This is a genomic window from Flavobacterium psychraerolatum (genome assembly GCF_025960985.1).
In the GTDB taxonomy this organism is placed as follows: Bacteria; Bacteroidota; Bacteroidia; order Flavobacteriales; family Flavobacteriaceae; genus Flavobacterium.
Genome location: NZ_JAOQMX010000007.1, coordinates 57,672 through 101,165, shown reverse-complemented (window position 1 = coordinate 101,165; position 43,494 = coordinate 57,672). Strand labels below are relative to the sequence as shown.

The following is a 43,494-nucleotide window of genomic DNA, read 5'->3' as shown; positions in this document are numbered from 1 at the left end:
AACTCTATGAGATTTTGACCTTTAAAAATTTCCATTATTTCTATGTTTTTCAATACTTTAAAGATATGAATTTAACTGCTTACCTCAAAAAATCTTTATACTGTGACAAATCTACATTTTTGCTACTTTTTGAAGATACATTATACAAATGCAAGGATACAACAGAATTGCTCTCTCCTGCTTTTGGATATTTGATTTTCTCAATTGTAGGATACAAACTAGTACCAAAAATACTCATCGAGAATTCAGGAACCTTGCTTTCGTCAAATCGAATAAAAGCTATATTTTTACTATCGGTGCTCCAGTCAAAGGCACGTACAAAGGCAAATTCTTCTTCGTAAACCCAGTCTGTAATTCCGTTTATGATTTCGTTTTTCTTTCCGTCTGTGGTGATAGCAGTTGTTGCTTTTGTTGCCAAATCATAAACATATAGGTTGTTATCCTGAACAAATGCTACTTTTTTCCCATCTGGAGAAAATGTAGGTTCTTGAATAGCTTTGTCTCCCACTTTTTGCAATTGCTTTTTGGCAATATCATATACGTAGTAATCCGCTGTAAACGAATGTCTGTAGATTGACTCTTTGTTACATGCCATCAAAATTAAATTTTCAGAGGCATCAAAACTATAGCTCTGCACCATTGGCAAGCGGCTGTATGATTTGGTATCAAATAATGTTGCTGTCTTTTTCAAGCTAGCAAAATCATACAAATCAATCTGGATGCTTCCGGTTCCTTCATCATAATTAAGGACTGTATATTGATTGGTTTTTTTTAAGGCTTGTAGTTCTGCCATTCCTTGAGGGCGAAAACTACCATCATAAAGCGTCTCAACTGTCAGTTTCTGTTGGGCAAAAATGCCCGTCACTGCAAATAATAATAACAACAAAAATCGATTCGAACTCATATAAAATATTTAAAAACTTAAAAGAGACCAATTTTAGTGATTTTTTCGCAACAATTAGCTGAATTTTTGTTAAAACTATTCCGTGTTTGCAAACCAACTAATTTTATCTGTAGATACATTAGCAAAATCTTACATAATAAGTACTGCATTTGTTCGTGGAATTAATAATAAAGACAAATAATATTGAAATCATCTTCATGTGTTGGAGAAGATAAACTTAATGTTAAACGGGAGTTTTGGATTGTTGTGTCAAAGGGTGTCGTAAAGCATATTTAATTATTTTGTGAGAAGTAAATAGTGGAATGTTAGCACTTGAGGCTATGGATGTTTTAAAGTAAAAATCGTATTTGTTTCAATCAATTGTATAACTTTTATATACCTGTTTTTTTATTATAAAAACTAAGTAACATCCCTGAAGACTCAAACACAAAAAAAGTATCTTTGTTCTTTAAGTAAAAAAAAATGAACCATACTATTACTGGATTTTCAAAATTATCTAAAGAAGAAAAAATAAATTGGATTGCCAAAGAATATTTCTCAACACCCGATGAAGCCAAAGCACTATTGAAGCAATATTGGAATACTGATGAGAAAATTCAAAAACTTCATGACGAATTTATAGAAAACACCATCACCAATTTCTACATTCCTCTAGGAGTAGCACCCAACTTTTTGATCAACGGAAAATACAGTACTATCCCGATGGCGATTGAAGAAAGCTCTGTTGTAGCAGCAGCATCAAAAGCAGCCAAATTTTGGTCAACTCGTGGCGGTTTTAAAGCAACAGTGCTAAATACTGAGAAAATAGGGCAAGTCCACTTTATCTACAAAGGGGATATCTCCAAGCTAGAATTGTTTTTTGCGCAGGCAAAAAGCTCCTTTTTTAGCGAAACCCAAAGCATCACGGCCAATATGCAAAAACGTGGCGGTGGTATTTTGAATATCGAATTGAAAGACAAAACCAATTTGATTCCAAATTACTTTCAGCTTCACGCTACTTTTGAAACTAAAGACAGCATGGGCGCTAACTTTATTAATTCCTGTTTGGAGCAATTTGCAAACACCTTAAAAAAGGAAGCGTTAAAGTACACGTTGTTTACCGAGGAAGAAAAAAACATACAAGTTGTGATGAGCATTTTGTCCAACTACGTGCCCAATTGCATTGTACGCGCCGAGGTATCGTGCCCTGTGGAAGCATTGGAAGAAAAACATATTCCGAATCCTACTGCATTTGCAGAACGTTTTGTTCAAGCAGTTCAAATTGCCGAAGTAGAACCCTATCGAGCAGTAACACACAATAAAGGTATCATGAACGGAATTGATGCCGTTATCATCGCTACAGGAAATGATTTCCGTGCTGTCGAAGCAGGTATCCATGCGTATGCATCACGATCTGGGCAATACTCTAGTTTGTCACATGCAAAGATAGAAAACGGAATATTTACCTTTTGGCTCGAAGTTCCGTTAGCTTTGGGAACCGTTGGAGGCTTGACTAGCTTGCACCCTTTGGTAAAACTATCTTTGGAAATGCTCGAAAAACCATCAGCACAAGAGTTGATGCAATTTGTAGCTGTCGCAGGATTGGCTCAGAATTTTGGTGCCTTACGCTCGTTGACTACTTCTGGAATACAAGAAGGACATATGAAAATGCATTTGAATAACATACTCAACCAACTAGAAGCTACAGATACAGAGCGACACGCGGTTCGTAAATATTTCAAACATCATACAGTTTCGCATAGTGGTGTTGTTAATTTTGTTGAGAACTTCAGAAAATAATTAATTAGTGTAAAATCTAAATTGCTTTTATTTCGATAAAAAATAATACTAATCATCCTGTTAGGTACAAATGCTACATCAAACTTTATTAGAACACCTTTGTATAAACTGCTATTCTAATTCATTTGTATTAACGAATCGTAACAAAAATACTTCAATGAAAATGGAGACTACAACTTATTACAGCAACGGAAAACTTTTAATCACAGGTGAATATTTAGTCTTGGATGGTGCTAATGCATTTGCATTGCCTACACAATTGGGGCAAAGTTTAATTATTTCTGAAGGCCAAAATCAAGAAGTGCAATGGACAAGCTATGATTCTGACGGAAGTATATGGTTTGAAGATCGTATTTCATTTTTTGAAATTGTCAATTATGCAATAACTGACATAGAAACTGTAAAGACAACTTTAATTCGTATTTTGTATCAAGCATATTTAGTAAACCCTACATTTATTCAACAAAATAAAGGATACAATATACAAACCAAACTCACCTTCGCTAGAGAGTGGGGACTAGGGACGTCTTCTACATTAATCAATAATATTGCTCAATGGCTAAAGATTGATGCTTTTGAATTACTAAATACTAGTTTTGGAGGTAGCGGTTACGATGTAGCATGTGCTCAATACAATAGTCCAATTACCTATCGATTGAAAAATGGGAAACCAATCATACAACAGATTGTTTTTCAGCCTTCTTTTACAAACCATATTTTCTTTGTCTATCTCAATAAAAAACAAAGTAGTAAAACAGCTATTACGAATTACAAAATTAACAAAAATAAAGGTCTATCCACAAATATCCAAAATGTCAATCAACTCACAGAAGAGGTAATCCAATCCTCAACGATTGCCCAATTCTCTAAAGCACTTGTTACGCATGAGTCACAAATGAGCCTCATATTAGAAACTACTACTGTCAAAGAATTACTTTTTAATGATTTCAACGGATCGATAAAAAGTCTTGGAGCTTGGGGAGGTGATTTTATAATGGTTACTTCTACTGAAAACCCAACTGCCTATTTCGTTGAAAAAGGATATACTATTATTTTTGAATATGATGATTTAATTTTAAGCTAAAAGGTTACTAGGAAATATTTTAAAACAATAGTGCCTTTTTTGTATTCGTAATGTATTTGTTCTTAAAAGTTGTAGAAATGAAGCATAAAGCAACTTAGAGCTGAATTCCTTGTGTATTCTTGGTTAAGTATGTAGCTGTTAAATGCTTGAGAAAGAATTGATGTTTAACAACGCTTATGCAATAAAGGGTTAATAATTAGTGCTCTCATACAATTAACTATTAATAGAGAACAAAAAAAATCCGATGCCATAAGCATCGGATTTTTTTTGAATTAAATAATTACTAAGTAAGATTTAGAAATTAAATTGTTTTCTATTATCTTTTATTTCTGCTACATCTTTCAATGCAGGTAATACTCTGCTAGCATCATTTCCAGACTGTGCTTTCAATTTAGCTACATAAGGAGCGTAATCTTTAATAGTGATAGCTTTTACTGTTTTAATGTTTTTTACGACATATACACCTGTATTGGCTTCAATAGGAGCAGAAATCTTGTTTGCTGTTAAAGCGAATGCTGTTCCTACGACTCTTGGTTCTGCGCCTGCGTTTTCAAGTGTTGGATTATCCAAAGTTAAATCTGTTGCTTGCTGCACTGTTGTACTAACTGCTTTTGCAATTGTTTCAAGAGAACTTCCAGCCATTTTAACTTTGATCATTTCTGTCTTTTTCTTATTTTTTAAGATTCCTTCAACATATGGTTTTGCTTGACTTAAAGCAACCAATCCTGAATCATCAATTGATTTCAAACGAGCGATTACGTGTCCTGCATTAGCTATTTCAAAACGTTTGATTGAATTTACTTTAGTGTCATTTTCAAATGCCCATCTCACAATTGCTCTTTGGTTACCCAATGAACCAAAGTTTTCTTCCATGGCAGTAACAGCAACAGCTGGATTTACTGTAAGATTCATACTTTTTGCTATTTGATTAAAGTCTTTATCAGCAGCGCCCATTTCAAATTTAGTTGCTTCTGTAAATACTTTATCAGAAGTTGCTTCGGAAGGTTGAATTTTTTGAGAGATAGTAGCTAAGCGAACTCCATCTTGTTTGTCTGTAATTTTAATGATATGGAAACCAAAGTCAGTTTCTACCAATCCTATTTTACCAACACCATTATTGAAAACGAAATCATTAAATGGTTTTACCATTTGATTTGGTCCAAAATAGCCTAGATCACCACCTTGTTGCGCAGATGAATCATCAGAACTTGTATAAGCCAACATTAAGAAAGTTTCTGGGTTAGCATTTACTTGTGCAAATATACTTTCTGCTTTGGCACGAGCTTGGTCTTTTGTTCTTTTTTCTTTTTGGTTTGGAACTTGTGTTCCTTCAAAACTAATTAAGATATGACTTGCTTTTGCATTTACACCCAACTTTTTACCCAAAGACTTAGAGATGCTGTAATAATCTCCATTTACATACGGTCCATAAATTTCTCCTGGAGCCATATTGTATAGTTTGTCAGCATCAATTGCTGGTAAACGATTTTTTGCAATATAAGTAGAATCGTAAGGTACATCAGAATTTGAGTTTACAAACTCAGCAATATTCTTAGCATTTTTAAAACTTGCTAATGTATCGTTTTTACCAGTAGCCTGGTTGTATACTACACTTCCAGATAATAATGCAGTAATTTTTGCTTTAATTTCAGAAACATCTTCAGCTGAAGGCTTGTCTGGAATTAATACATATTCTATTTCGCGAGTTTCGTCAGATTTGAATCTCTTCTTGTTTTTATTCATGTAATCAGTGATCTCAGCATCAGAAACTTTAACATCACTGTCTTTAATTGTTGAAAATAATCCAGCAACATAAGCGAAACTCACTTTGTCTGCTTCCATTTCATATTTAAGTTTTCCTTCACTTTTTGTCGTGTAAGTTCCGGCTTTAATTAAAGTAGAATAAATTTGAAATTTAGCATTTAAATCTGCGCTTTGTTCTCTTTCTTTTAAGCTTGCCGCTAATTCAGGATTAGATTTGAAAAAATCTTTAAATTTAGCCAAGTCAAAAATACCAGCAGCATTTAAGAACTGAGGGTTTTGACCAATGTTAGGATCTGCTTTTAATACTTCAAGTAGGTGTTGTTCACCAACTCTTAGTCCTAGTTTTTCAAATTCATAAGTTAACAAAGCGATTGATACTTCTTCATCCCAAACTCTACTTGCTGCAGCTGTAGATGTGATTCCTTGACCACTTTTTTCAACATTACTTACTTTTATTCTAAAGTCTTCAAATGAAATATCTTTCCCATTGATGCTTCCTACATCTTTAGAAGTACTATTGAAGCTACCGCTTTTGAATAAATCTCCAATGATAAATGCAAATAAAGCCAATGCAATAACTGCAATCATTAAAGCGGAACGTTGTCTAATTTTTGATAAAACTGCCATTTCTATTGTTGTTAATTTTATATTCAGGTTGCGAAAATACAATTATATGATTAATATTTACAATTGTATCCTTTTATTTTAGAAAAAAAATGCTAGAATAAAACAAATTATTCTTTTATAGTCATTTTTACCAATTCAATTTTTTTATTTGTAGCCTCTTCAATCACAAAATGATAATCTCCAATAATGATGATTTCTCCTTTTTGTGGAATATCATTTATGAAATCAAGAATATAGCCTCCTAGTGTTCCGTATGAATCGCTCTCCGGAATATTTAATTTATAGGTTTGATTTAGATATTCAACATCAAATCGAGTTGAAAACAAAAAACCACCTTCTTCAAGAACTTGCTCAATCAATTCTTCATTCGAATCATGTTCATCTTCAATTTCTCCAAAGAGTTCTTCTACAATATCTTCAATGGTAATTATTCCAGAAGTTCCTCCGTATTCATCAATTACAACTGCTACGCTTTTCCTTTTTTTAGTTAGTAGGTTCATTACGTCTTTGATGTAAATTGTTTCTGGAACAAATTCTACTGGAATGACAATCGATTTGATATTTTTTGGTTTTTTAAATAGGTCGAAAGAGTGTACATAGCCCACAATATCATCTAATGAATTTTGATAGACCAAAATTTTTGAGTAACCTGTTTCTATAAATAATTCTTTGAGCTGCTTTATAGTATCAAATAAATCAATAGCTTCTATTTCTGTACGGGGACTCATGATGTCTCTAGCCTTTACACTAGAAAAATCTAAGGCATTTTGGAACATTTGTATTTCAGAATCTACTTCGTCATTATCTTCTACTGAGCTCATTTGTTCTGTGATATAGTCTCCTAGCTCTACTTTACTAAAGAACATTTGTATTTGATCTCCTTCGGTTCGGAAAAATTTCTTAAGAATGAAATCGGAAACCCAGATAAAAAAAGTGGAAACAAAGTAGAATAATTGGTAGAAAAAATAGGCTGGGATAGCAAAAAACTTAATAAGTGAATTGGCGTAGATTTGAAAAAAAACTTTAGGAAAAAACTCAGCTGTTATCAAAACAATCAAAGTAGATAAGATAGTTTGGGTTAGTAGATTCGTTAGATTTGATAATAAGAAATCAAAAGTACTGATCCACTTCATTAATAAATCTCCCATAAAAAACCCATAAATAACCAATGCGATATTGTTGCCAATCAACATTGCAGCGATAAATTTAGATGGTTTTTCTGTAAGTTTTGTTAGGATTTTTGATAGAAAGTTATCTTGTTTCTTCTCAATTTCAAGGTATATCTTATTCGAAGAAATAAATGCAATCTCCATCCCTGAAAAAAAAGCACTTAGTATTAAACACAATATTATAATACTAATTTCCATGATTTAGGATTTACGATTTTGACCACTAGTTTTTTTAGCAAATTTTCTTCTAAAGAAAAACATGAAGATAGCCATTCCAGCAATAAAAAATTGCATCAATGGATTTGCTCCTTCCTCAGTCCATTTTATTATGCCATCGTAAATAAAGTAGATTGCAAAAACTAAGTAAACGTATTGTGTGTATTTTAAATAATTCATTTTTAACTAATATGTTATTTAGGTAATTATACTCTTTTATTCCTTTGAATCAACTTCTCCGGATATTTTTTGCGAATGGATTACTTTGAAATCTTTGCTAAAATCGATTCCTTGTCCATTCGAAACTCCTTTTAGGTCAGTGAATTTAAATCTTTTTTCGGTGTAAAACCATTCGTTTTTTTGGTCATAAAAGAGCTGTTCGGTCTCTAGTTTTTGGCCATCTTGCGAAATAATTCTCACCTTTCCTTGCAAATCAATTATACCTGTTTGACTATATGAAATAGCATAATTTGATGTTACTTTAGTTGTTTTGGCTTTTTTGTCATACAGTGTTACGTCAATTCCTTTTGGAAATTCTGTAAATGGAAAGCTTATATTAGAGTAATCTAACATTTTTGGGCTCAGTAAAACAACTTTGATTAGGCCGGAGTCTGTATATTTTAAATTTACATTGTCTGCATCTCCACCGGGTATAAATTCTGAGAAATTTATTTTTTGAACTTCCTTGAAATTGCTCTCGCACCCAAAAAAGAATGTCACAGCTATAGCCGTGACAATATAAACCAGTCTATTTTTCTTTTCAAAAGTCATAGCGCAAAGATAGTGCTAAAATAATGGAATGATATTCTTAATTAAATTTACGTTTTTCAAACCATTTGTCATTTAATGACAATCCAATGCTGATATTCGCATAGTTTTCTTGAACAAGCCCTGAGGATGTAGTTCCTTTTTTGCCAATTTCAAATCCGATATTCATGTTTGAAAATGTTCCGGAGATAGGTAAGCCTAATCCCATCGTTAATCCTACGTTGTCAATCGCTTCTGTTCTTATGATTAAGCCCGTTCTTTCGTATTTAAGTCCAGCTCTGTAAACGATGCGTTTTGCGTAATTTGAAAATGAACCGAAATCTGGAATGTAATATCCTCCAAGACTAATACTTCCTGCTCTACCGTAGGTTACATCTGGTGAAACATTGTAACTGTTGGAGATATCTGAAGCGCCTTGCATTACAACTCGTCCGCCAATTAGCCACTTTCTTACTTCTCCAATACCTGCACTTAAGCTAAGTTTTGATGAAAACGTAATCGTTTGGTCTGGTTGATCTATTGTTTGTGTGTCTAATGGACTTTGTATGGAACGTGTATTCTTTGATTTTAAGCTATTAGCCAATGTATAATTTACACTGCTGAATATACTTAATTTTTTAGTGATTTTTGTTTGATACATTGAACCCACATTAAAATTTATCCCAGACAAATTGGATGTATTCGTTTCGCTTGTTCCTGATTGGATGTTGCTGTTTAATTGTGAATTGATGATGTTAATCACTCCGAAGTTGTAATTAGCATCTACACCAATACTAAATTTTGGTGTGATTTTGTATCCTGCCCCAAGAAAAACCTTGTTTAAACCACCTGAACTAGTTGCTGTAGAAGTAATTTCAGAGTTATCACCAGAAACGGTTCTCAAATTGTAACCAACAGAAGAGTAGGGGATGATACCAAATCCAATTCCAAGTTTTCCTAGTGGTAAACCTAGAGCCATATAATCTATTGTCGTTCTTCTTGCTTTTTCGCTTAAAGCATCTGTCTTCATTGTTGTGGTATTGTAGGTTCCACCAACTGTAAAAGAAGTAAGTTTCAAGTTTGGAAAACTCGCTGGGTTTTGCAAGTTGATATGAATACTGTCTTGTTCAACTGCAACACCACCCATAGAACGGGTTTCAGTAGTACCTTTAAAACGAACATCGCCTATTCCGTAAAAGGAATAAGGAGATGAAGAACCTTCTTGAGCATATGATAGTACTCCTAAAAGCAAGCAAAGACTGATTACTATTTTTTTAATCATTTTTGATTTTATATTGAAAAGTTTGATTCAAACTCTCTAAAAGGAAATTTGAATTGGCAAATATGGTATTTTTTAATCGTTTAGCCAAAAAAACTGTATCTCCACCCGTTAAAATTATTATAAAGTTTAAGTTATTCTGGCTATATTCCTCTATGAAACCCTTTATTTCATAGACCAGTCCATTTACTACTCCAGAATGAATCGATGATGTAGTAGAGGAGCCAATGTATGAGTTTGGTTCACTTAATTCTAGTGAAGGTAATTTGGAAGTATATTCGTGTAGGGCTTTGTATCTCAGTTGTATTCCGGGACTTATGGCGCCTCCTAGATAGTGATCTTGGTCGTTTATGTAATCATAAGTAATGCAGGTGCCTGCGTCTATAATTAATCTATTTTGTTTAGGATATTTCAAAACGGCTCCCGAAGCAAGTACCATGCGGTCAATCCCTAATGTCTTTGGCGTTTCGTACGAATTGATAAAAGGAAATTGATCGTTATGAGATACAAAATGTACTTTTATCTCATTTTCGAAAATTAAAAATGATTGTTTTTCTATTTCTGTAACTGAGGAAACGACTAAGTAGTCGCATTTTTCGTACTTTTTTAAAATGAAAGTAATTTTTTTTTTAAGTTCTTTTTTATCGAAAACAAATACCTCTAAAATAGTATCTACTTCAAAAACAGCTGCTTTAATTCGGGTATTGCCTACGTCAATGGTAAGAATCATATTTTAAATTTTGATTATGCGAAGATACGAATACATTTTTTTAAAAAAATGTATTGTTGAAACGAAAAAACACCTTATATTTGCACTCGCAATAAGCACGGTACCTTAGCTCAGTTGGTAGAGCAATGGACTGAAAATCCATGTGTCCCTGGTTCGAACCCTGGAGGTACCACAAAACCCACTAAGAAATTAGTGGGTTTTTTGTTTTAATTTTTTTTGAACTATTTTTTTTTACATAAAATCAAAACAAACTTGGATAAACCAAAAAACATCTTATATTTGCACTCGCAATAAGCACGGTACCTTAGCTCAGTTGGTAGAGCAATGGACTGAAAATCCATGTGTCCCTGGTTCGAACCCTGGAGGTACCACAAAACCCACTCAATCGAGTGGGTTTTTTGTTGTTTATTTATTCTTAAGTGGTGACTGGTTTATTTATGATTTTAATCCATACAAAATATTAAATAATTTTGGTGAAACTATATTCTATAATTGCCTACTAATGAGGTAGTAGTATCGGAATATTTGTTTAGAATTTAGTCATTTGTAAGTTAGTAATTTATGTATCCAATGATAAAGGTATAGTAGAAGGTGAAGTTTAATGCTTAAAGCTAAATAACAATTGTCGCAAACATCTTAATTTAATTAGTATGGTTTTGATGGTTGTTTATAGGTATTGTCTTTTGGTAAAAGTAGGATTGCTTTTAAGGTTTGATTTATAAGTAAATAGACTGGTTTGCTAAGGTTATTCGTAAATATGTGAGTCTAATAAATACTAAAATGTCCATTGAAAAGCTGTTTTTGTCCAGATCGTTTTCTACTTAGTTATGTTGTGTTTCTTGAAATTTGTATTGTTTTTGCTTTTAAGATTTCACAAAATGCTAACTTTATTGATTGAATTTGATTTCTTCTAATTTGATTTCTTACCAAAATAATGATTTTTTTTTCATTCATTTATTTTTAGTCTAATCGTTTTTCTTTTTTTTCTCTTGTATTGTTTTAAATTTTTATAGAAAAGTTCCTAGTATTTATTAATCTTTCGGGCTATTTTGCTTGTAGTTTTTTAAAGGTTCTTTGGGGTAATAGTTTGTTTAGATTTTCGGATTTGTTGGTAATTAATTTGTGTGATATTTTGATAATATGTATTTGTTTCCAAGTGTAAAATAAAAAGGGACTTACAATACAGGTTAGATACCGTAAAATGGAGCCTGTACTTTTGCTAAATAAATTTTTTACTAAGTAAGGGATTACGCTGATCTATCCGGAAAATCCTGTATAAATATTTTTTGTTAATCGATAGAACTGAATTATAAGTTCAGTGATTGTTAAGAATGTTACTACTGTTTTTGTTTTTTAAAACTACTTATTCCTATTGCCGACAATTTTGTGAAGTATTTGAAATTTTCTTTGATTTCGTTGTCTTAACTTGTTGGCAGGTATTTTGAAATTGCTGGTTTTCGACTGAATGCAAACAGGTTTGTGAAGTGGTTGTCAATGTTGCGTTATCACCCTTTCTGAGAGGTTTTCTAGTGTTAAATTTTAGTTTGCTTATACAAGCTTGTCTTTCTGCTTGTCCCTTCTGATGAAGTTAATTTACGAATCTAGTAAAACAGTTTTTAGGTATTGTTTTGTTTAGATTTTTCAAGTAGGTAAATTATTCTTTTAAATTGTGTTTTGAGAAAATATCAATATCACAAGCGTTGATCAAAGTAGTTTCGTTTTGTATGGCAATAGTCAATGCAGGAAGTATGGCTTAAAGCTGGAGGGATGTCCTTGGGAAAGAAATAGTTCTCTCCTATTGGTAAAATATATACTGATGTTTTGTGGAGTATAATACCAAAAAAAATCCCGATTGCTCGGGATTTTATTTATCTAAGTTCGTTGTTTTGAATTAAATCGATATACAAATTAATTTTGTCTTTCAATTCTTTTCTAGCGGTTATAAAGTCTAAGAAACCATGTTCTAGTAAAAACTCGGAGGTTTGAAAGCCTTCGGGTAAGTCTTTACCTGTAGTGTCTCGCACTACACGTGGTCCTGCGAAGCCTATTAAAGCTCCGGGCTCTGCGATATTAATATCTCCCAGCATGGCGTAAGAAGCGGTAGTTCCTCCTGTTGTAGGATCGGTACATAGAGAGATATAAGGTAATTTAGCTTCTGCCAATTGTGCTAGTTTTACAGATGTTTTGGCTAATTGCATTAAAGAATAAGCAGCTTCCATCATACGTGCTCCACCTGATTTAGAAATCATCACAAATGGTAATCTGTTTTTGATGGCGTGGTCAATTCCTCTTGCGATTTTTTCTCCCACAACAGCGCCCATAGATCCACCAATGAAGGCGAAGTCCATGCAACAAATTACTAAATCTTTTCCTTTTGACTTTCCAACTCCTGTACGTACGGCGTCTTTTAGTTTGGTTTTTTCGGTAACTTGTTTCAGACGGTCTGAGTATTTCTTTGTGTCAACAAAGTTCAAAGGGTCTTTGGAAGTTAGATTTTTATCCAATTCTACAAATTCATTGTTATCGAATAAAATATCAAAATAAGTTGCACTACCTATTCTTACATGAAAACCATCTTCTGGACTTACGAATAAGTTACGTTCTAATTCGTCAGCATCAATGATTTTACCGGTAGGAGATTTGTACCATAGTCCTTTTGGAACATCCATTTTGTCTTCGGTAGCAGTAGTGATTCCCTTTTCTTGTCGTTTAAACCAAGCCATATCAGTTAATTAAAAGTTATGAATTATAAGTTATGAGTTGTGAAATAGGCAAGAGGCTTGACTATTCACAACTCATAATTCATGATTTTTATAGTGTATTCACATTGTTTAAGTCAGCAAATGCTTGCTCAAGTCTTGTGTTGAATGTTACTTCACTTTCACGAATCCATTTTCTTGGGTCGTAATATTTTTTGTTAGGAACATCACTTCCTTCTGGGTTACCAATTTGAGTTTTCAAATAGTCGATGTTTTTCACCATGTAGTCACGGATACCTTCTGTGTATGCAAACTGCAAGTCAGTATCAATGTTCATTTTGATAACACCATAGCTAATTCCTTCTCTGATCTCTTCTACTGTAGAACCTGATCCACCGTGGAAAACGAAGTCAACTGGGTTGTTACCTGTGTTGAATTTCTTTTGAACGAAATCTTGAGAGTTTTTAAGAATTTTTGGAGTTAATTTTACGTTACCTGGCTTGTATACTCCGTGAACGTTTCCAAAAGCTGCAGCGATAGTAAATTTAGGGCTTATTTTAGATAATTCTTCATAAGCAAATGATACTTCTTCTGGTTGAGTGTATAATTTAGAGCTATCAACGTCAGAGTTGTCAACACCATCTTCTTCACCACCAGTGATTCCTAATTCGATTTCCAAAGTCATTCCCATTTTACTCATACGAGCTAGGTAACCTTTGCAAATTTCGATGTTTTCTTCGATTGGCTCTTCAGATAAATCAATCATGTGAGAGCTAAACAATGGTTTTCCTGTTGCAGCAAAATGCTCTTCTGATGCATCTAATAAACCATCGATCCAAGGTAATAATTTTTTCGCACAGTGATCAGTGTGTAAAATTACAGTTGCTCCGTAAGCTGCTGCAAGAGCATGTACGTGTTTTGCACCTGCGATACCACCTGCGATAGCTGATTTTTCACCTGCATTAGATAATCCTTTTCCAGCGTTGAATTGAGCTCCACCGTTTGAAAATTGAATAATAACTGGAGCATTTAATTTTGCTGCCGTTTCTAGAACTCCGTTGATAGTGCTTGAACCTGTTACGTTTACCGCAGGAAGAGCAAAACCTTTTTCTTTTGCATAGTTGAAAATTTCTTGAACTTGATCTCCTGTAGCTACGCCGGGTTTGATGTTGTGTGCCATTTTAAAATGTTTTTAGTTACTTCTAGTTTTTAGTTTAAGACTGCAAAAATAAGAATTAAATAGCATTAGAAGGGGTAATTGATACCAAAATTTACCACAGATTTAGAAATATTCAATTCTTTAAACCATTTTTGACCCGAATTATAGGCTGGATTGAAGGTTTTGAATCCAAAATCAAAACGTACAATGAAAAAACTTAAGTCGTATCGTAATCCAAATCCTGTACCTAATGCTATTTTTTCTAAACTCTTTATACTTGTGAAAGTGTATTTTTCATCTGTAACATTATCTAGCACATTCCAAATGTTTCCTGCATCAGCAAAAAGTGCCCCTTTTAATTGTCCTAAGATTTTAAATCGAAATTCGGCACTCAAAGCAATCTTCATGTTGGCTTCGTTAAAGTCATTTGTGGCTCCACTGCTTCCTGGTCCTAGACTATAAGGTTGCCAAGCACGATTGTCATTGGATCCTCCCGCAAAATAACTTCGTGAAAAAGGTATATTTTTGGAGTTCCCAAAAGGAATTGCTATTCCGAAAAAGGATCGTACAGCCAAGACTTTCTCTTTGGTTAAGTCCCAGTGTTTAATGTAATCAAATTCTGTTTTTATGTATTCCGAGTATTCCAAATTGAATAATTCGTAGTTTCCATTAGAGTTGTAATGAAGGTCTGTTGCCCTTGCAATCATTGATAAAAGTGAACCAGCAGATTCTATTTTTGTCTTAACATGGTAGAAGGTATTATCTTGAAGGTCTGTTTTTGTTGTTTTAGAAAAAGTGAAACTTGTGGATAGTATAAATGAGTTTTCGGTTAATCTCACGCGTCGTTCCTCAATACTTTTTACCGATTTGTATTCATCATCGGTAGTTGTTAGTGCTGTTTTTCCATTGATTACATCTGATGTAAATGCAGAAGTACCATTCTGAATGGATAAATTTCCATTACTATCAAGGTTTGTTGCGTCTATGTTATATGTTTTTCCAATAGAATTTAATGCATTATAGGAGGAACCATAAACATTAAAATAGTTGTTAGGGTTTAAGTTTCGTACAAATTGAGCATTAAGAAAGTCAAAACGTGCGGTATTGTTTTTCTTGGGAGTCCAATTGTATGCAAAAGCACCTGTGAAATTTTCTTTGTCAAGACCAATGTTTGTTTGTCTCGAAAAACCAATGGCAATCAAAGTCGAAGGTATCATGCTTTTGGGTATTACTTTTTCTGTACCAAAAGGCATGAATATTCGAGGGAAATTTAATTTAAAATCTAGTCCGTACTCGGATACATTGAAAAATTGATTTTTTGGGTTGGCTAAATCTTTTGATGATCCTAGATTGGCTCTTGCGGAAATCTCCAAGGTTTCTGCACCTTTAAATAAGTTTCGAATAGAAAGAGTAGGGCTAAAAGCGATTCCGATATCTTGTATGTTGGAATGTGTTACATCTGCGGAGGCGCCAAAGCTATATTTTTTTCTAGGAGTTAGATATATTTTTGCAATTAAGGAGCTAGAGGTCGTATCTCTTTTATCAATTTCATATTGAATTATTGGATAATTAAAAACCTTAAGATTGCTTAAGTATCTGGTTGTTAAGACGGTTTTTGAATCTGCGAAATAAGATCCTTTATTAATAAAAATACCATCGGTAATAGCATGCGGTTTGTACTGTAGCTTTTCGTGGCTATACAAATTAAAATTTTTATAGGATACACTATCCTTTATAGGTTTACTATTGTTGTTCGCAGTATAGTCTGGATAAATATTTACATCGCTAATTTTATACCTCTTGAAAGGTTTTGTTTTTGTAGAGTCTTGATCTTGGTATGAATAATTATTAATAATAAGGTTTACATTCGCTTTGTCTTCTTTTTGAATGGTATCAATATCATAGTTCATGTATGTGGGTTGGAAGTAGTATACCCCATTGTTTCTGAAAAGTGTAGTTATACGAATCTTTTCTTCTTCAAAATTTTCTGTTTTAAACTGTGTTCCTGTCTTTAAAAAGCTTAAAGCCTTTGTTGCATTGTATAAAGAGTCTAGTACAGGTGTAGTAATAGAGGTTTTTAAAGTGTCTAGCAAGTATGGTTTTCCTGTGGTGATAGTATAGCGTATTTCACCTCGTTTGGGTTTTAGACTATCAAGCTCGTAATTGGCTTTTACTTTGAAATACCCATTGTTAAAATAGTAATATTTTAACCTCGAAACAGATTTTATGGATTTTATTGTATCGATGATTACTGGTGGTTCCCCCGTTTTTTTTAAAAAATCATGAATACCGTGATACCAGAATGATTTACCCAAACGATTTACCTGTTTGGCAGATAACCATTTTGATTTGCGTTCATATTTTTTTGGATTTGCTGTGAATTTGGCTTGATAAGTTGAGTCTGGATTAAGGTTGGCAAGGTTGTATAAATTCAATCGTAAAGGGTATCCAAGGAGTTTTCCGTTTGGTTTTTGGTATATTTGATTGGTGACATTTTCCTCTGTTGTATTCTTCCCATTCACAAGAATTTTGTTTTTTGTAAGCAGGAGTTTTCCAACTGGAACTCTTTTTTCGGCGTTACAGGCAACGATTAATATTCCTAATAGAATAATAAATGATATTTTTGTAGAAAGTTTTCTCAAGTGTTCTAAAATATTTAATTCAAAAGTACATATTTTTATGGTTAGTAAAAACCAAATCAAACTTATAACAAGTTTACAGCAGAAAAAGTATCGAATTGCTCATCAAATGTTTATTGCTGAAGGGGTAAAAGGGGTTCAGGAATTATTGAATTCTAATTTTGATCTAGTTCATTTGTACACGACCAAAAATGATTTTTCAGACGTTTCCGTAATAAATAAAACCATAACGGATGAAGCCGATTTGAAAAAAATATCTGCCCTCGCAACTCCCAATAGTTGCTTGGCAATTTTCAAAATGCCAGAAGAGCAACCTATTGTTGAATCTGGATTAATACTGGCCTTGGATGCGATTAGGGATCCTGGAAATATGGGGACAATTCTTCGATTGTGTGATTGGTTTGGGGTCAAACAATTATTGTGCTCTACAGAAACAGTTGATATCTATAATCCAAAAGTGGTGCAAGCTACAATGGGATCTATTTCTAGGGTAAATGTCAATTATGTTGATTTAAATACATATCTAAAGCAATCTACCAAGGCAATTTTTGGTACTTTTATGGATAGTAATTCAATTTATAAAACAAGTTTACCTCAAGAAGGAATCATTGTAATGGGCAACGAGGCTAATGGAATTTCATCAGAAATCGAAAAAATAGTGACCAATAGACTTACAATTCCTCGTTATGGAGACTTACAACAAACAGAAAGTTTGAATGTAGCCACGGCAACAGCAATTATTCTGAGTGAGTTTAGAAGGTCACTATAAAACAAAAGTTAATGAAAAGTAAAGTTGATTAAAATCGCTCTGCTTTTCATGGAGTCTATGTTTCCTGTCCATTTACTGTTTGGATCATTATCTCTTATTAATTCATCTTTTAAACCAAATAAGCCTCTTATTGAGGGAGAGAAGATAAAATATTCTGAAAAAATATCAATTCCAAAACCAAGCTCATAACTTGACGTCCATGGTTTTACTCTGAAGGTTTGCTCTAGGTTATCATCTTTAGATTTTGAATTGCTAGATAGGTTTAATGTTGTGGAAATTCCGCCAACAAGATATGGACGGATATTTCCTGTCCTAAGAGCAGAAAATTTCAATAGTAAAGGTAAGTGTATATAGGTACTGCTTACTTCTCGCAATGTTTCTCCTTCAGTTGGAAACCCAGGGAAGGATAAATCTCTTTTTGTATAATATAATCCCGGCTCAAAACGCAGATTGATGTGTTTTTGAAGTTTTAAATCGGTTACAATTCCTACATTAAAACCGGTTGTTTTTTTTACTAATATATCTATAGGTTGTTTATTTTTGTAGTCTATCTTAAAATCGAAGGAATTAAAACCTAGATAATATCCAAAGTAAACTCTTTGTTTTTGAAAGTTTTCAAGATGTATTATAGGATCTTTCCCAAACATATTAGTTCCTGATTGTGCTATACCTTCGATGGACAGTGTAAGTAAAATTAGAAGTGCCGCTATTTTGTTCATGTTTGCGCTTGCTGTAATATCAATATTATTTTTTAGATGCAGAATAAATGGTAGCAACTCCAAAAGTTTGGGGCAATGCTTTTACATCTATAAACCCAGTTTTTCTTAAAATATTGTTCAAAGCTTCACCATAAGGGAATTGCGCTGCAGATTCAGATAGATAGCCATAAGCTACATTGTCTTTTGAAAAAAGTTTTCCTATTAATGGTAAAATGTTTTTGGTGTAAAAATGATATCCCTGCTTAAAGGGTGTTTTGTCGGGAACTGAGGTCTCTAATATGACAAAAGTCCCGTTAGGTTTTAATACTCTTAGAATTTCAGAAAGTCCTTTTTCTAGATGTTCGAAATTGCGTACACCAAAGGCAACTGTTATAGCGTCAAAATAATTGTCTTCAAATGGCATGTTTTCGGAGTCTGCTAAGACCATGTCAATTGTATTAGAAAGGTTTTTTGCTGCAATTTTCTTTTTTCCCACTTCAAGCATACCGGATGAAATATCAAGTCCTATGATTTTTTTAGCTTTGGTTTGAGCCATTAATATTGCTAAGTCACCAGTTCCAGTTGCAATGTCAAGAATCGTATTGGGATTTGATTTTTTGACAATATTTAATACTTTTTTACGCCACTTTACATCAATCCCAAATGAAATTACGCGGTTTAAATTATCGTAGTTCCCAGAGATAGTATCAAACATTTGTGCGACTTGTTCTTTTTTACTTAAATCGGAACCTTTATAAGGGGTGATATTTTTTGACATTATATTTTTTTATTTTTTACAAATATAATACAATCTATTTTGAACTTTAATTCGTATTCCAAAATAGCCTCAAAAATATTTTTAGTATGTATATTCATTCTATGAGTAGCTATTATTTTAGGGTCTTAGTTTTGAATTAATTATCTTAAAGTTGGAAATTTTATTTGTAATTCTTACTTACTGTGTAAGTAGGTTAATACGTGTTTAAATTATTTAATCACTTGTTTTTCAGGGTATTGTGATGTTGCTTGTCTGTTTGTTGTAGTAAAGAGATGACGCGAAATGCAGAAGTTATTAATGAAATATCACTAAAAGTGGGTATTGTGGGGAAGGGATAAAATGTCGAATTTTACATTATAAATGAAAAACGTTTATTTACAATGATTATTAAGGAAAGAACGGGTCAAATCAAGTGGGTAATTTTTGCGCTAGTTATTTCGTTTGTTCTTGTTGCTTTTTTTGACGGTGCCGCTTTCAAAGGTGGTAGTTTGTTATTAACGCAAAATACGTTCTTAGGATTAAATTTGTTTTTGGAAATTTTAATTTTCTTTGTCTTTAGTACCTTCGTGGTATTTGGTATTAAAGGCTATTTTGAGATGTACTCTCAAAAAACATCAAACGTTATTATCTTCCTTACGGGAGCTATGTTAACCTTTGTAATTTTTATATTAAGTTGTCAGATTCTGCTTCAAAAGTAGATTGTCTTTCCTCATTTCATTGTAAAAAAAACACCCCTTTAAGGGGTGTTTTTATTTTTTATAAAAGTTTGGTAGGTATAGTCAAAAAGGTGTCTTTCGTCTTTATATTGCGATTCAGTTTTTGTTAGCTTCCATTCTTTAGGGTTTATTTCAGGAAAAAAAGTATCCGCTTCAAAATCATGATGTACTCTCGTTATTTCTAGCACATCGGCATGAGGTAAAGCTTGTTTGTATATTTCGCCACCTCCAATAATATAGGAGTCTTCTTCTTTAGGGCATCTTGATAACGCTTCGTTTAAACTTCCTACTACAATGCAGCCTTCAGGCTTGTAATCATCTTGTCTACTGATTACTATATGGATTCTATTTGGTAATGGTTTAGGGAAGCTTTCAAATGTTTTTCTACCCATTATTATATGATGTCCAGTAGTTAATGATTTGAATCTTTTAAAGTCATTTGGTAAGTGCCAAACAAGTTCATTGTTTTTTCCTAAGGCATTATTCTCTGCTACTGCAGCAATCATTATTATCATAACGCATACTATTTATTTGATGTTTCTTCGTTTAATTTTGTTGACATGTCTGTAATTTTTTTTGACTGCAAAGCGACTAACCTGTCGATTTGTTCTCTTTCCCAGTTTTTGTTCATAAAGCGATCTGTTATAAATACTTTTACAAAATGTAAAATAAATAAAAATGCCCAAAGGGTTAAGCCTAAAATAAGCCAGTTCAAGTTGAAGGTGAAGGTTATTATTTTTGTAGCCAAGAAAGCAAATAAACTGCTGGAAATGAGTAGTACAAAATGGAAGTATAATCGTTTTTTTTGTTTAATTCTTCTTCTAGCATATTCATATAATTCATGTTGATCGCGTTCCATAAGTGTGATTTTAAAGTATAAAGATAAAATATAAATTAGAAACTAGCTATTTTATATGTTTAATAGTTAATAAGAAAACGATTTCTTTTTTTGCAAATGAATAAATTTCCTTGTTAAATTATTGAATAGTTAGAAAATTAACACAATACATATTATTGTGGTAAAACTATGATGATACTGTGTAAACTTCAGAATATTTTATTTCCTTTGTTACATAATATTAAAAATGAAATAGTTATGTCAATAAAGAAACAGTTTATAAAGTCGAAACCAGTTTGTAAAGTCACATTTTCTGTCGAAGCTAAAGAAGCAACTAATGCATCAGTAGTTGGGGATTTTAACAATTGGAGTGTTGAAGATGGGGTTTTAAATAAATTGAAAAACGGAACTTTCAAAGGTGTTTTTGAATTAGCTAAAGATGCTTCTTATGAGTTTAAGTATGTGATTGATGGTGAATACGTAAACGATAATGAAGCAGATTCTTTAAAATGGAATGAATTTGCTGGTACTCAAAACGGAGTATTAGAAGTATAGTTTATAATAAAAAAATCCGCTGAAAAGCGGATTTTTTTATTTTATTTGTTTCTATTAATAGCATTAGTGATTAAATAGAGACGCTTCCTTTTATTCCTGCATGTGGTTCGTATCCCTCTAGGGTAAAATCATCAAAGTCAAAATCAAAAATATTCATGATCTCAGGATTCAAAATCATTTTTGGTAATGCTTTTGGTTCTCTGGATAGCTGTAGTTCAAGTTGCTCAAAATGATTATTGTAGATGTGGGCGTCGCCAAAGGTATGGATGAACTCACCCAAGCCTAGCTTGCAGACTTGTGCAATCATCATCGTCAATAAAGCGTACGATGCGATGTTAAAAGGTACTCCCAAAAATATATCAGCACTACGCTGGTATAATTGACAGGATAGTTTTCCGTCGGCTACATAGAACTGAAAAAAGGCATGACATGGGGGTAAGGCTGCTTTGTTATTCGCTACATTTTCTGCGAATGATTTAGATGTGTCTGGAAGTACAGATGGGTTCCAAGCTGAAACAATCATCCTACGGCTATTAGGATTAGTTTTTAGCTCTTTAATTAGTTCTTTAATTTGATCTATCTCTTCGTTATTCCAATTGCGCCATTGATGTCCGTAAACAGGGCCTAGGTCGCCATTTTCATCTGCCCAAGCATCCCAAATTTTCACACCGTTTTTTTGAAGATAGTCTATATTAGTATCTCCTTTTAGGAACCATAGCAATTCATAAATAATAGACTTTAGGTGTAATTTTTTGGTTGTAACCATCGGGAATCCTTCGTTTAGGTCAAAACGCATTTGATGTCCAAACACACTTTTGGTTCCGGTTCCAGTTCGATCTCCTTTTTGGCAACCATTTTCCATTACATGTTTTACCAGATCTATATATTGCTTCATTATAATAATGTTTTGTGGGTTGTTCTTTAGGTTCTATTTTTATAAAATATCGCTTATTAAGATTCCCTTTTAGAAATTTCATCTCTAACTTTAGCAGCTTTTTCATAATCTTCATTATCGACTGCTATTTCAAGTAATTCTGTTAATTCTTGAAGGCTATTTTTTTGAAAAGGACGATCTGTAAGTTGATTGTCTTCTTCATTTCCAAATGTTTCTGGATTAGAAAGGATGTCATCAATTTCCTGTGAATCTTTGTCGCTATCTTGAGGGTTTGTTTTTAAATAAATTCCCGCCTTGTCAAGAATGTTTTTATAAGTAAAAATAGGCGCGTTAAATCGCAAAGCCAATGCAATAGCATCAGAAGTTCTTGCGTCTATGATTTCTTCAATTTTATCTCTCTCGCAAATAATACTTGAGTAGAATACACCGTCGACTAATTTATGAATAATAACTTGTTTTACAACGATGTCAAAACGCTCTGCGAAATTTTTAAATAAATCATGCGTCAATGGGCGAGGCGGTTTTATTTCTTTTTCTAATGCAATCGCAATAGATTGCGCTTCAAAAGCTCCAATTACAATGGGTAGTTTTCTTTCGCCATCAACTTCATTCAAAATTAAAGCATAAGCTCCATTTTGTGTCTGACTGTAAGAGATGCCTTTTATAGATAGTTTAACTAAGCTCATGTTTGTTTTAGGTTTTAGATTCTAGTGACTAAAATCAGAGTATTATTTAGTAACCAATTCTACTTATTTTACAATTGCGAACAAGTGAAGTGATAAGCATACAAAGAAACAAAATCTTTTCTTAGCCGCAAAAGTATTTGACGTATTGTGAAATCAAAAATGGCTAAGGTTTTTTTATCAAAAAAGAGCTATCTAATTATAATTAGGATAGCTCTTTTGAGAAAAAAAAATAAAAAAATTATTGTGCTTTAAAAACTTTTAGTTTTTCAATAAGTTTTGGTACTACTTCAAAAGCATCCCCTACAATACCATAATCAGCCACTTTGAAGAAAGGAGCTTCAGGATCTATATTGATTACTACTTTTACTTTAGAAGAGTTGATTCCGGCAATGTGTTGGATTGCACCAGAAATTCCGATTGCAATATATAAATTCGCGGATACAGGTTTCCCCGTTTGTCCAACGTGTTCTCCGTGAGGTCTCCACCCTAAGTCAGAAACAGGTTTTGAACAAGCTGTTGCTGCCCCAAGCACAGCGGCAAGGTCTTCTATAAGTCCCCAGTTTTCGGGCCCTTTTAATCCACGTCCTCCAGAAACAACAATATCGGCGTCTGCAATAGATACTTTTCCACTGGCTTTTTCTGTAGATTCTATTTTTATTCCAAAATCAGAATCATTTATTGTTGGTAAAAAATCTTCTTCGGTAAGGCTAGCGCTAGATTCTACAATTCCAAAGGAGTTTTTTGCTAGTCCAAGAACTTTTACTTCGGTTGTGATTTCTGTAATATTGAAAGCTTTGTTTGAGAAAGCATTTCTTTTAACTTGAAAGGGAGATGTGCTTACAGGTAGTCCAACTACATTCGATGCAAAACCAGCGTCCAATGAAACGGCTACAAGCGATGAAAGGTAAGCGCTATCGGTTGTAGAGGATAAAACTACTACTTTAGCATTCTCGTTTTTGGCTGCTTGTTGAATAGCGTCTGCATATGCTTTTGCTGTAAAGCTTGTTAGTTTAGGATTGTTTACCTTTAATACTTTGTCTACTCCGTATTTTGCTAGTTCAGAAGCATCGGTAGTGTTAAATGTAATTGCTGTAACAGTTGAGCCTAATGCTTCGGCTACTTTTTTTGCGTAAGAAGCCAATTCAAATGCTACTTTTTTGAATTTTCCTTCTGCAGATTCTGCGTATATTAGTATTGACATGTTTTTTTTGTTTAATGGTTTAAAGTATAAAATTTCAGGTTTTGTTGCTGAAAATTGTGACTAAAAACGAATTGCTAGATTACCTTTGCTTCGGTGTGTAATAAAGTGATTAACTCATCCAAGTTGTCTGCAGAAATTAACTTAACTGCCGACTTTGCAGCTGGTTTTTCAAATTTAACTGCTTTGGTGTTTGTGCTTGCTTCAATTGGTTCAACAACGGTCAACGGTTTTGATCTCGCAGTCATAATCCCTCTCATGTTGGGGATTTTTAATTCTTTTTCATCAACCAATCCTTTTTGTCCTCCAATAATTATTGGTAACGAAGTAGATACATTTTCTTTACCTCCATCTATTTCACGAACTGCTTTTGCAGTTGTACCGTCAATAGTAAGTTCTGTACATGAATTTATGAAGTTAAAACTGGTCAATGCTGCTACCATTCCAGGTACCATTCCACCATTATAATCTAGTGATTCTTTACCGGCAATCACTACGTCATAACCACCATTTTTGATTATTTCTGCCAATTGTTTGGCAACAAAAAAACCATCTGTAGGAGTTGCGTTTACACGAATTGCCTCATTAGCACCAATTGCCAATGCTTTTCTAAGTGTAGGCTCAGTTTCTGGTCCACCAACGTTAACTACTGTTACTGTAGCGCCTTGTTGTTCTTGAAACCAAATAGCACGTGTTAATCCGTACTCATCATTTGGGTTGATAACAAATTGTACACCGTTGGTATCAAATTCAGAATCGTTGTTGGTAAAATTAATCTTTGAGGTAGTATCAGGTACATGACTGATGCAAACTAGTATTTTCATAAGGTTCCTGTTTATTTTTTCTATTTTAGAGGTAACTAATTGATATTTATTCGATTTAAGTCGAGTAAGGATCTTGTTTTTCTATAATATTAGTATTAATATGACTTGATTGAATTACAAATTTAGAATAAAAATTGAAATAATTTACTATGCACGCATAATAAAATTTGTTTAAAACTGTGTTTTTAATCAAATTATCGTGTTTGAACACTGTCAAATTGTGAAGATATAACAAATAACTATATATTTCGGCGCATTATTTTGTTCTAAATTATGGGTTAAGTGATTTTAAATATTTATTTTTGCTTTTCGAAAAATATACATATACAATTATAATATGAGAACGATACAATTTAGAGAGGCGATTTGTGAAGCAATGAGTGAAGAAATGCGTCACGACGAGTCTGTTTACTTGATGGGTGAGGAAGTTGCTGAATATAACGGCGCTTACAAAGCTTCAAAAGGTATGCTTGCAGAATTTGGAGAGAAAAGAGTTATTGATACTCCAATTGCAGAGTTAGGTTTTACAGGTATTGCAGTAGGTTCAGCGATGAACGGTTGTCGTCCAATTGTAGAATATATGACTTTCAACTTTTGTTTAGTTGGTATAGATCAAATTATAAATAACGCTGCCAAGATGCGTCAAATGACAGGAGGACAGTTTAATGTGCCGATCGTTTTTCGTGGGCCAACTGCTTCTGCAGGACAATTGGGAGCAACACACTCACAGGCGCTAGAAAACTGGTTTGCAAATACTCCAGGTCTAAAAGTTGTAGTTCCATCTACTCCTTATGATGCAAAAGGATTATTGAAAGCAGCTATTCGTGATAATGATCCAGTGATCTTTATGGAATCGGAGCAAATGTATGGTGATAAAGGGGAAGTTCCAGATGGTGAATATATCATTCCAATTGGAGTTGCAGACATCAAGCGTGAAGGAACAGATGTTACAATCGTTTCTTTTGGTAAAATTATCAAAGAAGCTTTCATCGCAGCTACTGAATTGGCCGAAGAAGGTATCTCTTGTGAAATCATTGATTTAAGAACGGTTCGCCCATTGGATATTGATGCTATTTTAACTTCTGTTAAAAAAACAAATAGATTAGTAATTCTTGAAGAAGCTTGGCCTTTTGCAAGTGTTTCTTCTGAGATTACATACTTGGTTCAAGAGCGTGCATTTGATTTCTTGGATGCTCCAGTACAAAGAATTACTACAGCAGATACACCAGCACCGTATTCGCCAGTTTTATTGGCAGAATGGTTGCCCAATGCAGGTGATGTTGTAAAAGCAGTTAAAAAGGTGTTGAATAAATAAAAAATTCAATTAGAATACTATCATAGCTTCATCATGCGTTTGTATGATGAAGTTTTTTTTTAAAAGATAATTATGAATAAATATTATGTAATCCTTTTATTTTTGATATTTGGAACACTCACAAATGTTTTGGCACAGACCAAAGTGAGTGGAATGATTTTGGATGATTCCAATCAGCCAGTACCATTTGCCAATGTTGTTTTTAAAGACTCCAATGAAGGGACCATGTCAAACGAAGATGGTCGTTTTTATATAGAATCAGAAAAGGGATATGATGCAATTGTAATTACTTCGGTTGGCTATTCAGATAAAGTTGCTATTTTGCCCAAAGCGATCAATTATAACTTTAAAGTTATAGTTGCTTCTGCCGAAAGTTTGAAAGAAGTCACCATTTTTACAGGAAAAACATCCAAGAAAAATAATCCAGCTTTGGATATTCTTCGAAAAATATGGGAACACAAACGTAAAAATGGTCTTTCTCAATTCGATTATTATCAAATGGAAAAGTATGAGAAAGTCGAGTTTGATATGAATACTATTGATAGTGCTTTCATGAAAAGTAAGTTGTTCAAAGGTATGGAATTTGTCTTTAATCATATGGACACATCAAGGGTTACTGGAAAAACCTATTTACCTATATTTATCAACGAATCATTATACGATGTTTATGGAAACAATATAGCTAAGAAAGTAAAAGAGAAAATAAAAGCAAATAAAAATTCGGGCTTTAGTGATAATCAGCAAATCCTATCTTTTGTCAAGGATTTGTATTCAGACTATGATATTTATAATAATCACTTGACCTTTTTTGATAAAAGTTTTACTAGCCCATTATCAAAAACGGGTATTGATACTTATAATTATGTGCTAAGAGATAGTGCTTTTGTAAATAAAAAGTGGTGTTACAATATTCTGTTTTACCCAAGAAGAAAAAATGAGCTAACCTTCAAAGGAGATTTTTGGGTGTCTGATACTACTTTTGCGATTAAGAAAATTAATATGGCGGTAACTAAAAGCGCCAATATTAACTGGGTAAAAGATATTTATATCGAACAAGAATTTGAAGTTCAAAATGATTCCATCTTTTTGTTGACGAGAGATTATATGATGTCTGATTTTGCTTTGAATAAAAAAGAAGAATCAAAAGGAATGTATGGTAAGCGTACTACTTTGTATCAAAATCATAAATTTAATATCGAAAAACCTCTAAGTCTGTACAAAGATGAGGTGAATTATATTGATAATGAGGTCTATAGTAGATCTGAAGCTTATTGGGATGATAATCGATTTGAAAACCTAAATAAAGACGAAAGAGGTATTTATAAAATGCTTGATACTTTACAAACGGTTAATAAGTTCAAACAATTGTATAATGTTGTTTCTATTTTGGGGAGTGGGTACATACAATCTGGACATTTTGACTATGGGCCTATTTTTTCATCTTTTGGGTACAATACGGTTGAGGGTGTTCGTTTACGATTAGGGGGAAGGACTTATTTTGGTCCAAATGATTATTGGAGATTACAAGGATATACCGCTTACGGTTTTGGCGATAATAAATTCAAATACGGCATCTCTGGAAAGTGGATGGTGGATAAGAAGAAAAGAATTATCTTGTCTGGAGGAAATAGACGTGATGTGGAGCAAATAGGTGCGAGTTTGACCAGTACCAATGATGTTTTAGGACGAAGTTTTGCTTCATCTTCCCTTTTTTCTACAGGAAGTAATGGTAAGTTGACTAATATCAATCTTACTAATGTGGCTGTAGAAATAGAACCGATTAAGAATTTGACTTTTCAAACAGGCTTTTCCTATCGAACATTAGAGTCAGCATCCAATACTTTTAGTTTAGATTATTACACGGATAACACTCAGACAACGACACAAAGTGCTGTAAAACAATCAGAAGTCAGTCTTCAAATTCAATATACACCTAACAGAAAAACGATTGGCTATGGTGTGGAACGAGGAAATGTTGATAGTCCCTACAGTCATTTTTTAGTGAATTATAACCACGGTTTCAAAGGGCTTTTGGGTAGTGATTTTGAATATGAAAAAATACAGTTGTATTATAAACAACCTATTATCATTGGGCCTTTGGGAAGATCAAATATTATTGTAGAGGTAGGGAAAACTTTTGGTCAAATTCCACTTGGTTTGATGAATGTGATTCCTGGAAACCAAACCTACTTTACGATAGAAAACACTTTCAGTAACTTGAATTTTTATGAATTTGTAACCGATCAATATGCAACGATTCAATGGAACCATAATTTTGGAGGAAGGCTTTTTAGTCGAATTCCATTTATGCGTAAGCTGAATTGGAGAGAAATTGTTGGGGTAAAATCGGTATATGGTTCAATTTCGGATGCAAATAAGGCAATCAATGCTTCAGGGCTTGTGTATAATGCTCCTGAGAACGGATATTGGGAATATAGTGCTGGTATTGGGAATATTTTCAAAGTACTTCGAATCGATTTTGCCTGGAGAGGAAATTATTTAAATGCTCCAGAAGCACAAAAATTCTCCGTAAAAGGTTCTTTCGGTTTTTATTTTTAAAAGAAAAAAGACAAATAATTACAATATCTAGTCCTGTATACTCCTAAAGCTTTCAGAATCTACTGTTTTAAGAGCGATATTTCTTGGAATAAAAATGTTTTTGACTATTTTTGTAACCGATAAATTGAAATAAAAGATAAATAAATATGAGTGCAGAAAAAACTATTACTTTCGATGTTTTAATCGAAATACCAAGAGGGAGCAGAAACAAATACGAATATGATTTTGAAATCAAAAGAATGCGTTTTGATAGAATGTTATTTTCTTCCATGATGTATCCTGCTGATTACGGATTTATTCCTGAAACATTAGCACTTGATGGTGACCCATTAGATGTTTTGGTTTTGGTAAATGAAGCAACATTTCCTGGTTGTGTAATGGAAGTTAAGCCAATCGGAGTTTTCTTGATGGCTGATGATAAAGGACCAGACGAAAAAATTATCTGTGTACCCGTTTCAGATCCAATCTGGAATTCACTTGAAAACTTATCTGATATGAATCCTCACTTGGTGAAAGAAATTGAACACTTCTTCCAAGTGTATAAAGATTTAGAAAACAAAAAAGTTGATGTTGGTGGATGGGGAGATCTTGATGATGCATTGAGAATTATCCAAGAATGTAAAGATCGTTTTGAAGCAATTCCAAATAAACCAGAAGGATTGTTTACTATCAAATTGTAAATAGGCATCTATTCGGTACATAATAAAAAAAGCAATATTCAATTAAGAATATTGCTTTTTTGTTTTGGATCAGCTTGTGTTCTAATTTTGGAAAAGAATAGAGAATTAAAACCCAATAGATGCCATTATTATTATGTCAGATAATGCACAGTCGCCATACAATCTGTGGTTCTCTACTTCTTTCGTATGGACAATAGAGTGCTATTATAAAAGTAGTGAGACTTAAAAGGTTTAATGTAAATAAAAAAAGGGCTGCTGTAGAATAAATCTGCAGCAGCTCTTATTTTATTTTCTAAAATAATCCGTTTAACTCAGCATCAATTCGGTTGATGATGGTTCCTAGATCTTCGGGGTTGTCTACAAAATTGATATTGTCTACATCTATAATTAGTAGTTTTCCACGGTCATAGGTGTGTATCCAAGCCTCATAACGCTCATTAAGACGACTTAAATAATCAATAGAGATTGTCGATTCGTATTCGCGACCTCTTTTGTGTATTTGTCCTACTAGATTGGGTATTGAACTTCTAAGATAAATTAATAAGTCAGGTGCTTTTACCGTTGACTCCATCAATTCAAACAAAGAGGAGTAATTATCAAAGTCACGGTGCGTCATTAAACCCATAGAAAATAAATTGGGTGCAAAAATATGTGCATCTTCATAGATTGTTCTGTCTTGGATAACTTTTTTTCCGCTTTTTCGAATTTGTATAATTTGACGAAAACGACTGTTCAAGAAATAGATTTGTAAATTAAAGGACCAACGCTCCATTTGATGGTAAAAATCATCTAGGTACGGGTTGTCTACTACGTCTTCATAGTGGGGTTCCCATTTGAAGTGCTTGGATAGTAATTGTGTTAATGTGGTTTTTCCTGAACCTATATTTCCTGCTACTGCTATGTGCATTACGGTGTTATGATTTTATAATTTGTAATTCCTTCTTTGGTAAAAATAGATAAAATTTGGTCTTTGTAATAGCATTTTTCTAACGTTTTTTCCACAATCTCAATTTCGTATTTTTTATTTTGGTTATTATCTTGTAAGTAAATTAGATGGTCTTTGGAATAGATGAATTCTTTTTCATTGATAAACTCAATCCATTCATAATCAGGTATTTTATACAAATTTGTAATTTTTCCAAAAAGATTGCACATGAACGCCATGTTTTTGTCGTCTATCCAATAGAAATGATTGAAATCGGTTTGGTAATATTGAATGGTATCTGGAAAAGGAGTCGAAATCGTTTTGTAGGTATTGTTTAGGTAGTTATAAAGTCCGATTTGTTGATCAAGGGTGTTGTAAATCCACAATTGATTCAATCCTGCAATTCCTGTTGCTCTTACGTTTATCGGAATTTCGGATTGTAAGAATAGAATGCGTTGGGTTTCGCTTAGTTGATTGTCCAATAAAATTACAGCATTGAAGTCTTGGTAGAAAAGCACCAATTTTAAGGGGTTATTGAGGTCTATGTTAGTAAGCGTTCCTAGGGAGACATTTTTAAATTCCCAATGTTCTTTTTTTTTGATTTTGGATAGTACTTCATTGTCTACAAAATAGTTGTAACCGTAGAAATCACGTCCAACAAAATTTTTGCTCTGGGTGGGGACAAAACTAATTTTGGTGGCTACAATTTTGTTGTCTTGTGCTTGAATTGAAAGAAAAGTGAATAGTAAGAGTATTAAAGCTTTTTTCATAGTGATGCAAATTACGAAAAAATCTGTTTCGTATTATGGAAACGGTTGTTGTTTTGCGTGAGGGATAGAAGAGGAAAGCCCACAGACAAGTGTAGCGATAGCGGAATTTGTCGAGGACTTGCAACGGATAGCCCGACCCGCTTTTTTTGCGGGTCACGCCCGAAGGATAGTAGTGTATGGAAGAATTATAAATGATATAATAATTTATTTTATGAATAGTAGAAAGATAATAGGAGTGGTGTTGGGACTTGCGTTGGGTTTGTGTGCGCAGGCTCAGGCTCAGGAGTTTCAAGGGATGGCTGTGTATGCCTCCAAGACGAGTTCTGCGGAAATGAAAGATCGTTTTAAAAACGATAAAAACATGACGCCCGACAGGCAAAAGCAAATTGAGGAGCGAATGAAATCGATATTTGAGAAAACATTTATTCTAAATTTTGATAAATCGGCTTCTATTTATAAAGAGGAAGAAAAATTGGACGCACCAGGGCAAGGCAGTGAAGGCCGAATGAAAATGATGAGCTCGATGATGGGGCAAGGCGGTACGCTGTATAAAAATGTAAAAGAAAAGAACTATACGGTGGATAAGGAGTTTATGGGGAAATCTTTTTTGGTGAAAGATTCTTTGGTAAAGCTGAATTGGAAACTGGAAGGAGAAACGAGATTGATTGGTGGGTATAATGCCTTTAAAGCGACTGCTGTTGTTGCTATGAATGAAACGGATATAGGTAGTTTTAGACCTCGATCTGACGAAGAGAAAAGAAAAGAAGATGCCGAAGAAAAGGAAAAGAAAACAAATTTATTGGATCAAATAAAGGCTCCCACAGAACGCGTGGTGACGGCTTGGTACACACCAGAAATCCCTGTAAATCAAGGTCCTGATAAATATTGGGGTTTACCAGGATTAATTTTGGAGATTAATGACGGTAAAACGGTGATTTTATGTTCGAAAATAGTATTGAATCCTAAAGAAAAAGCTGTGATAAAGGCAGCTACTTCGGGTAAAGTGATTAGCCAAAAAGACTATGATGCGACGGTTGTGAAGAAAACCAAAGAATACCGTGAAAATAATCCGAGATCTAGTGGAGGTGGTCCAGGTGGTGGAGGAAGAGGTCGTTAATTAACTGGTTTGTCATTTTTAAAATAATTACATGAAAAATATATATATAGTTGTCTCGTTTTTGTTTTCGGTAGTAATGGTGGGGCAATCGCTAAAATTGGATGGTACCATAGTAGACGTAAAAGGTAAAGCGATCGAAATGGCAAATATAATGGCCGTCAATATGGCGAGTAAAGCGATGGATTCGTATGCGATTACAAACGAGAAAGGAAAGTTTAGTTTGGCGTTGAAACCGGGTACTCATTATAGTGTTAATGTGAGTTATTTGGGGATGCAAAGTAAAACTATTGAGATTGTTACGGGGCAAGAGGATATTACTAAGACAATCACCTTGGAAGAGGGTGGGATAGAATTGGAGGGTGTAGAAATTGTACACGATATGCCAGTTTCTATCAAAGGAGATACGATTGTGTATAATGCTGACTCGTTTAAATCGGGAACAGAACGAAAACTAGAAGATATCTTGAAGAAGCTTCCAGGTGTTGAGGTAAATGATGATGGTGAAGTGGAAGTTGAAGGGAAGAAAGTGACTAAGTTAATGATAGAAGGAAAAGACTTTTTTGACGGTGATACCAAGTTGGGAGTTCAGAATATTCCGGCTGATGCGATTGATAAAATTCAGGTGTTGCGCAACTTTAGTGAAGTTGGAGCCCTAAAAGGTGTTGAAAATAATGAAGAAAGCGTGGCGATGAATATCAAGCTGAAATCGGGTAAAAAGAACTTTTGGTTTGGAGATGTAACTGCAGGTGTAGGTGTTGCGCACGAGGAAAGTAGGTATGTGATTAATCCAAAATTATTTTATTACAGTCCAAAATACAGTATTAACTTGATTACTAATTTTAATAATATTGGAGAATTGCCATTGACAATTCAGGATTATTTTAAATTCACAGGTGGTTTTCGTGGTGTGGCCCAAAAAGGAGGGAGTAGTTTTGATGTTTCTTCTAATGATTTAGGGATTTCGCTTTTACGAAATAATAGGGCCCAAGATATTGAAACTAAATTTGGAGCCACCAACTTTTCATACAATGTAAATAAAGCTTGGAATATAAGTGGTTTTGGAATACTTACGTCCTCGAATACTGATTTGGATACTAAAACTCAAACCACTATATTGGGTTCTGGTGCGCAACAGAATAGTGAAGAAATAGCAGCTCAAAAAAGCAATTTTGGTATGTTTAAATTGAGTTCTAGTTACAAACCAAATGAAAAACTGCAATTGGATTATGATGTGTTAACCAAAGTGTCTAAGCAAGATGAATTATCGTCATTGACTAGGGAATCAATTGTCAAATCAGTGAGTACTACCGAAGATATTTTTACGAACAAAAAGCAAAATCCTATATCTGTAAATCAAAATCTTAATTTGTATTATACTAAGAATGATAAAAATATTTTTGCCTTTGAAGCACAGCATTTATTTCAGGATGAAAACCCGTTTTATAATGCCAATTTAAAAAGTCAACCTTTTAATTTGACAGACTATGTATCTGGTCAAAGTAGAAATAATATCAATCAAGATCGTTTTGTGAAAACAAATAAAATCGATGCCAAATTGGATTATTATTATATGTTGACCAAAACGAGTAATATAAATGTAACGGTGGGTGATACGTACTCAAATCAAGATTTTAATTCACATATCTTTCAGCTGTTAGATAATCAATCGGTAAATGATTTGACAGCTCCACAAGATAATAATCAAGTGAAATATAATTTTAATGATGTGTTTTTGGGCTTGCATTATAAAATTTTGACTGGTAAGTTTACCTTTAATCCGGGAGTGAGTTTACATTATTATGACATGACAAATACACAGCTTGGAAGCGATCATCAGCAAAATTTTTATCGTGCATTGCCTGATTTCTTTGCTTTGTTTCAAATCAAAAAATCACAAACCTTAAGTTATAATTACTCCTTGACCAATAATTTTACAGATATTAATAAATTGGCTGAGGGTTCTGTACTATCCAATTATAGCTCCCTTTTTAGTGGAAATAGGCTTTTGGAAAACGCGACGTCTCAAGTGCATTCTTTGAGATATTTTAAATACAATATGTATAATTTTGAAAATATTTTTGCCAATGCAAGTTATTCAAAAATGATTGATGCAGTCAAAACTAGTTCTGTATTTATGGGGGTAAATCAAGTGTCAACCTCGTATAATTCTAATCTAGCAGACGAAACATTGTCTGGAGCGGGGAGTTATGGTCGTTCTTTTTTAAGGAGTTACAAAGCAAGTTTTAGTACGAGTGTCAATTGGTCAAAATTTAATAATATTCAAAACAGTAGTCTGAGGACTACACAGAGTTTGACACAGAGTTATACGGTAAAAGCATCAACCAATTACAAGAATTTGCCCAATCTAGAAGTAGGTTATAATTACATTGTGAACAAATATAGTGGAGCGACCTTCTTTACGGACAAACCCTTTTTGAAGTTGGATTATTATTTTTTGAATGCCTTCTCTTTTGTATCGGAATATGAGTTTTATAATTATCGAAATGATACTAGAACCATTCAAAATCAATATGATTTTTTGAGTGCAAGTATGATCTATCAGAAAAAAAATTCAAAAATGGAGTATAAATTAGGAGCGACCAATATCTTGAATACAAAATCGCTAAATGATAATAACTTTACCCAGTTTGCGACTTCCAATTCGCAATACACAGTGCAACCGAGGTACGTCGTTTTTTCAATGAAGTATAATCTATAAGTATGCACTTAAAGTTGTCTGTAAATTTATTTGTTATGGTATAGTGTTTGTTAATGAAAAGAAAAATAGTACTTTTGAAAAGTAAAAAAAACTTAAAATTATGAAAAAATTCGCTCTGTTATTGGCAGTATTATCTTTTGGTTTTGCAAATGCTCAAGCCCCTTTGGAGGAAGGTGGATTGCAACTGAATCTAGGAATTGGAACTTCTGGATGGGGAACACCTGTGTATGCAGGAATTGACTATGGTATCGCTCCAAATTTCACTCTTGGAGGAGAACTTTCGTATCAGTCTTACAACACTGCAGGGTACAAAAGTAACATCTTAGGAATCCAAGCAAATGGGAATTACCATTTCAATGAGATTCTTAATATCCCAAGTGAGTGGGATTTGTATGGAGGGGCTAGTTTAAGCTACTACAATTGGACATCGAAATTTGATGGTAAAAAAGCAGATTACAATGGAGCAGATGATATTGGAGTAGGATTACAAGTTGGAGGTCGTTATTTCTTCACTGATAAATTGGCTATCAACCTGCAATTAGGTGGAAGCAGTGCTTTGAGCGGTGGTAAATTAGGAATCACATTATTATTGTAATACATTTTCTTTTATATACAAAAGGAGTCGTTTCTATCTTGAAGCGACTCCTTTTTTTTTCTTATACAATTCTTTGCTTTTTAATAATACCGATAACATGTATACGACTTATAGTTTTCTATGTTACCATTTTGCTTAAAGGGTTATTTTTGTGTTAAAGTGAATTTGCACATAAAAGAAAAATACTAGGTTTGTCAGATAAAACTTAAAATAAACTTTTTATTATGAAAAAAATCGCTCTATTATTAGCTCTATTTTCTCTTGTTTTTGCACATGCTCAAGCTCCATTGGAAAAAGGTGGATTGCAGCTTAATGCTGGTTTTGGAACTTCAAATTGGGGAACACCTGTGTATGCAGGTCTTGATTATGGTATTGCAAAAAATGTTACACTTGGCGCAGAGTTGTCTTACCAATCTTATAACGGGTTTGGTTATGACAATAGCATGTTTGGAATTCAAGCCAATGGGAACTACCACTTCAATGAACTTTTGAATATTCCTAGCAAATGGGATTTATACGCAGGAGCTAGTTTGAGTTATTTTAGTTGGTCTAAAAGAGATGTAAATAATATTGGTCCTGATGACCTTGGAGTAGGACTACAAGTTGGCGGGCGCTATTTCTTTACAGATAAACTTGGTGTTAATTTACAAGTCGGAGGTAGCAGTGCTCTTGGAGGTGGTAAAATTGGACTCACTTTGAAATTGTAAATACCAATTTTTTATGCTAAAAAAAGGCTGTCTTACAATCAAGACAGCCTTTAAAATTATATAACAGTTCAGAATATTACAATCCGAAAGCTGCTTTTACTTGATCAACAAAATCCAATTTTTCCCAAGTAAACAATTCTACCTCAACAGTTTTTGTTAAACCACCTGGAGCAGAGAACGTTTTAGAAACCGTTTCAGGCGTACGTCCCATGTGTCCGTAAGCAGCAGTTTCACTGTAAATTGGGTTTCTCAATTTCAAACGTTGCTCAATAAAGTAAGGGCGCATATCAAAGATTGCTTCTACTTTTTTGGCAATTTCGCCATCTGTCAAGTTTACTTTAGCTTTACCGTAAGTCTCAATAAAGATTCCCATAGGTTTTGCAACACCAATTGCATACGATACTTGAACCAAGATTTCGTCAGCAACACCAGCAGCAACTAAGTTTTTGGCAATATGACGTGTTGCATAAGCAGCACTTCTGTCCACCTTTGAAGGATCTTTTCCAGAGAAAGCACCACCACCGTGAGCACCTTTACCACCGTAAGTATCCACGATAATTTTTCTACCAGTCAAACCAGTATCACCGTGAGGACCTCCAATCACAAATTTCCCAGTTGGGTTAATATGGTATTGAATTTTATCGTTAAATAAGTGAGCAATAGTTGGGTTCTTAGCAATGATTCTTGGGATTAAAATCTCCACAATATCTTTCTTGATTTTTGCAAGCATTGCTTGCTCTTCGTCAAAATCATCGTGTTGTGTAGAGATTACAATCGCTTCGATGCGCACAGGCACATTGTCATCGCTGTATTCTAACGTTACTTGAGATTTAGCATCCGGACGTAAATAAGGAATCTCCTTGTTTTCACGTCTTAAAATTGCCAATTCTTTCAATAAACTATGGGATAAATCCAATGCCAATGGCATGTAGTTTTCTGTTTCGTTGGTTGCATAACCAAACATCATTCCTTGGTCACCTGCTCCTTGCTCCTCTGGGCTAGAACGGTCAACACCTTGATTGATATCTGCAGATTGTTCGTGGATAGCCGATAAAATACCGCAAGAATTTGCTTCAAACATGTATTCACTTTTCGTATATCCAATTTTTCGAATTACTTCACGAGCAATATGTTGTACATCCAAGTATGTATTTGATTTTACCTCTCCAGCTAGAATCACTTGACCTGTTGTAACTAGTGTTTCACAAGCTACTTTTGAATCTGCGTCAAAGGCCAAAAAGTTGTCAATCAATGCATCCGAAATTTGGTCTGCAATCTTATCTGGATGTCCTTCGCTCACAGATTCTGACGTAAATAAATAAGCCATAATAAATATTTTTTAAAATTAAGCGAGGAAAAATAATTGCGAAAAAAGGACTAAAGGAGAGTATCTGCTTTAGCATTTTTTTCTACCAAAAAAACTTTGGCACTCATAATCAACTAAGTTCATTATGAAGAGGTTGCAATCAGTTCAAATTTTTCCTCTTGTATTTTGAGGTGCAAAGGTATGAAACGATTTTGGATTGCAAATTATTCTTAACTTATTTTTTAAATTAAAAAGGGCCAAAATTAATTTCACATAGAACCATTTGCAGTTTCAAATGGTCATTGTAGTCGGGAATAGAAGTGTTTTTTTATTTTGGTATACTTTTTTTTGGCCACAGATGTTGAGCAGATTGAACAAAACAGGATGTGGTTAAACTTGATAGTAGTTGAGTTTATCCAAAAAAGTAATTGCAGAGAATAAATTTTATAATTATTTGTAGGAGTTGCCTTTTAGTTTATAGTAATGTTAAGAAGTAGTATGAAAAAGCTTTAGCCAAATAATGAAAATATTTCGGCTAAAGCTAGAAAGTTTGCATGATAATCAATTGGTTAATTTCCCTTTTTTATTAGTTTATTAGGCTGTGGTACTGTTTTTTAATCTGTATTCCTTTTCTATATATAGCTTCCTACGAACTAATTTAAAGATTTTTTTCATTCCTAGGTTGTCTATACGAGCAAAGTGATTACCAAACGCTACTTTTTTTTCTTTTTGAGGGTTCGATATAAGTCCAAAAGGAACCATTTTTACTGTCATATTTTTTAATGACTCCTTTTTTAAATAAATTACTTAAAATTTGTTGGCTCTCTTCAACCGTTTGATTGGTTATAAAAGCATATTCCGATTCAGTCATGTTGTTAAAAAGTTGAAACATAGATTCTGGAGTGATTTTGATTGTGCTTTTGGAGAGGTCAGGAAGATACTGTCGAAGAATTTCTTCAAATTTTTCATAGGGGTGCAGGCCAGCAAGTGTCGTTTTGATTTCGTTGTCTATTGAAAATAGTATCGTTGGAAAAGAAGTGATATTTAGTTCTTTGGCATAGTCCAAATCTTCCTGAAAAAGTCCCAGTCCTTTTACTTTTAGATCTTTAAATAGTAAAGCTGAATCCAATCCACAGGTTAAAGCTGCTTTCTCAATTTCTGGCCATTTACTGATATTCTTTTTTTCGATAAAAATCATTTCTTGCATCCTTCTCAAAAACGAGATTGCCTTATCGTTGCTTTGAAGCTGTGCGGCCTTAAATGCTATTGATGGAGGGTAGGAGGAGTCCAATGGATCGTCTATCCAAATATCACCATCCAGTGGGGTATTGTGTTCTTTGCTTACCTCTTCCCAGTGTTTGGCGACATCGGTAGCGTTTTTGATCCTGCCACGGGTATAATTATCCCAAGAAGGTAATAGCCCGCCCATGAGATACTCAAAATTTAAATAATTGCCGTATTCCAATTTTAATTTTCGTAATACGGGTTGAATCACCCAGCATGTAGAGCAAATTGGGTCTGTGAAATAAGTTATCTTTAGTGGCTTACGATCTGTAGTTTCATTTTTGTCTTTGTCGGTTACCAGTGGTAAAATATAACCTCTTTCACTGTGTTTCTCAGGTTCCAAGAAAGTTTTCTTCAATAGACGACCTTGTTCAAGATGGTTCGTTAGATCGGCAGAGCGTTCTTGATAAAAACGTTCAAAAGCACTTTCAAGTGTAGCCGATGTCATTAGGGTACTTGTCAATGTTTGGGCGTCAAGAAGTGCGTTGGTTGTTCCTGCACTTGTAAACGGAAGAGCCAAATGTGCCGCATCACCAATCAAAACTACATTGTCTTTGTGAAAAGTAGGTAAAGTATTGAAATCTCTTGTTTTCCAGATGTACGAAGTAGCAAAATCATTGACGTCAAGAACTGCTCTCACCTCATCTGGAAATTCTTCAAGCATTTTATAGCAAAACTCTTTTAGTGCCTCAGGACTTTGCCCTTCATGTCCTGTAGCAAGTTTTACATCATATTGCATAAACCAAACCGATTCATCACAAGAAGCGGGAATAAAACCAAATGCTAAACCTTTGATCTTACTTTGGTATTTCTGGAAAACTACTTTTTCAGGATCATCGATAGCTCTTTTTTTTGAAATCCCAACTATCTCGTTCACCTCCACTGGCGTAAAAGTTACTTTACCAAACAGTGCTTCTCTTACTTTGGAGTTGCTACCGTCGGCACCTATAAAAAGATCGCCGTACTCTATTTCTCCATTTTCAAATACAGCAGCGCTAGCTTTATTATTTTCGTATAAAAAATGAGAAAAAACACGTCCCATCTTTAAAGTTTCATTCGTGAAAAAAGAATATAAGTATGAGATAAGTTCCACACGTTTCATGCAGTGCCATCCATCCAACTTGATTCGGATCTCTTCGTCTCCATTAGGTCTTTTTAAACTAAATAAATTGACATTTTGTTTGTGTAAGGTACAAGTCTGTTCTTTAGAAAATTCAGCTAAAATGGAAAGTCCATCAGCACTCATCAAGAAGGCATGACCTTGATTGAGCATACTCGCTGCGCGCTCATTGATTATGACTTGCCAGTTTTCTTTTCGTAACAATAGCGCCATAGTCATTCCGGCTATACCACCGCCTAGAATCACCGCTTTCATTTCAACACGGTTTTAATGCGGTACATTGCCTCTTGAATCACTTCTTCAGACGTGGCAAAACTCATCCGGATATGACCTTCGGCACCTTCTCCAAACCATTGCTTCAGTCCAGGTACTACTGCTACTTTGGCCTCTTGTAGTAAGATTTCGTAAATTTCTTGACTGGATTTTTTAGTTGCTGTGATGTTGGTAAATGCAACGTAGCAACCCTCGGGAGCAATGCAATTAAAACTAGGAATCGTATTGAGCTCGTCTACAAGTAGTGTTCTCATCTTTGTGAGGTGTGATACAAAATGGTCTAGGTAATATCCACATTCGTTGAGAGCAGCAGTAGCAGCCACTTGAGATAAAACTGTGGCACCATGCACTGTAGAATTGTGCAAAGAGATGTCCATTAATAAATTAAAGTGCTTTTGATTGTGAGCAATCACCGCTCCAATGCGCAAGCCCGCTAGTCCGTAGGATTTGCTAAAGCCAGTAATGGTTATGGTTTGATTTCGAATTTCATCATTAATTGAAGCAATGCTCGTGAATACAGCAGGTTTAAAGACGATATCACTCCATATTTCATCAGACAAAATAATTAAATTGTATTTACAGGCAAATTTTCCCAATGTTGTAAGTTCCTTTCTGGTAAAAACTTTTCCAGTAGGATTAAGTGGGTTGCACAAGCAAATCATTTTGGTACGTTTGGTAATTAAGTGTTCTATAGCATCAAAATCCAGCTCAGAAGTTCCTGGGGGAATAGCAAAAGGAACTGCTTTTCCACCCACATTTTCAATCGAATAACGGAATAAAAAATCAACAGGATCAAAAATGATAGCCTCGTCACCAATATTCAAAAAAGCTTTGCAAGTCAAAAAAATACCAAAAGCAGCACTGTCCACAGGAAAAGCAAATTCGGGTTGCACAGGAACATTACGACGTTGTTGGAAATAAGTTGCAATACTTTCCTTGAATTCCGGAAGTCCTTCGGGAGGCGTATAACAAAAGTAGCGGTCTTTGGCAAATTTAGAAATCGCTTCGGCAATTTCGGGAGCGCTTTTAAAATCGGGGTCTGCAGCTGTAAGCGGAATGACACCTTCGGGAACGGTGGCCCATCTTAAATTGTAGGCACGTTTTTTGAGTAAATCAAAATCGATTGCATTGTTTTGAAACATTGTATTAAATAGTTTTGAGATTTGGGGCACATTCCAAAAATAAATGCGCTTCTCAAAAATAAGCGTTTTTTTTGATACCTACGTTGTTCACGTTCGCAATTATTAGGAGTATTTTTTAGTTTTATTAGATCTCTGTTTTTCGATAATTAATCCGTTTAATCTCTGGCTTCATGATAGCTAATTCATTTGATCTGTTTCCTTTTATTCTACACCGAAAAGCGATTCTGAAATTTGATAATCCTTGTTTTTGTTATTGTAAAAAGCGAAACATTTTATGATATTTGTACCATGCATCAATCAATACTTCAGCACGTCTATCAACACATCAGTCCAAAAGAGGACGACGTCATATTTTTTAACGGAATGTTAAATGAAGTAACCGTTCCCAAAGGCACATTTTTACTCCAACCAGGCAACCATGTAAAAGATGAATTTTTTGTGGTCAAAGGTTGTTTAAAGGCCTACTATATGGATGTGAAAGGAAATCAACACATTATACAATTTGCAGTAGAAAATTGGTGGGTTGGAGATTTTGACGCTTTCTACAACAATACTCCCTCTAGCATTTACATCGAGGCCATAGAAGATTCTTTGTTGTTGTCAATAGACAGTGACAGTCTAAATCATGTATTCGAAAAAGCGCCTATTTTTGAACGCTATTTCCGAATTTTAGTAACCGAAGCTTTTATCTCGCAACGCAAACGCATATTATCTGCCCAAGAAAAAAACACACAACAACGCTATGTTGAATTTTGTACTTCCTATTCGAATATAGAAAACCGAGTTGCCAATTATGATATTGCCAACTATCTAGGTGTTTCTCCCGAAAATTTAAGTAGGGTTAGACGAAAGTTAAAGATCTCCTAATTGATCCAAGTCAATTGCTATCGCTTTTAGTTTTTTTAATTTTGTGTCAATACTAACTTAGAAATACAGTAACATGAGCACAAAAAATGTCTTAACACCCTATAAAAGTAATAACCTTGATTTGAGAAATAGAGTTGTCATGGCACCGATGACCCGCAGTAGAGCGGCAAATGAAGGCAATGTAGCAACAGATGATTTGCAAGGGTTGTATTATGAGCAACGCGCTTCGGCCGGTTTATTAATTACCGAAGGATCTCAAGTTTCGGCAGAAGCAGTAGGGTATATCAATACTCCTGGGATTTATACTGCAGAACAAGTCGAAGGTTGGAAAAAAGTGACCAAACGGGTACACGACAAAAACGGTAAAATATTTATACAGTTATGGCATGTTGGACGTATCTCACATCCTGATTTTCATAACGGTGCTTTGCCAGTGTCTGCATCTGCAATAAATCCAGAGGCAAAAGCATTTACTTATACTGGTTTCAAAGATACCGTGACACCAAAAGAAATGACGATTGAAGATATCAAGAGAACAGTAAAAGATTTTCAAACAGCAGGAGCAAATGCAATCAAAGCAGGTTTTGATGGTGTCGAAATCCATTCTTCAAACGGCTATTTATTCCAGCAATTCTTCAACGGATGTTCTAATACCCGTACTGATGAATATGGTGGAAGTATCGAAAATAGAGCGCGTTTTTTCTTTGAAGTTTTAGATGCTATGAAAGAAGTAATGCCAGAACAAAAAATAGGAGCTCGTTTTAATCCTTCTTGCCACGGGATGTTCGGAATGGAAGTCGATAAAGAGACCATTCCAACTTTCGAATATATTATCAAAAAATTAAACGAATATGATTTGGCTTATGTGCATTTGTCGGAGCCTTTTACAGATGTTTCCGAAGTACCTTTTGCAGTTACTGAAATCGCAAAACATTTCCGTCCTTTGTACAATGGAACATTGATTATCAATACTGCATTTGATAAAGAAAAAGGGGATAAAGTAATTGCAAACGGAGATGCTGATTTGGTTGCCTATGGAAAACCATTTATTTCAAATCCAGATCTAGTAGAACGTTTTGAACAAGGTGTAGCTTTGACCGAATGGGATGCAGATACATTTTATACAGCAGGAGCAAAGGGATATACCGACTATCCAACAATGAAATAAAGTAATTTAGCAATAAAATTACAACGATGCTAAAACTAATTGAAATGACATAATTGTCTTTCGTTGGTCTTAGCATCGTTTTTTATTTTAAGTTTAATATTGTTTTCTTGTTTCTGTAGAGGCGAAATGAAACGGTAGCAATTCCTTTGGTATTTTAAGAAATGAAAAATTAGTAGCTAAATTCTAAAATTTGA

At 34.0% G+C, this 43,494-nt stretch carries 38 protein-coding genes and 2 tRNA genes (1 of these 40 cut by a window edge); 16 read left to right on the top strand and 24 right to left on the bottom strand.

Annotated elements, in window-relative coordinates; all coding sequences use genetic code 11:
* Positions 1 to 79: 79 nt before the first annotated feature.
* Positions 80 to 904: a DPP IV N-terminal domain-containing protein gene (locus M2326_RS04755; protein WP_264618407.1), complete on the bottom strand. Its 825-nt coding sequence runs from the start codon at positions 902 to 904 to the stop codon at positions 80 to 82.
* Between the two features lie 462 nt (positions 905 to 1,366).
* On the opposite strand from M2326_RS04755, the gene M2326_RS04750 reads away from it, so the two are divergent.
* Both M2326_RS04750 and M2326_RS04745 read left to right on the top strand, forming a co-directional pair.
* Positions 1,367 to 2,683, top strand: a complete 1,317-nt coding sequence (locus M2326_RS04750) for a hydroxymethylglutaryl-CoA reductase, degradative (RefSeq protein WP_264618406.1) — start codon at positions 1,367 to 1,369, stop codon at positions 2,681 to 2,683.
* Between the two features lie 157 nt (positions 2,684 to 2,840).
* Positions 2,841 to 3,767: a GYDIA family GHMP kinase gene (locus tag M2326_RS04745; protein WP_319800821.1), complete on the top strand. Its 927-nt coding sequence runs from the start codon at positions 2,841 to 2,843 to the stop codon at positions 3,765 to 3,767.
* Between the two features lie 294 nt (positions 3,768 to 4,061).
* Here M2326_RS04745 and M2326_RS04740 read toward each other — a convergent pair whose 3' ends face one another.
* From M2326_RS04740 to M2326_RS04715, 6 genes are all read right to left on the bottom strand, one after another.
* Entirely contained in the window at positions 4,062 to 6,158 is a 2,097-nt protein-coding gene (locus M2326_RS04740; RefSeq protein ID WP_264618405.1) for a peptidylprolyl isomerase, read from the bottom strand.
* A gap of 107 nt (positions 6,159 to 6,265) precedes the next feature.
* Positions 6,266 to 7,525 (bottom strand): hemolysin family protein, encoded by a 1,260-nt coding sequence (locus M2326_RS04735; RefSeq protein WP_264618404.1) that lies wholly within the window; start codon positions 7,523 to 7,525, stop codon positions 6,266 to 6,268.
* Positions 7,526 to 7,528: 3 nt separating this feature from the next.
* Complete coding sequence (locus M2326_RS04730; protein ID WP_264618403.1) at positions 7,529 to 7,723, bottom strand: hypothetical protein; 195 nt, start codon at positions 7,721 to 7,723, stop codon at positions 7,529 to 7,531.
* Positions 7,724 to 7,759: 36 nt separating this feature from the next.
* On the bottom strand, positions 7,760 to 8,314 hold the full coding sequence (gene lptC, locus M2326_RS04725) for an LPS export ABC transporter periplasmic protein LptC (protein ID WP_264618402.1): 555 nt from the start codon (positions 8,312 to 8,314) through the stop codon (positions 7,760 to 7,762).
* A 37-nt stretch (positions 8,315 to 8,351) separates the two neighbouring features.
* Positions 8,352 to 9,572 carry a porin family protein gene (locus M2326_RS04720; RefSeq protein ID WP_264618401.1) on the bottom strand — a complete coding sequence of 407 codons (1,221 nt, stop codon included), beginning with the start codon at positions 9,570 to 9,572 and terminating at the stop codon, positions 8,352 to 8,354.
* Positions 9,565 to 10,299 (bottom strand): type III pantothenate kinase, encoded by a 735-nt coding sequence (locus M2326_RS04715; RefSeq protein WP_264618400.1) that lies wholly within the window; start codon positions 10,297 to 10,299, stop codon positions 9,565 to 9,567. Before M2326_RS04715 ends, M2326_RS04720 begins: the two co-directional genes overlap by 8 nt.
* A 99-nt stretch (positions 10,300 to 10,398) precedes the next feature.
* Here M2326_RS04715 and M2326_RS04710 point away from each other — a divergent pair.
* Positions 10,399 to 10,471, top strand: a tRNA-Phe gene (locus M2326_RS04710).
* 126 nt (positions 10,472 to 10,597) lie between these two features.
* Positions 10,598 to 10,670, top strand: a tRNA-Phe gene (locus M2326_RS04705).
* A gap of 1,497 nt (positions 10,671 to 12,167) precedes the next feature.
* On the opposite strand, the gene accD is transcribed toward M2326_RS04705, so the two are convergent.
* From accD to tamL, 3 genes are all read right to left on the bottom strand, one after another.
* Positions 12,168 to 13,022, bottom strand: a complete 855-nt coding sequence (gene accD, locus M2326_RS04700) for an acetyl-CoA carboxylase, carboxyltransferase subunit beta (RefSeq protein ID WP_264618399.1) — start codon at positions 13,020 to 13,022, stop codon at positions 12,168 to 12,170.
* Positions 13,023 to 13,110: 88 nt separating this feature from the next.
* Positions 13,111 to 14,178, bottom strand: a complete 1,068-nt coding sequence (gene fbaA, locus M2326_RS04695; RefSeq protein WP_264618398.1) for a class II fructose-bisphosphate aldolase — start codon at positions 14,176 to 14,178, stop codon at positions 13,111 to 13,113.
* A gap of 65 nt (positions 14,179 to 14,243) precedes the next feature.
* On the bottom strand, positions 14,244 to 16,799 hold the full coding sequence (gene tamL, locus M2326_RS04690; protein WP_264618397.1) for a translocation and assembly module lipoprotein TamL: 2,556 nt from the start codon (positions 16,797 to 16,799) through the stop codon (positions 14,244 to 14,246).
* 37 nt (positions 16,800 to 16,836) lie between these two features.
* On the opposite strand from tamL, the gene M2326_RS04685 reads away from it, so the two are divergent.
* Positions 16,837 to 17,565, top strand: coding sequence for a TrmH family RNA methyltransferase (locus M2326_RS04685; protein WP_264618396.1), 729 nt, complete (start codon positions 16,837 to 16,839; stop codon positions 17,563 to 17,565).
* Between the two features lie 8 nt (positions 17,566 to 17,573).
* Here the strand turns inward: M2326_RS04685 and porT are convergent, their stop codons facing one another.
* Together porT and ubiE are read right to left on the bottom strand one after the other, a co-directional pair.
* Positions 17,574 to 18,284, bottom strand: coding sequence for a type IX secretion/gliding motility protein PorT/SprT (porT, locus tag M2326_RS04680; protein WP_264618395.1), 711 nt, complete (start codon positions 18,282 to 18,284; stop codon positions 17,574 to 17,576).
* 25 nt (positions 18,285 to 18,309) lie between these two features.
* Entirely contained in the window at positions 18,310 to 19,041 is a 732-nt protein-coding gene (gene ubiE, locus M2326_RS04675) for a bifunctional demethylmenaquinone methyltransferase/2-methoxy-6-polyprenyl-1,4-benzoquinol methylase UbiE (protein WP_264618394.1), read from the bottom strand.
* 380 nt (positions 19,042 to 19,421) lie between these two features.
* Between ubiE and M2326_RS04670 the strand changes: the two genes are divergently transcribed.
* On the top strand, positions 19,422 to 19,739 hold the full coding sequence (locus M2326_RS04670) for a hypothetical protein (protein ID WP_264618393.1): 318 nt from the start codon (positions 19,422 to 19,424) through the stop codon (positions 19,737 to 19,739).
* A gap of 38 nt (positions 19,740 to 19,777) precedes the next feature.
* Here the strand turns inward: M2326_RS04670 and M2326_RS04665 are convergent, their stop codons facing one another.
* Positions 19,778 to 20,272: a dihydrofolate reductase gene (locus tag M2326_RS04665; RefSeq protein WP_264618392.1), complete on the bottom strand. Its 495-nt coding sequence runs from the start codon at positions 20,270 to 20,272 to the stop codon at positions 19,778 to 19,780.
* 8 nt (positions 20,273 to 20,280) lie between these two features.
* On the bottom strand, positions 20,281 to 20,616 hold the full coding sequence (locus M2326_RS04660; protein ID WP_264618391.1) for a 2TM domain-containing protein: 336 nt from the start codon (positions 20,614 to 20,616) through the stop codon (positions 20,281 to 20,283).
* Positions 20,617 to 20,853: 237 nt separating this feature from the next.
* On the opposite strand from M2326_RS04660, the gene M2326_RS04655 reads away from it, so the two are divergent.
* Positions 20,854 to 21,150: an isoamylase early set domain-containing protein gene (locus M2326_RS04655; protein ID WP_264618390.1), complete on the top strand. Its 297-nt coding sequence runs from the start codon at positions 20,854 to 20,856 to the stop codon at positions 21,148 to 21,150.
* A 70-nt stretch (positions 21,151 to 21,220) separates the two neighbouring features.
* Here M2326_RS04655 and M2326_RS04650 read toward each other — a convergent pair whose 3' ends face one another.
* The 4 genes from M2326_RS04650 to M2326_RS04635 all read right to left on the bottom strand — a co-directional run bounded on the left by M2326_RS04650 (position 21,221) and on the right by M2326_RS04635 (position 24,753).
* Positions 21,221 to 22,045, bottom strand: coding sequence for a thymidylate synthase (locus M2326_RS04650; protein WP_264618389.1), 825 nt, complete (start codon positions 22,043 to 22,045; stop codon positions 21,221 to 21,223).
* Between the two features lie 56 nt (positions 22,046 to 22,101).
* Positions 22,102 to 22,731, bottom strand: a complete 630-nt coding sequence (locus tag M2326_RS04645) for a bifunctional nuclease family protein (RefSeq protein WP_264618388.1) — start codon at positions 22,729 to 22,731, stop codon at positions 22,102 to 22,104.
* Positions 22,732 to 22,969: 238 nt separating this feature from the next.
* Positions 22,970 to 23,932: an electron transfer flavoprotein subunit alpha/FixB family protein gene (locus tag M2326_RS04640; protein ID WP_264618387.1), complete on the bottom strand. Its 963-nt coding sequence runs from the start codon at positions 23,930 to 23,932 to the stop codon at positions 22,970 to 22,972.
* A 74-nt stretch (positions 23,933 to 24,006) separates the two neighbouring features.
* Positions 24,007 to 24,753, bottom strand: a complete 747-nt coding sequence (locus tag M2326_RS04635; protein WP_264618386.1) for an electron transfer flavoprotein subunit beta/FixA family protein — start codon at positions 24,751 to 24,753, stop codon at positions 24,007 to 24,009.
* A gap of 337 nt (positions 24,754 to 25,090) precedes the next feature.
* Between M2326_RS04635 and M2326_RS04630 the strand changes: the two genes are divergently transcribed.
* The 3 genes from M2326_RS04630 (at position 25,091) to M2326_RS04620 (ending at position 29,307) form a co-directional block, all read left to right on the top strand.
* Positions 25,091 to 26,068, top strand: coding sequence for a pyruvate dehydrogenase complex E1 component subunit beta (locus M2326_RS04630; protein WP_264618385.1), 978 nt, complete (start codon positions 25,091 to 25,093; stop codon positions 26,066 to 26,068).
* A 72-nt stretch (positions 26,069 to 26,140) separates the two neighbouring features.
* Positions 26,141 to 28,627 carry a DUF5686 and carboxypeptidase regulatory-like domain-containing protein gene (locus M2326_RS04625; RefSeq protein WP_264618384.1) on the top strand — a complete coding sequence of 829 codons (2,487 nt, stop codon included), beginning with the start codon at positions 26,141 to 26,143 and terminating at the stop codon, positions 28,625 to 28,627.
* Positions 28,628 to 28,773: 146 nt separating this feature from the next.
* A complete protein-coding gene (locus M2326_RS04620; protein WP_264618383.1) occupies positions 28,774 to 29,307 on the top strand; it encodes an inorganic diphosphatase in 534 nt (177 codons plus the stop codon).
* Positions 29,308 to 29,599: 292 nt separating this feature from the next.
* Here the strand turns inward: M2326_RS04620 and M2326_RS04615 are convergent, their stop codons facing one another.
* Positions 29,600 to 30,214: a deoxynucleoside kinase gene (locus M2326_RS04615; protein WP_264618382.1), complete on the bottom strand. Its 615-nt coding sequence runs from the start codon at positions 30,212 to 30,214 to the stop codon at positions 29,600 to 29,602.
* Positions 30,214 to 31,002, bottom strand: coding sequence for a hypothetical protein (locus M2326_RS04610; RefSeq protein ID WP_264618381.1), 789 nt, complete (start codon positions 31,000 to 31,002; stop codon positions 30,214 to 30,216). The genes M2326_RS04615 and M2326_RS04610 overlap by 1 nt, the downstream gene beginning before the upstream one ends.
* A 211-nt stretch (positions 31,003 to 31,213) precedes the next feature.
* Between M2326_RS04610 and M2326_RS04605 the strand changes: the two genes are divergently transcribed.
* The 4 genes from M2326_RS04605 (at position 31,214) to M2326_RS04590 (ending at position 36,140) form a co-directional block, all read left to right on the top strand.
* The gene (locus M2326_RS04605; RefSeq protein WP_264618380.1) at positions 31,214 to 32,119 is read left to right on the top strand and encodes a GLPGLI family protein; all 906 of its coding nucleotides are present in this window, start codon (positions 31,214 to 31,216) and stop codon (positions 32,117 to 32,119) included.
* Between the two features lie 31 nt (positions 32,120 to 32,150).
* Positions 32,151 to 34,838, top strand: a complete 2,688-nt coding sequence (locus tag M2326_RS04600) for a carboxypeptidase regulatory-like domain-containing protein (protein ID WP_264618379.1) — start codon at positions 32,151 to 32,153, stop codon at positions 34,836 to 34,838.
* Positions 34,839 to 34,938: 100 nt separating this feature from the next.
* Complete coding sequence (locus M2326_RS04595) at positions 34,939 to 35,433, top strand: porin family protein (RefSeq protein ID WP_264618378.1); 495 nt, start codon at positions 34,939 to 34,941, stop codon at positions 35,431 to 35,433.
* Between the two features lie 224 nt (positions 35,434 to 35,657).
* Positions 35,658 to 36,140, top strand: a complete 483-nt coding sequence (locus tag M2326_RS04590) for a porin family protein (RefSeq protein ID WP_264618377.1) — start codon at positions 35,658 to 35,660, stop codon at positions 36,138 to 36,140.
* A 76-nt stretch (positions 36,141 to 36,216) separates the two neighbouring features.
* On the opposite strand, the gene metK is transcribed toward M2326_RS04590, so the two are convergent.
* The 3 genes from metK to M2326_RS04575 form a co-directional block, all read right to left on the bottom strand.
* The gene (metK, locus tag M2326_RS04585; protein ID WP_264618376.1) at positions 36,217 to 37,467 is read right to left on the bottom strand and encodes a methionine adenosyltransferase; all 1,251 of its coding nucleotides are present in this window, start codon (positions 37,465 to 37,467) and stop codon (positions 36,217 to 36,219) included.
* 682 nt (positions 37,468 to 38,149) lie between these two features.
* Complete coding sequence (locus tag M2326_RS04580) at positions 38,150 to 40,105, bottom strand: DsbA family protein (protein WP_264618375.1); 1,956 nt, start codon at positions 40,103 to 40,105, stop codon at positions 38,150 to 38,152.
* Positions 40,102 to 41,265 (bottom strand): pyridoxal phosphate-dependent aminotransferase, encoded by a 1,164-nt coding sequence (locus M2326_RS04575; RefSeq protein WP_264618374.1) that lies wholly within the window; start codon positions 41,263 to 41,265, stop codon positions 40,102 to 40,104. The genes M2326_RS04580 and M2326_RS04575 overlap by 4 nt, the downstream gene beginning before the upstream one ends.
* A gap of 288 nt (positions 41,266 to 41,553) precedes the next feature.
* On the opposite strand from M2326_RS04575, the gene M2326_RS04570 reads away from it, so the two are divergent.
* Entirely contained in the window at positions 41,554 to 42,132 is a 579-nt protein-coding gene (locus M2326_RS04570) for a Crp/Fnr family transcriptional regulator (protein WP_264618373.1), read from the top strand.
* A gap of 73 nt (positions 42,133 to 42,205) precedes the next feature.
* On the top strand, positions 42,206 to 43,300 hold the full coding sequence (locus tag M2326_RS04565) for an alkene reductase (RefSeq protein ID WP_264618372.1): 1,095 nt from the start codon (positions 42,206 to 42,208) through the stop codon (positions 43,298 to 43,300).
* Positions 43,301 to 43,469: 169 nt separating this feature from the next.
* Here the strand turns inward: M2326_RS04565 and M2326_RS04560 are convergent, their stop codons facing one another.
* Positions 43,470 to 43,494, bottom strand: partial view of a lysozyme inhibitor LprI family protein gene (locus tag M2326_RS04560; RefSeq protein ID WP_264618371.1) — the end only. The gene runs 1,130 nt beyond the window's last position; only the last 25 of its 1,155 coding nucleotides appear in the window; the start codon falls outside the window, past its right edge — the gene reads right to left on this strand; it ends in the stop codon at positions 43,470 to 43,472.

What these genes read in the sequence shown, in the direction of transcription:
- M2326_RS04595 (WP_264618378.1), top strand. Translation starts at nt 34,939, where the DNA reads ATGAAAAAATTCGCTCTGTTATTGGCAGTATTATCTTTTGGTTTTGCA.
- M2326_RS04745 (WP_319800821.1), top strand. Translation starts at nt 2,841, where the DNA reads ATGAAAATGGAGACTACAACTTATTACAGCAACGGAAAACTTTTAATC.
- M2326_RS04630 (WP_264618385.1), top strand. Translation starts at nt 25,091, where the DNA reads ATGAGAACGATACAATTTAGAGAGGCGATTTGTGAAGCAATGAGTGAA.
- M2326_RS04620 (WP_264618383.1), top strand. Translation starts at nt 28,774, where the DNA reads ATGAGTGCAGAAAAAACTATTACTTTCGATGTTTTAATCGAAATACCA.
- M2326_RS04600 (WP_264618379.1), top strand. Translation starts at nt 32,151, where the DNA reads ATGAAAAATATATATATAGTTGTCTCGTTTTTGTTTTCGGTAGTAATG.
- ubiE (WP_264618394.1), bottom strand. Translation starts at nt 19,041, where the DNA reads ATGTCAAAAAATATCACCCCTTATAAAGGTTCCGATTTAAGTAAAAAA.
- M2326_RS04645 (WP_264618388.1), bottom strand. Translation starts at nt 22,731, where the DNA reads ATGAGCTTAGTTAAACTATCTATAAAAGGCATCTCTTACAGTCAGACA.
- M2326_RS04750 (WP_264618406.1), top strand. Translation starts at nt 1,367, where the DNA reads ATGAACCATACTATTACTGGATTTTCAAAATTATCTAAAGAAGAAAAA.
- M2326_RS04720 (WP_264618401.1), bottom strand. Translation starts at nt 9,572, where the DNA reads ATGATTAAAAAAATAGTAATCAGTCTTTGCTTGCTTTTAGGAGTACTA.
- M2326_RS04655 (WP_264618390.1), top strand. Translation starts at nt 20,854, where the DNA reads ATGTCAATAAAGAAACAGTTTATAAAGTCGAAACCAGTTTGTAAAGTC.
- M2326_RS04650 (WP_264618389.1), bottom strand. Translation starts at nt 22,045, where the DNA reads ATGAAGCAATATATAGATCTGGTAAAACATGTAATGGAAAATGGTTGC.
- M2326_RS04740 (WP_264618405.1), bottom strand. Translation starts at nt 6,158, where the DNA reads ATGGCAGTTTTATCAAAAATTAGACAACGTTCCGCTTTAATGATTGCA.
- M2326_RS04670 (WP_264618393.1), top strand. Translation starts at nt 19,422, where the DNA reads ATGATTATTAAGGAAAGAACGGGTCAAATCAAGTGGGTAATTTTTGCG.
- M2326_RS04640 (WP_264618387.1), bottom strand. Translation starts at nt 23,932, where the DNA reads ATGTCAATACTAATATACGCAGAATCTGCAGAAGGAAAATTCAAAAAA.
- lptC (WP_264618402.1), bottom strand. Translation starts at nt 8,314, where the DNA reads ATGACTTTTGAAAAGAAAAATAGACTGGTTTATATTGTCACGGCTATA.
- M2326_RS04755 (WP_264618407.1), bottom strand. Translation starts at nt 904, where the DNA reads ATGAGTTCGAATCGATTTTTGTTGTTATTATTATTTGCAGTGACGGGC.
- porT (WP_264618395.1), bottom strand. Translation starts at nt 18,284, where the DNA reads ATGAACAAAATAGCGGCACTTCTAATTTTACTTACACTGTCCATCGAA.
- M2326_RS04625 (WP_264618384.1), top strand. Translation starts at nt 26,141, where the DNA reads ATGAATAAATATTATGTAATCCTTTTATTTTTGATATTTGGAACACTC.
- M2326_RS04735 (WP_264618404.1), bottom strand. Translation starts at nt 7,525, where the DNA reads ATGGAAATTAGTATTATAATATTGTGTTTAATACTAAGTGCTTTTTTT.
- M2326_RS04565 (WP_264618372.1), top strand. Translation starts at nt 42,206, where the DNA reads ATGAGCACAAAAAATGTCTTAACACCCTATAAAAGTAATAACCTTGAT.
- M2326_RS04590 (WP_264618377.1), top strand. Translation starts at nt 35,658, where the DNA reads ATGAAAAAAATCGCTCTATTATTAGCTCTATTTTCTCTTGTTTTTGCA.
- M2326_RS04715 (WP_264618400.1), bottom strand. Translation starts at nt 10,299, where the DNA reads ATGATTCTTACCATTGACGTAGGCAATACCCGAATTAAAGCAGCTGTT.
- M2326_RS04660 (WP_264618391.1), bottom strand. Translation starts at nt 20,616, where the DNA reads ATGGAACGCGATCAACATGAATTATATGAATATGCTAGAAGAAGAATT.
- accD (WP_264618399.1), bottom strand. Translation starts at nt 13,022, where the DNA reads ATGGCTTGGTTTAAACGACAAGAAAAGGGAATCACTACTGCTACCGAA.
- M2326_RS04575 (WP_264618374.1), bottom strand. Translation starts at nt 41,265, where the DNA reads ATGTTTCAAAACAATGCAATCGATTTTGATTTACTCAAAAAACGTGCC.
- metK (WP_264618376.1), bottom strand. Translation starts at nt 37,467, where the DNA reads ATGGCTTATTTATTTACGTCAGAATCTGTGAGCGAAGGACATCCAGAT.
- M2326_RS04685 (WP_264618396.1), top strand. Translation starts at nt 16,837, where the DNA reads ATGGTTAGTAAAAACCAAATCAAACTTATAACAAGTTTACAGCAGAAA.
- M2326_RS04665 (WP_264618392.1), bottom strand. Translation starts at nt 20,272, where the DNA reads ATGATAATAATGATTGCTGCAGTAGCAGAGAATAATGCCTTAGGAAAA.
- M2326_RS04610 (WP_264618381.1), bottom strand. Translation starts at nt 31,002, where the DNA reads ATGAAAAAAGCTTTAATACTCTTACTATTCACTTTTCTTTCAATTCAA.
- M2326_RS04580 (WP_264618375.1), bottom strand. Translation starts at nt 40,105, where the DNA reads ATGAAAGCGGTGATTCTAGGCGGTGGTATAGCCGGAATGACTATGGCG.
- M2326_RS04605 (WP_264618380.1), top strand. Translation starts at nt 31,214, where the DNA reads ATGAATAGTAGAAAGATAATAGGAGTGGTGTTGGGACTTGCGTTGGGT.
- M2326_RS04635 (WP_264618386.1), bottom strand. Translation starts at nt 24,753, where the DNA reads ATGAAAATACTAGTTTGCATCAGTCATGTACCTGATACTACCTCAAAG.
- M2326_RS04730 (WP_264618403.1), bottom strand. Translation starts at nt 7,723, where the DNA reads ATGAATTATTTAAAATACACACAATACGTTTACTTAGTTTTTGCAATC.
- M2326_RS04615 (WP_264618382.1), bottom strand. Translation starts at nt 30,214, where the DNA reads ATGCACATAGCAGTAGCAGGAAATATAGGTTCAGGAAAAACCACATTA.
- fbaA (WP_264618398.1), bottom strand. Translation starts at nt 14,178, where the DNA reads ATGGCACACAACATCAAACCCGGCGTAGCTACAGGAGATCAAGTTCAA.
- M2326_RS04570 (WP_264618373.1), top strand. Translation starts at nt 41,554, where the DNA reads ATGCATCAATCAATACTTCAGCACGTCTATCAACACATCAGTCCAAAA.